At 64.5% G+C, this 55953-nt stretch carries 53 protein-coding genes, 1 tRNA gene and 3 pseudogenes (1 of these 57 only partly in view); 23 read left to right on the top strand and 34 right to left on the bottom strand.

The genetic code is table 11. The annotated features are described in order from the left end of the window. The 3 genes from hyfB to IF809_RS15535 all read right to left on the bottom strand — a co-directional run. A protein-coding gene (gene hyfB, locus IF809_RS15545; RefSeq protein WP_462837957.1) for a hydrogenase 4 subunit B crosses the window boundary here: on the bottom strand, positions 1 to 1933 show its 5' portion. The gene continues 68 nt to the left of window position 1, outside the view; the window shows 1933 of its 2001 coding nt (coding positions 1–1933); it begins with the start codon at positions 1931 to 1933; the stop codon falls past the left edge of the window. 40 nt (positions 1934 to 1973) lie between these two features. Beyond that, positions 1974 to 2243, bottom strand: coding sequence for a helix-turn-helix domain-containing protein (locus IF809_RS15540; protein ID WP_453981875.1), 270 nt, complete (start codon positions 2241 to 2243; stop codon positions 1974 to 1976). 192 nt (positions 2244 to 2435) lie between these two features. Next, positions 2436 to 2957 (bottom strand): MarR family winged helix-turn-helix transcriptional regulator, encoded by a 522-nt coding sequence (locus tag IF809_RS15535; protein WP_128964021.1) that lies wholly within the window; start codon positions 2955 to 2957, stop codon positions 2436 to 2438. 178 nt (positions 2958 to 3135) lie between these two features. Between IF809_RS15535 and IF809_RS15530 the strand changes: the two genes are divergently transcribed. From IF809_RS15530 to IF809_RS15520, 3 genes are read left to right on the top strand one after another with little or no spacing between them, the layout of a single operon-like run. Next, on the top strand, positions 3136 to 4176 hold the full coding sequence (locus IF809_RS15530; protein WP_462837956.1) for a branched-chain amino acid ABC transporter permease: 1041 nt from the start codon (positions 3136 to 3138) through the stop codon (positions 4174 to 4176). Positions 4177 to 4181: 5 nt separating this feature from the next. After that, positions 4182 to 5951, top strand: a complete 1770-nt coding sequence (locus IF809_RS15525) for a branched-chain amino acid ABC transporter ATP-binding protein/permease (RefSeq protein ID WP_462837955.1) — start codon at positions 4182 to 4184, stop codon at positions 5949 to 5951. Then, entirely contained in the window at positions 5948 to 6679 is a 732-nt protein-coding gene (locus IF809_RS15520) for an ABC transporter ATP-binding protein (RefSeq protein ID WP_128964019.1), read from the top strand. The genes IF809_RS15525 and IF809_RS15520 overlap by 4 nt, the downstream gene beginning before the upstream one ends. Here the strand turns inward: IF809_RS15520 and IF809_RS15515 are convergent, their stop codons facing one another. Further along, positions 6680 to 7222, bottom strand: a complete 543-nt coding sequence (locus IF809_RS15515; protein WP_462837954.1) for a disulfide bond formation protein B — start codon at positions 7220 to 7222, stop codon at positions 6680 to 6682. It lies immediately after the preceding gene. 213 nt (positions 7223 to 7435) lie between these two features. Between IF809_RS15515 and IF809_RS15510 the strand changes: the two genes are divergently transcribed. Beyond that, positions 7436 to 7520 (top strand) — tRNA-Leu (locus IF809_RS15510). A 106-nt stretch (positions 7521 to 7626) separates the two neighbouring features. Here the strand turns inward: IF809_RS15510 and IF809_RS15505 are convergent. Together IF809_RS15505 and IF809_RS15500 are read right to left on the bottom strand one after the other, a co-directional pair. After that, positions 7627 to 7785, bottom strand: a pseudogene (locus tag IF809_RS15505) (ATP-binding protein); the annotation flags it as partial. Positions 7786 to 7963: 178 nt separating this feature from the next. Beyond that, complete coding sequence (locus tag IF809_RS15500; protein ID WP_462837953.1) at positions 7964 to 8422, bottom strand: DUF6314 family protein; 459 nt, start codon at positions 8420 to 8422, stop codon at positions 7964 to 7966. A gap of 79 nt (positions 8423 to 8501) precedes the next feature. Here IF809_RS15500 and IF809_RS15495 point away from each other — a divergent pair, with 79 nt between their 5' ends. Next, positions 8502 to 8735: a hypothetical protein gene (locus IF809_RS15495; protein ID WP_128964001.1), complete on the top strand. Its 234-nt coding sequence runs from the start codon at positions 8502 to 8504 to the stop codon at positions 8733 to 8735. A gap of 6 nt (positions 8736 to 8741) precedes the next feature. Here IF809_RS15495 and IF809_RS15490 read toward each other — a convergent pair whose 3' ends face one another. After that, positions 8742 to 9011 (bottom strand): helix-turn-helix transcriptional regulator, encoded by a 270-nt coding sequence (locus tag IF809_RS15490; RefSeq protein ID WP_462837952.1) that lies wholly within the window; start codon positions 9009 to 9011, stop codon positions 8742 to 8744. Between the two features lie 160 nt (positions 9012 to 9171). Here IF809_RS15490 and IF809_RS15485 point away from each other — a divergent pair, with 160 nt between their 5' ends. The 3 genes from IF809_RS15485 to IF809_RS15475 all read left to right on the top strand — a co-directional run bounded on the left by IF809_RS15485 (position 9172) and on the right by IF809_RS15475 (position 14632). Further along, positions 9172 to 11934 carry a DUF2235 domain-containing protein gene (locus IF809_RS15485; protein WP_462837951.1) on the top strand — a complete coding sequence of 921 codons (2763 nt, stop codon included), beginning with the start codon at positions 9172 to 9174 and terminating at the stop codon, positions 11932 to 11934. A gap of 113 nt (positions 11935 to 12047) precedes the next feature. Next, complete coding sequence (locus IF809_RS15480) at positions 12048 to 12719, top strand: response regulator (RefSeq protein WP_164938443.1); 672 nt, start codon at positions 12048 to 12050, stop codon at positions 12717 to 12719. After that, a complete protein-coding gene (locus IF809_RS15475; protein ID WP_453994934.1) occupies positions 12716 to 14632 on the top strand; it encodes a sensor histidine kinase in 1917 nt (638 codons plus the stop codon). Before IF809_RS15480 ends, IF809_RS15475 begins: the two co-directional genes overlap by 4 nt. 159 nt (positions 14633 to 14791) lie before the next feature. Here the strand turns inward: IF809_RS15475 and IF809_RS15470 are convergent, their stop codons facing one another. After that, on the bottom strand, positions 14792 to 15082 hold the full coding sequence (locus IF809_RS15470) for a hypothetical protein (RefSeq protein ID WP_453981790.1): 291 nt from the start codon (positions 15080 to 15082) through the stop codon (positions 14792 to 14794). Between the two features lie 234 nt (positions 15083 to 15316). Here IF809_RS15470 and IF809_RS15465 point away from each other — a divergent pair, with 234 nt between their 5' ends. Continuing rightward, positions 15317 to 15541 (top strand): cysteine rich repeat-containing protein, encoded by a 225-nt coding sequence (locus IF809_RS15465; RefSeq protein WP_453981789.1) that lies wholly within the window; start codon positions 15317 to 15319, stop codon positions 15539 to 15541. Positions 15542 to 15600: 59 nt separating this feature from the next. Here IF809_RS15465 and IF809_RS15460 read toward each other — a convergent pair whose 3' ends face one another. The 4 genes from IF809_RS15460 to IF809_RS15445 all read right to left on the bottom strand — a co-directional run bounded on the left by IF809_RS15460 (position 15601) and on the right by IF809_RS15445 (position 18542). Further along, positions 15601 to 16275 carry a hypothetical protein gene (locus IF809_RS15460; RefSeq protein ID WP_462837950.1) on the bottom strand — a complete coding sequence of 225 codons (675 nt, stop codon included), beginning with the start codon at positions 16273 to 16275 and terminating at the stop codon, positions 15601 to 15603. 86 nt (positions 16276 to 16361) lie between these two features. Next, entirely contained in the window at positions 16362 to 17072 is a 711-nt protein-coding gene (locus tag IF809_RS15455) for a hypothetical protein (RefSeq protein WP_462837949.1), read from the bottom strand. 133 nt (positions 17073 to 17205) lie between these two features. Next, entirely contained in the window at positions 17206 to 17454 is a 249-nt protein-coding gene (locus IF809_RS15450; protein ID WP_128963994.1) for a hypothetical protein, read from the bottom strand. A gap of 122 nt (positions 17455 to 17576) precedes the next feature. Continuing rightward, complete coding sequence (locus tag IF809_RS15445; protein WP_462837948.1) at positions 17577 to 18542, bottom strand: NAD(P)H-dependent flavin oxidoreductase; 966 nt, start codon at positions 18540 to 18542, stop codon at positions 17577 to 17579. Between the two features lie 105 nt (positions 18543 to 18647). Between IF809_RS15445 and IF809_RS15440 the strand changes: the two genes are divergently transcribed. Beyond that, positions 18648 to 20210, top strand: coding sequence for an AMP-binding protein (locus tag IF809_RS15440; protein ID WP_462837947.1), 1563 nt, complete (start codon positions 18648 to 18650; stop codon positions 20208 to 20210). Positions 20211 to 20603: 393 nt separating this feature from the next. On the opposite strand, the gene IF809_RS15435 is transcribed toward IF809_RS15440, so the two are convergent. The 7 genes from IF809_RS15435 to IF809_RS15405 form a co-directional block, all read right to left on the bottom strand. Further along, positions 20604 to 21377, bottom strand: a complete 774-nt coding sequence (locus tag IF809_RS15435) for a thioesterase family protein (RefSeq protein WP_462837946.1) — start codon at positions 21375 to 21377, stop codon at positions 20604 to 20606. Between the two features lie 145 nt (positions 21378 to 21522). Then, positions 21523 to 22491, bottom strand: a complete 969-nt coding sequence (locus IF809_RS15430; protein WP_462837945.1) for an NAD(P)H-dependent flavin oxidoreductase — start codon at positions 22489 to 22491, stop codon at positions 21523 to 21525. 263 nt (positions 22492 to 22754) lie between these two features. Further along, positions 22755 to 24155 (bottom strand): aspartate ammonia-lyase, encoded by a 1401-nt coding sequence (locus IF809_RS15425; protein ID WP_453981783.1) that lies wholly within the window; start codon positions 24153 to 24155, stop codon positions 22755 to 22757. A gap of 28 nt (positions 24156 to 24183) precedes the next feature. Continuing rightward, a complete protein-coding gene (locus tag IF809_RS15420; protein WP_462837944.1) occupies positions 24184 to 24723 on the bottom strand; it encodes a hypothetical protein in 540 nt (179 codons plus the stop codon). A 46-nt stretch (positions 24724 to 24769) separates the two neighbouring features. Then, a complete protein-coding gene (locus IF809_RS15415; RefSeq protein WP_453981781.1) occupies positions 24770 to 25372 on the bottom strand; it encodes a YqaA family protein in 603 nt (200 codons plus the stop codon). A gap of 35 nt (positions 25373 to 25407) precedes the next feature. Continuing rightward, positions 25408 to 25812, bottom strand: coding sequence for a phosphoribosyl-ATP diphosphatase (gene hisE / locus IF809_RS15410; RefSeq protein WP_212298473.1), 405 nt, complete (start codon positions 25810 to 25812; stop codon positions 25408 to 25410). A 118-nt stretch (positions 25813 to 25930) separates the two neighbouring features. Then, positions 25931 to 26302: a hypothetical protein gene (locus IF809_RS15405; protein WP_453994919.1), complete on the bottom strand. Its 372-nt coding sequence runs from the start codon at positions 26300 to 26302 to the stop codon at positions 25931 to 25933. A gap of 303 nt (positions 26303 to 26605) precedes the next feature. On the opposite strand from IF809_RS15405, the gene IF809_RS15400 reads away from it, so the two are divergent. The 4 genes from IF809_RS15400 to IF809_RS15385 all read left to right on the top strand — a co-directional run bounded on the left by IF809_RS15400 (position 26606) and on the right by IF809_RS15385 (position 32672). Beyond that, a complete protein-coding gene (locus tag IF809_RS15400; RefSeq protein WP_128963986.1) occupies positions 26606 to 28414 on the top strand; it encodes a glucan ABC transporter ATP-binding protein/ permease in 1809 nt (602 codons plus the stop codon). 190 nt (positions 28415 to 28604) lie between these two features. Next, positions 28605 to 30074: a D-alanyl-D-alanine carboxypeptidase family protein gene (locus IF809_RS15395; protein WP_453994915.1), complete on the top strand. Its 1470-nt coding sequence runs from the start codon at positions 28605 to 28607 to the stop codon at positions 30072 to 30074. 199 nt (positions 30075 to 30273) lie between these two features. Next, positions 30274 to 31959 carry a long-chain fatty acid--CoA ligase gene (locus tag IF809_RS15390; RefSeq protein WP_128963984.1) on the top strand — a complete coding sequence of 562 codons (1686 nt, stop codon included), beginning with the start codon at positions 30274 to 30276 and terminating at the stop codon, positions 31957 to 31959. Positions 31960 to 32186: 227 nt separating this feature from the next. Then, positions 32187 to 32672 carry a redoxin family protein gene (locus tag IF809_RS15385; RefSeq protein ID WP_462837943.1) on the top strand — a complete coding sequence of 162 codons (486 nt, stop codon included), beginning with the start codon at positions 32187 to 32189 and terminating at the stop codon, positions 32670 to 32672. A gap of 110 nt (positions 32673 to 32782) precedes the next feature. Here IF809_RS15385 and rnhA read toward each other — a convergent pair whose 3' ends face one another. The 3 genes from rnhA to ispH are packed head-to-tail and all read right to left on the bottom strand — an operon-like array spanning position 32783 to position 35214. Next, the gene (gene rnhA / locus IF809_RS15380; protein WP_128963982.1) at positions 32783 to 33247 is read right to left on the bottom strand and encodes a ribonuclease HI; all 465 of its coding nucleotides are present in this window, start codon (positions 33245 to 33247) and stop codon (positions 32783 to 32785) included. Next, on the bottom strand, positions 33244 to 34239 hold the full coding sequence (locus tag IF809_RS15375) for a homoserine kinase (protein WP_462837942.1): 996 nt from the start codon (positions 34237 to 34239) through the stop codon (positions 33244 to 33246). Before IF809_RS15375 ends, rnhA begins: the two co-directional genes overlap by 4 nt. 6 nt (positions 34240 to 34245) lie before the next feature. After that, positions 34246 to 35214, bottom strand: coding sequence for a 4-hydroxy-3-methylbut-2-enyl diphosphate reductase (gene ispH / locus IF809_RS15370; RefSeq protein WP_128963980.1), 969 nt, complete (start codon positions 35212 to 35214; stop codon positions 34246 to 34248). A 267-nt stretch (positions 35215 to 35481) separates the two neighbouring features. Between ispH and IF809_RS15365 the strand changes: the two genes are divergently transcribed. Both IF809_RS15365 and IF809_RS15360 read left to right on the top strand, forming a co-directional pair. Further along, positions 35482 to 36177: a DUF1013 domain-containing protein gene (locus tag IF809_RS15365; RefSeq protein WP_128963979.1), complete on the top strand. Its 696-nt coding sequence runs from the start codon at positions 35482 to 35484 to the stop codon at positions 36175 to 36177. A 136-nt stretch (positions 36178 to 36313) separates the two neighbouring features. Next, positions 36314 to 36499 (top strand): hypothetical protein, encoded by a 186-nt coding sequence (locus tag IF809_RS15360; protein ID WP_128963978.1) that lies wholly within the window; start codon positions 36314 to 36316, stop codon positions 36497 to 36499. Positions 36500 to 36571: 72 nt separating this feature from the next. On the opposite strand, the gene IF809_RS15355 is transcribed toward IF809_RS15360, so the two are convergent. The 5 genes from IF809_RS15355 to IF809_RS15335 form a co-directional block, all read right to left on the bottom strand. Beyond that, entirely contained in the window at positions 36572 to 37300 is a 729-nt protein-coding gene (locus IF809_RS15355) for an OmpW/AlkL family protein (protein WP_128963977.1), read from the bottom strand. Positions 37301 to 37544: 244 nt separating this feature from the next. Further along, on the bottom strand, positions 37545 to 37814 hold the full coding sequence (locus IF809_RS15350; RefSeq protein WP_128963976.1) for a hypothetical protein: 270 nt from the start codon (positions 37812 to 37814) through the stop codon (positions 37545 to 37547). 63 nt (positions 37815 to 37877) lie between these two features. Next, a complete protein-coding gene (locus tag IF809_RS15345) occupies positions 37878 to 39788 on the bottom strand; it encodes a propionyl-CoA synthetase (RefSeq protein WP_453994909.1) in 1911 nt (636 codons plus the stop codon). A 213-nt stretch (positions 39789 to 40001) separates the two neighbouring features. Continuing rightward, positions 40002 to 41384 carry a tetratricopeptide repeat protein gene (locus IF809_RS15340; protein WP_462837941.1) on the bottom strand — a complete coding sequence of 461 codons (1383 nt, stop codon included), beginning with the start codon at positions 41382 to 41384 and terminating at the stop codon, positions 40002 to 40004. Positions 41385 to 41482: 98 nt separating this feature from the next. After that, a complete protein-coding gene (locus tag IF809_RS15335; RefSeq protein WP_462837940.1) occupies positions 41483 to 42247 on the bottom strand; it encodes a tetratricopeptide repeat protein in 765 nt (254 codons plus the stop codon). Between the two features lie 103 nt (positions 42248 to 42350). On the opposite strand from IF809_RS15335, the gene IF809_RS15330 reads away from it, so the two are divergent. Further along, positions 42351 to 43895 (top strand): cation:proton antiporter, encoded by a 1545-nt coding sequence (locus IF809_RS15330; RefSeq protein ID WP_462837939.1) that lies wholly within the window; start codon positions 42351 to 42353, stop codon positions 43893 to 43895. A gap of 85 nt (positions 43896 to 43980) precedes the next feature. Beyond that, on the top strand, positions 43981 to 44751 hold the full coding sequence (locus IF809_RS15325; RefSeq protein ID WP_462837938.1) for a hypothetical protein: 771 nt from the start codon (positions 43981 to 43983) through the stop codon (positions 44749 to 44751). Positions 44752 to 44817: 66 nt separating this feature from the next. On the opposite strand, the gene IF809_RS15320 is transcribed toward IF809_RS15325, so the two are convergent. From IF809_RS15320 to IF809_RS15300, 5 genes are all read right to left on the bottom strand, one after another. Further along, positions 44818 to 45624: an SDR family NAD(P)-dependent oxidoreductase gene (locus IF809_RS15320; RefSeq protein WP_453981771.1), complete on the bottom strand. Its 807-nt coding sequence runs from the start codon at positions 45622 to 45624 to the stop codon at positions 44818 to 44820. Continuing rightward, positions 45624 to 46016 (bottom strand): DUF1850 domain-containing protein, encoded by a 393-nt coding sequence (locus IF809_RS15315; protein WP_244659259.1) that lies wholly within the window; start codon positions 46014 to 46016, stop codon positions 45624 to 45626. Before IF809_RS15315 ends, IF809_RS15320 begins: the two co-directional genes overlap by 1 nt. Further along, complete coding sequence (locus IF809_RS15310) at positions 46013 to 48124, bottom strand: TRAP transporter permease (protein ID WP_453994899.1); 2112 nt, start codon at positions 48122 to 48124, stop codon at positions 46013 to 46015. Before IF809_RS15310 ends, IF809_RS15315 begins: the two co-directional genes overlap by 4 nt. A gap of 204 nt (positions 48125 to 48328) precedes the next feature. Beyond that, entirely contained in the window at positions 48329 to 49276 is a 948-nt protein-coding gene (locus IF809_RS15305; protein WP_453981768.1) for a TAXI family TRAP transporter solute-binding subunit, read from the bottom strand. A 187-nt stretch (positions 49277 to 49463) separates the two neighbouring features. Then, positions 49464 to 49943, bottom strand: coding sequence for a hypothetical protein (locus tag IF809_RS15300; RefSeq protein WP_453994897.1), 480 nt, complete (start codon positions 49941 to 49943; stop codon positions 49464 to 49466). A gap of 193 nt (positions 49944 to 50136) precedes the next feature. Between IF809_RS15300 and IF809_RS15295 the strand changes: the two genes are divergently transcribed. Then, positions 50137 to 50439 carry a hypothetical protein gene (locus tag IF809_RS15295; protein WP_128969151.1) on the top strand — a complete coding sequence of 101 codons (303 nt, stop codon included), beginning with the start codon at positions 50137 to 50139 and terminating at the stop codon, positions 50437 to 50439. A gap of 137 nt (positions 50440 to 50576) precedes the next feature. On the opposite strand, the gene IF809_RS15290 is transcribed toward IF809_RS15295, so the two are convergent. Next, complete coding sequence (locus tag IF809_RS15290) at positions 50577 to 51794, bottom strand: hypothetical protein (protein WP_128963967.1); 1218 nt, start codon at positions 51792 to 51794, stop codon at positions 50577 to 50579. A 55-nt stretch (positions 51795 to 51849) separates the two neighbouring features. Next, a pseudogene (locus IF809_RS15285) lies at positions 51850 to 52475 on the bottom strand (NUDIX hydrolase). 73 nt (positions 52476 to 52548) lie between these two features. Between IF809_RS15285 and IF809_RS15280 the strand changes: the two are divergent. The 4 genes and pseudogenes from IF809_RS15280 to IF809_RS15265 form a co-directional block, all read left to right on the top strand. Beyond that, complete coding sequence (locus tag IF809_RS15280; protein WP_462837937.1) at positions 52549 to 52974, top strand: PaaI family thioesterase; 426 nt, start codon at positions 52549 to 52551, stop codon at positions 52972 to 52974. Positions 52975 to 53283: 309 nt separating this feature from the next. Beyond that, on the top strand, positions 53284 to 54294 hold the full coding sequence (locus IF809_RS15275) for an aldo/keto reductase (RefSeq protein ID WP_462837936.1): 1011 nt from the start codon (positions 53284 to 53286) through the stop codon (positions 54292 to 54294). 10 nt (positions 54295 to 54304) lie between these two features. Next, positions 54305 to 55618: a tetratricopeptide repeat protein gene (locus tag IF809_RS15270; protein WP_462837935.1), complete on the top strand. Its 1314-nt coding sequence runs from the start codon at positions 54305 to 54307 to the stop codon at positions 55616 to 55618. 31 nt (positions 55619 to 55649) lie between these two features. After that, positions 55650 to 55953: pseudogene (locus IF809_RS15265) on the top strand (CoA synthetase); the annotation flags it as partial.

Raw genomic sequence — 55953 nt, 5'->3', positions numbered from 1 at the left:
TGAGGAACTGCAGGATATTGATGCGGTCCGTCGCAAAATCGATGACGATCGCAACCGGCGCGTACAGCCCATCCCAGATCAGATCGCGCAGTTCGACCTGCAATCGCGCGGGCAGCGGCGATGATGGCGGCGGCATCTCGCCAATCTCGCGCGCGGCAAAGACGACGCTGCCGAATACGCGGCGGATCGGCTGCGAGAAGCTGGAGGCCGAGTACTGGATGGTTGGGTTCGGATCGGGATAGCCGCAATCCCAGGCCGGCGCACGGCGTAAGCGATCGGAGGCGAAACGGTGAATGGCCGAGGCCGCCGCCGTGCCGCAGAGTGCCGCGAACACGAACACCAGAAGACCGTTATAGGAGCTGCGACTTTCCGCGATCGGCACGACGGTGAGCCACTGCACTCCGACCTGATGCGGCATGACGTTGCCGACCATAGTCCTGCTCACCGGCGCCAGCGCATCGATGAACAGCCCGGGCAGAATGCCGGCGACGAGGCATAAGGCGGCAAGCATGAGCATTGCGGTCAGCGAGAAGCGGTGGGTCTCATGCGCCGACGCGGCGACGTCCGAGCGCGGCCGGCCGAGGAAGCTGATGCCATAGAGCTTGACGAAGCAGGCCGCGGCAAAGGCGGCCGCCAGCGCCAGCAAACCGCCGACTGCCGGAATGACCAGCTTGAGCCCCCAGGACGACAGGTGCGGCGAGAGGAGGATCGCCTGGAAGGTCAGCCATTCCGAAACGAAGCCGTTGAACGGCGGCAATGCCGAGATCGCGACGCAGCCGACCAGCACCGCGACCCCCGTTGTCGGCATGCGATGGATCAGCCCCCCGAGCTTCTCCATGTCGCGCTCGCCGGTTGCTCCCAGCACCGCGCCGGCGCCGAAGAACAACAGGCTCTTGAACAGCGCATGATTGAAGACGTGCAGCATCGCCGCGGTGAAAGCGAGCGCTGCCACCCAATCGAGACCTTCCGCCTTGAAGGCCAGCGCCAACCCGAGGCCGGTGAAGATGATGCCGATGTTCTCGATCGTCGAATAGGCGAGCACGCGCTTGATATCGCGCTGCATCAGCGCATAGAGCACGCCCAGCGTCGCCGTCGGACCGCCGACCAGCAGCACCACCATGCTCCACCACCATACCGGTTCGGGCAGAAGATCGAAGACGATGCGCACGAAGCCGTAGACGGCGACTTTCGTCATGACGCCGCTCATGAGGCCGGAAACGTGACTGGGTGCGGCGGGATGGGCGAGCGGCAGCCAGGCGTGCAGCGGCACCAGGCCGGCCTTGGAGCCGGCGCCCAGCAGCACGAGGATCACCACCATGCCGGCCAGCGCAGCGGAAGGATGCGAGGCTCGGATCGCATCGAAATCGTAACCGGCACCGCTCGCGAGCAGGCCGAAGGCGAGCAGCAGCGTCAGCGTGCCGAAACTTGCCATCAGGAGATAGACGTAGCCGGCGCGGACATTCTCGGCTGCCCGGTGATGCGACACCACCAGCGCCCAGGACGTCAATGACATGAATTCCCAGGCGACCAGGAAGCTGAAGGCATCGCTGGCCAGCACGACGACGTTCATCGCTGCGAGATAGGCCGGATAGAATGGCAACACGCGGCCGGGGGAATCCTCGTGCCGGCCGTAGCCGAGCGCGAACAGACTCGCCGCGCCCCCGCCAAGATTGACGACGACAAGGAAGAAGGCGGACAGCGCATCGAGCCGGAAATGGGCTCCGAGCCAGGGCAGCCCGATCGGCAATGTCGCGCTCTGCGTCAGATGAGGGGCATAGAGCAGATCGGACAGCGCCGTGACGCATAGCGTCGATGTGGCGAGCAGGCATCCGCCGTAGAGAATGATCGAGCCGCGCGGGCGCGTCGACAGCACGATCCCTGCAGGCGCCAGCGCCAGCAGAGCCGCCACTGACCATAGCGCCACGGCGATCATGGCCGCTCCTCGATCATGATCTGCGCGCGCGTCGTCATTGCTATGGGCCGCCCGCGCTCGGGGATGGAGACTTCAGCCGCACACCGCGGCCCCCGGCGCTCGACGTCGCCCCCTCGGCGATCAGTTCGACGCCGGCAACCGATAGCGCCTCGACCAGCTTCACCAGGGAATCGACATTGCCGCGGATCAGCCCTTCGGAGGCCTCCATGCGCTGGATCGTCGGCAGCGACAGCGAACAGAGCTGCGCGAGCTCGCGCTGGTCGATCCTGAGCAAGGCACGGGCGGCTCTAAGCTGCGCGGCAGTGATCATGTTCGTGGCAGTTACAGCGATTGATTTCCCAAGCTTAGAGCAGGTAAAATGATGTTTCAAGCATCATTTTGTATATGCAACGCATCATTGTGTGGGACGCGGTATGGAGCTGCGCCCCCGGACATGGCGACCGCATCCATCCGGTGCGGAGATTCCGGGGCCCGCTCGAGCGCACTCAAAAATGACTGCCGCTCAGAATTCGTTGGCGATCTTCGACAGCATGCCCAGCAGGGCTTCGCGATTGGCCTGGCCGAGCAGCTCGTTGAGCCGGGCCTCGTGCTTGGTGGCGACCAGCTTCTTGGCACGGGCCAACACGGCCTTGCCCTTGTCGGTCAAGACCAGGATGTGCGAGCGGCGGTCGTTGGTGGAGCGGATCCGGGCGCAGAGATCGCGGCTCTCGAGATTGTCGAGCATCGCGACGAAATTCGGCCTGAGGATCCCGAGGGTCGAGGCGATCTCGGTCTGATTCCGGCCCGGATTCTTCTCGACCAGCAGCAGCACCGAAAACTGCGCCGGCGTCAGCTGGAGCGAGGCCATGCAGCGCAGAAAGTTCTCGAACACCTTGAGCTGCGCCCGCTTCAGCACATAGCCGAGCTGTTCCGAGAGCTCGCCGAGCTGCAGGGCTTCGGGGAGCGTCTCGGGCGCATCCTTGCGGCCCTTGGTCGCCTCACCGGATTTCTCGGAGGACTTCTCAGCGGTTTTCGAAACGGTCATCGCCTCATGCTCGCAATCCCGCTAAATTCGGGACGGGTCGTTCCCCACCCTTGATGTTATATTTGATAATTGTTATGGACCATATCAAATATCGTCAGCGTATTTCAATGGCTGTGAACGGACCATCCACCGCAATCGCGCGAGGCGGGTCCGGATCGACAAGGGGGAGCGTCCGGTCTTGAACACCACCATCATGCTGTTCCTGCTGCAGGACGGCATCACCAATGGCGCGATCTACGCGCTGCTCGGCCTCGCGCTGGTGCTGGTGTTCGCCGTCACCCGCGTCATCCTCATCCCGCAGGGCGAATTCGTCACCTATGGCGCACTGACCTATGCCTCGCTGGCCTCGGGCCAGATGCCGGGCACGGCGAAGCTCGCGCTCGCCATGGGCATCGCCGCCTGCGCCTTCGACCTGTTCGTGGCCCGCAAAACGCTGCACGGCCGGCTGATCCTGCGCAGCGTCCTCGCCAATATCGTGTTGCCGGCCATCGTGCTGGCCCTGACGATCTACTTCGCGGCTCAGAAGCCGCCGGTCGCGGTCTGCATCGCGCTGTCGCTGGTGATCGTCGCGATGATCGGCCTCTATCTTTACCGTATCGCGTTCCAGCCGCTGGCGCACACCTCGGTGCTGGTGCTGCTGATCGCATCGGTGGGCGTGCACCTGGCGCTTCAGGGGCTCGGCCTGCTGTTCTTCGGGGCCGAGGGCCAGCGCGGACCGGCGGTGCTTTCCGGCGCCTTCACCGCAGGCTCGCTGCGCTTCACCGGCCAGAGCCTCACGGTCTACGGCATCACCATCGCCTTCATCGTCGGGCTCTGGCTGTTCTTCGGCCTGACCCTGTACGGCAAGGCGCTGCGGGCCACCGCCGTCAACCGGCTCGGGGCCCGGCTCGCCGGCATCCGCACGACGCTGTCGGGCCAGATCGCCTTCCTGCTGGCGTCCGTCATCGGCGCGCTGTCGGGCATCATGATCGTCCCGATCACGACGCTCTACTACGACTCGGGCTTCCTGATCGGCCTGAAGGGCTTCGTCGCCGCGATCATCGGCGGCCTCGTCAGCTATCCCCTGACCGCCGTCGCGGCCCTCTTCGTCGGCATCGTCGAGGCGTTCTCGTCCTTCTATGCCTCCAACTACAAGGAGGTGATCGTGTTCATGCTCCTGATCCCCGTGCTGCTGTTGCGCTCGCTGGCCGCGCCCGCGGTCGAAGAAGAGAAGGACTGAGGCGCATGCAGAGCCGGCTTCCCATCCTCGTCTTCGCAGCTCTCATGGCGGCGATCCCGTTCATCCCGGGCCTGCCACCATTCTGGATCGTGCTGCTCGACAATATCGGCCTCGCCGCGCTGGTCGCGATGGGCCTCGTGCTGCTCACCGGCGTCGGCGGCCTGACCTCGTTCGGCCAAGCCGCCTTCGTTGGATTTGGCGCCTACACCACCGCGGTGCTGACGACGAGCTATGGCTTGTCCCCGTGGCTGACGCTGCCGCTGTCGTTGGTGGTCAGCGGGCTGTTTGCGGTGCTGCTCGGCCTGATCACGGTCCGCCTCTCCGGCCACTATCTGCCGCTGGGCACGCTGGCCTGGGGGCTCGGCCTGTTCTACCTCTTCAGCAAGCTGGAATTCCTCGGGCGTAACGACGGCATCTCGGCAATCCCGCCGCTGTCGATCGGCGCGTTCAGGATGCTCTCGCCGGACTCGATCTATTACGCGATCTGGGCGGCCGTCCTGATCTCGGCGCTGCTCACGATGAACCTCCTGGACTCCCGAACCGGCCGCGCCATCCGCGCGCTCAGGCGCGGCCATGTCGCGGCCGAGGCGTTCGGCGTGCATACGCCGCGCGCCAAGCTTCTGGTGTTCATCCACGCCGCCGTGCTCGCCGGCCTGTCCGGCTGGCTGTACGCCCATCTGCAGCGCGCGGTGACGCCGACGCCGTTCGGCGCCCATGCCGGCATCGAATATCTCTTCATCGCGGTCGTCGGCGGCGCCGGCTATGTCTGGGGCGGCGTGCTCGGCGCAGCGATCGTCGTGATCCTGAAAGAGGTGCTGCAGAGCTATCTGCCGCTGATCCTGCCCGGATCCGGCCAGGTCGAGACCATCGTGTTCGGCGTCATGCTGGTGACGCTGCTCCAGCTCGCGCCCGGCGGCGTCTGGCCGTGGCTGATGTCCTTCTTCCCCGAGCGGACCGGCGGCAGGAAGCCAGACACCTCGCTGAAGCTCGAAACCCGCGCCCGCTCGCCCGGCGAGGGAAGCGTGCTGCTCCAGGTCGAGAAGGCGCGAAAGCAGTTCGGCGGCGTGGTCGCCGTCAACAATGTCTCCTTCGACGTCCAGGCCCGCGAGATCGTCGCATTGATCGGACCGAACGGCGCCGGCAAGAGCACCACCTTCAACCTGATCACCGGCGTATTATCGGCGACCTCGGGCTCGATCTCGGTGCTCGGCAAGAAGGTCGATCGCGCGCCGCCGCAGGAGATCGTCGAGCTCGGTATCAGCAGGACCTTCCAGCACGTCAAGCTCGTCCCCGACATGACCGTGCTGGAGAATGTCGCGATCGGCGCGCATCTGCGCGGTCAGTCCGGGCCGCTCGCCTCGATGCTGCGGCTCGATCGCGCCGATGAGGCGAGATTGCTCGCGGAAGCCGCCCGCCAGATCGAGCGCGTCGGTCTCACCGAGCAGATGCATCAGCTTGCGGGCAGTCTCTCGCTCGGCCAGCAGCGTATCGTCGAGATCGCGCGCGCTCTCTGCGTCGATCCGATGCTGCTGCTGCTCGACGAGCCTGCCGCGGGCCTGCGCCACATGGAGAAGCAGCAGTTGGCGAAGCTGCTGCGCGATTTGCGCGACGGCGGCATGAGCGTGCTGCTGGTCGAGCACGACATGGGCTTCGTGATGAACCTGGCCGATCGCATCGTGGTGCTCGATTTCGGCACCAAGATCGCGGAAGGCACGCCCGCCACGATCAAGACCAATCCCGAAGTGATCAAGGCCTATCTCGGAGTGGCGGCATGAGCGCGCTGTTGTCAGTCACCGACGCGCATGTCGCCTATGGCAAGGTCGAGGCGGTGCGCTCGGTCGGGCTCGAGGTCGGCGAGAACGAGATCGTCACCATCGTCGGCGCCAACGGTGCCGGCAAGACAACGCTTCTCTCGGCCATCATGGGCATCCTGCCGCTGAAGGGGCGCGTCGCCTTTGCCGGGCAGGACCTCGCCCGGCTCGACATCGAGGACCGCGTCGCGATGGGGCTCGGGCTCGTGCCTGAACACCGCGAATTGTTCGTCACCATGAATGTCGAGGACAATCTCGAGCTAGGCGCCTTCCGCATCGAGCGGAGCAAGGCCAAGGCCTCGATCGAGCAGGTCTATACGCTGTTCCCGCGCCTGAAGGAGCGGCGCAAGCAGCTCGCCGGCACGCTGTCGGGCGGCGAGCAGCAGATGCTGGCGATGGGCCGCGCGCTGATGGGCGCGCCGAAACTGCTGATGCTGGACGAGCCGAGCCTCGGTCTCGCACCGATCATCGTCGCCGACATCTTCCGCATCATCACCGAGCTGCGTGCCAGCGGCGTCTCGGTGCTGCTGGTCGAGCAGAACGCACAAGCCGCGCTGAAGATCGCCGACCATGCCTATGTGATGGAGCTCGGGGAGTTCGTGCTGAGCGGCAAGGCCAGCGATATCGCGGCGAACGAGCGCGTGGCGGCGAGCTATCTCGGCTTCCAGCACGAAGGCGCGAGCGCGATCTAATCAAGCTCGCTTCGCCGTCCGCACGAAACCCCAGGCGGCGATCGCGGCCATCAGCAGCGAGATCAGCACATTGTAGCCGGCGAGCGAGAGGCCTAGGAAGCGCCACTGCACCTCGTCGCAGCGCACCACCTTGACGGTGTCGAGCCGCGACAGGAGATCGCCCGCATTGCCGAGATTGACGACCGGACCAGAGCAATCGGTCGGGCCCTTCCAGAGCCCCCATTCGACGCCGGAATGGTAGGTGCCGAGCCCGGCATTGGCGAGCGTCGCCAGGACGAGGATCGCGAGCCCCGCCAGCAGCAGCGGCCGCGGCGCGCCGCTCCGCGCCGCAAGCACAGTCAGCAACCCGACCGGAATCGCGAGATAATAAGCATAGCGCTGCTCAAGGCAGAGCGGACAGGGCAGGATCTCCAGGACGAGCTGGAAGAACCAGGCCCCCGCAATCGTCGCCGTCGCAATCAAAGTGACGGCCAGCGAGGCGATGAGCGCAGGGCCCCCGGCAGCGGGGCGAAACGCGGGTATTGCTGCACTCTGGGTCGTCACGGCGGCCTCTTCGGGTGGGCGTGGCGCTATATTCACGCGTGTTCCTGACGCGAACCGGGAGGCAGTTCGCTCGAAAACGCTCTTAGCCTCTAACCCCGACCCAAGGGCCTGTCGAGAACGCCGGGGATCACTTTGGCGCGGGTTGACCCCGCCCTTGCCATGGCTATAGTCCGCCGGCTTCGCGACGCCCTCCTCTGGAGGGGCCGACCGAGGGCCCCTGTGGCGGAACTGGTAGACGCGCTCGACTCAAAATCGAGTTCCGCAAGGAGTGCTGGTTCGATTCCGGCCAGGGGCACCACGCTGAAAACAGCAGCAATCACAAGCCACTACAGACCTGTCGGCGCACCGCGAGGCGCCTTACGATCGCCGGTTCAGGGATCGTGGTCCGGCTCCGTAGCACCCGATCATTCAGAAATCACCGTTGCGATGGCCTGCGGCAGCGCAAATGAAAAGGTCGCGCCTCCTTCCGGGTCGTTGGTCGCAACCAGCTCGCCGCCGTGCTCGCGCACGATGCCGTAGCTGATCCAGAGACCGAGCCCCGTGCCCTCGCCGACGCGCCGGGACGCGGTCGTGGCGACCGACAACGCACCGTTCTCGGCTGCCCAGGTCTACGACTGCCTGGGCTGCACTGTCAGATGCGGCCGTTGCTCGCAATCGGTACGGCGAATTCTCGACGAGCAGGCGCCGCGGTCCGCGTGTCGTGCAATTCTCTGACGAGGCCCCGTTCGCAGCTCCCTGATTTCATTGCCGCCTATAGGTCGTCACCATGGTGTAGTCCTTGCGTGGACCCGACACGGCATGACGCACGACGAAACGACCGTTGGGGAAAAAGGTGTAAGCCGACTGATAATGATCGAGATCGCAGAGATGTCCGGCGCTTCCGCTGAGGGCGCTTCCACCAGATGCGAATAACGATATCTCGTGAAACAGCCGCGGCGGCGTCTCCTTGAAGAAGACCGAAAATCCGCGCTCGCCCCGGCGAAAGATATATTCGCGTTCTGCTTCTATCGTGGTGCCATTCGCCAGCGTCAGATGCCCCTGCTCGCGATAGGCGAACGCCCCGTCATCCGACGGCATCACGACCGCGACACCCTCCATGGTCGCGTGACCTGTGACGATCCGGCTGAACGACCAGGAGCCGGCCAGCCTCATCACCACCTCGGAGGCGTCCCCCCAGCCGTCGATCACGGTTTCGTTCATGTCCTCTGGATCCGAATTCGACATGGATGAGCAAGTACCTATATCCTGAGCCAATGCGTGTCGATGCAGCGAGCGTGTGATGGCCAGGAAACCCAGGACCGATACGGACGCCGACGACCTGCCCCGCTATTTCGTCTGGGTCCGCGGCCTCGAAAGGCCCGAGCCGCAGAAATGGGTGGACATGGATTTGGGCGTCGGCGACTGGAAGGGGCCGCTGGTGCTGGCCTGGCGGGAGCTGTCGGCGGACGAGCGGCGCCTGCCGCTGTCGATGCTGGCGCGACGATATCCGCCGCCGAAGATGGAGACGTTGTAGGCGCGATCACTTGCCCCTTGCCGCAGTCGGCGTCAGCCCGAACCTGCGGCGAAAGCAGCGGTTGAAATAGGAGAGATCGTTGAAGCCGCAGGCGAAGGCGATGTTGCTGATGCGACCTGCGCGATGGGCGAGCAGATCGGCCGCCTTGCGCAAGCGCAACTCGGTGAGGCGTGTGGTGAAGCTCGCGCCGGCCTCGAACAGGAGCTCGTTGACGTAGCGCTCGGAGAGACCGGCGGCTGCCCGGGCATTTCTTTTGCCAATTGTGGCCCAGATCATAGACCTCCGGAGCAAGACACCGCCATTCTTCTTGCTACCTCAGCGCGCTTACGGGACGAATACACCTGTTTGCACGTTTCATGACGCACTTGTTGATCGCATTCGGATGATGCCACCCGAGCGGGGCTTGGAGCATCCTCACTGATTTTCGGAGCAGTCCATGACGCACCAGGACGGAGCGCTGCATGGCGGCCCTGCAAGGCCAGCCCACCCGCACGATGATCCAGATGCTGCGGCGAACGCGACCGACGCGCGATCGCCGCGCAAGCTGGTGCTGTTCGCCGATGGCACCGGCAACGCCTTCACAACCCAGGAATCCAGTGTCTGGCGGCTCTACGAGGCGCTCGATCACACCCAGCCCGATCAGATCGCCTACTACATCAAGGGTGTCGGCACGGCGGGTTGGGCGCCACTCGCCGCTCTCGACGGCGCCACCGGCATCGGAGTTCCTTCCAACGTCCGCAAGCTCTATCGCTTCCTGTGCTGGAACTGGCGCGAAGGCGACGAGATCTACATCTTCGGCTTCAGCCGCGGCGCCTTCACCGCGCGCACGCTGGCAGCCCTAATCGCAAGCCAGGGTCTGGTGCCGGCAGTGATCGGGGACGAGCCTGTCTCGCATGAGGAGATGGCCCGCAACGCCATGTCCGCGTGGCGGGAGTATCGCCGCGACACCGTGCCGTGGAAGAAGAGCCTTCCGACTATCTGGATCGCACGCCTGATCCGAGACATCGTACTCTATTTCTATCATCTGATCTGCAGACACCGCCCTTACGCCGACGTCCGCGCGGCGATGAACGGCCGCAAGGACGTCAACATTCAATTCCTCGGGCTATTCGACACGGTCGAAGCCTTCGGCGTGCCGATCGAGGAGCTGCGCGTTGCGATCGACTGGGCGATCTGGCCAATCTCGTTCCGCAATCACCGACCCTCGCACAAGGTCAAGCACATCTGTCACGCGGTCGCGCTCGACGACGAGCGCACCACATTCCATCCGCTGCGGATCGACCAGAGCCATTTGGCGGTCGACCAGATAGTCAAGGAAGTCTGGTTCGCCGGCGTCCATTCCGACGTCGGCGGTGGCTATCCGGAATGCACTTTGTCCTTCGTGCCACTGGTCTGGATGACCGATCAACTCGGCGGCAACCTCCGCTTCCAGGACGGCGTGATCGAGCATTTCAGGGAGTACCAATCGGCGATCGGCCCAATGCACGATTCGCGCAGCGGCGCCGCGATCCTCTACCGCTACGGGCCGCGCCCGGTCCTGGCGGGCCCGGTCAACGGCGGACTGCCGGTCGTGCACTTCGCCGTCATCGAACGCATGCTGTTCGGCTGCGACGACTATGCGCCGATCATGCTGCCGGCGGAAGCGCTGGTGCTGATGCCTGATGGCACCAAGCTGAACCTCACCGAAGACACCACGCGGAAAGCCATGAAGGAAGCCTATCTGGCAATCGCTGACGGCCCGCGACGCACGGCGGAGGCCGAAGCGTTTACGCTGATGAGCACGCCGAGCGCCGAGATGGCCAGGCTCACGCGCGACACCGTGTGGTGGCGGCGTGTCGCCTATTTCTCGCTGCTGTTCATGGTTGGCGTGATCGTGGTCTGGCCGTGGATCGCGCGCAGCCTGGTTGGAGCGTCGAAGGATCACGGCCTGCAAGGCACCGCATTGCTGCACGTCGTCGCCACGTTCGATTGGATCGTTGGCGGCGTCCTGAGGCCGCTCGCCAAGCTAGTCGGAAACGTCCTGCCTTCCTATGCGGCCCCGTGGATCGACATCACGCTTTATTACCCCTTCGTCACTTCGCTCGTGCTGATCCTCACTTATCTGGTGTGGCGCAGGAACACGGTGCTGCGCGACGCCATTCAGGAGCGCGCGCGGCTTGCCTGGAGCCGGCCGCGCCGGATGGCAAGCCGGAAGCATGTCGACGAACCCGGCCTTCTGCTCCGCTTTGCCCGGTGGATGCGATTGAATGCGGGGCCGGCGCGCTGGCTTTTCTCCAGAGTGGTGCTTCCCTTCATCTTCCTGTTCTTCATCTACTACGCGGCCCTCCTCATCGGATCGACCAGCGTCTTCACGGCGCGTGTCGCGACCGGAAACATCTGCGTCGCTCCGACGGTCAAGGCTTCGGCCCCGCCAAGGCCTGAGGTCGGAACCCCGGTACCTGACGAACCGGTCGATGCCCGCGGCATATTCGAAACAAAAGAGTTTTGCTGGTGGAGCGGCCTTGCGGTCGAGAAAGGTCGCAAATACCGGGTCTGGATCCAGATCGAGGATCCCTGGTTCGACAACACCATCATGAGCGGGACAAACGGCTTCACGACCTACTCGCTGCCGCACTATCTCGCCCTGCCGACACTGCGTCAGTTCGGCGCCGACTGGTTCCAGCCCGTGATCCGCATCGGCACGATGGGGACGAATGACATACCGCTGAAAGCCGTTAACGTCATGCCGGCCGAGGAATTGCCGCGCCGACTGAATCCAACGATTCCGGCCGAAGACGATCCATCGAAGGACGCTGCCGGCAACAGCCGCAGATACCCGGTTCGGCTGGAAGACACGAAAGAGTTCGCGGCGCTTCCCGACGACAATTCTTTCAAGATCGAGGTCAACAAGCTCGGGCATTTCAAGCCGATGCCCAGGGATCCCACGGCGCGCGCGATCTGGCAGGGCCAGAACCTGGAAGGACGGCTGATCGCGGAATTCGTCGCGCCCGACGCCGGCGACCTGTTTTTCTATGTTAATGACGCCGTCCAGGTTTACCCGACACTGCTCCCGTCGTGGCTGCGCCCTGGCTGGCTGGACCCGCTGCTGGGACCGTATGAGCAATTCTACAAGAACAATGGCGGCACAGCGCGCATCATCGTGCAACGGCTGCCTGGACCGCACATGCCCCCGGACAAACCCGCCGCGCCGAAGCCATAGGACGCCCGGCGCATTGCCAGCGCCGCCGCTCCCATGATTATGGGTGTCGCGGCCGCCGCGCGGCGGCTAGACTTGCCGTGCGCCGCGGGGGACACGCGGCCGGGACCATGATCATGACGGACCAAGGCGAGACCGGTGAGGCCATCACCATCCTCCTCGTCGAAGACGACGCACCGACCTGCTGGCGCCTCCAGGACGCGCTGGTGAAGGCGGGCTACGAGGTGCGCACGGCCGGCACGCTGGGCGAAGCCCGCAGTGCGCTCGCGGTCCGCGCGCCGCGCGTGCTGCTGACCGACCTGCGGCTGCCCGACGGCCATGGCGTCGAGCTGATCCGCGAGACCAGGCGGCGCTTCCCCGACACCGAGATCATGGTGATCTCGGCACTGGGCGACGAGGAAAGCGTGATCTCCGCCATCACCGTCGGCGCCACCGGCTATCTGCTCAAGGACGCCTTCCCGACCGACATCGCCACCACCGTCCGCGACCTCGTCGCCGGGCATTCGCCGATCTCGGCTTCGATCGCCCGCTTCATCGTAAGGCGAACGCAGAGCTCATCCGAGCCGCCGCCGGGCCCAGCACTCAACACCGCAAAGCTCACGCCGCGCGAGATCGACATCCTCTGGGGCATCGCCAAGGGCTTCAGCTACGCCGAGATCGCGAGCCATCTCGGCCTGTCCCGGCAGACCGTGCCCGGCCACATCAAGAACATCTACCGCAAGCTCGAAGTGCACACGCGCAGCGAAGCGGTGTTCGAGGCGGTGCAGCAGGGCCTGATCAAGCTGTGAGCGAAATCGCGGCCAAGGCACCGGCGCGACCGAGACGCCGGCTGATCGTGTCACGCTTCGTGCCTTATCTGTTGCTTCAGGCGCTGATCGTGATCGCGACCGTTCTCGGGCTGGAATTGCTCCAGCCCAGCGACCCCGACGATTTCGCGCTGAGCGGATTTTCGCTCCGGGAGGACGGCACTACACGCCCCGTGACCCTGCCGCATTTCACGTCCTCGCGCTATTCGCTTGCGGATCCTCCGCTCTACACCGGGGCCTTCGCCTTCAAAAACGGCGATGCCGCATGGTCCGTGTTCCTGCCGCGCTTCAGCAATGCGGTGGAGGTCGCGATCAACGGCGTGGTCGTGCTCGATTCCCGCCGCGACGCCAATGCCAACCGGCCCGATCGCAACACGCCCGAGATTGCCGCGATCCCCTCCTCGCTGCTGCATGACGGCAGCAACGAGATCACGGTGCGGTTGTTCGTGTGGGGTCCGCTGAAGGGCTTTCTCGACACCGTCTATATCGGACCGGACGCTGCCTTGCGTCCGGCTTTCGAGACCCGCACGCTCCTGTTCGTCACACTCCCCGTGGTGTTCTCCGCCTGGCAATCGATCCTCGCCGTCATCCTTGCGATCATGTGGCTGATGCGGCGGCGCGAGCCGGTCTACGGCGTGCTGGCGGCTGCGATGGTGCTGGGCGTCGTCCAGGCCTTCATGCCGCCGCCGGTGCCGCCGGGAACCGTATCGCGACTCGCCTCCGTACTGCTTGCGTCCGCGCCGATCGAGAGCGCGCTGATCGTCGTGTTCGGCGTGCTGTTCTTCGGCTGGCGCTGGCCGCGCTACGGCATGCTGCTGTTCGTGCCGGGTCTTATCGTGTTCGCGGTCGGCCTGATCGCAGGACCGCCGCTGCCGCGCATCCTGTTCCTGCTGCTCGGCATCCCCACCGTCGGGATCAGCCTCGTCCTGATGGCCGGCGTCACCGCCGCCGCCGTGGTGCGACGGCAGGATGCGGCGAGCCTCACGATCGGCTGCGCGGTGACGATCGTGCTGACCTGCTGGATCCACGACATGCTGTCGGTGTTCGAGTTCGTCACCAACGAACGCACCTTCGTCTCGCGGCTATCCTATTCGGCAATGCTGGTCGCGATCGGTGCCGGGCTGACCTGGCGCTTCGCCCGTGCGCTGAACCAGGTCGACAGCTTTGCCGGCCAGCTCGTCGCCCGCGTGCGCGAGGCCGAGGAGCGACTGAAGGCGAGCTTCGCCCGCGAGGAGGCGCGCGCAAGGGCCGCAGCCCTCGCCAACGAGCGCACCCGGCTGATGCGCGACCTCCATGACGGCCTGGGCGGGCAATTGATCAGCATCGTCGCGCTCTCCGAGCGCGGGCACGAGGGCGCGACCATCACAGATGCGGCCCGCGCCGCGCTGAAGGATTTGCGCCTGGTTATCGATTCCATGGACGACATCGGCGGTGACCTCATGCTCGCGCTCGGCTCCTGGCGCGAGCGCGCTGCGATGCAATTGCGGCCGCATGACATCAAGCTTCACTGGCGCGTGGCGACCCCGCAGGGCCTGCCGCTGCATCCTGAACTGCGGCCCTGGCATGTCATCCAGATTGTGCGCATCCTGGACGAGGCCGTGACCAATGCGGTCAAGCATGCGGCCGCACGCCACATCACGGTGACCATCGACACGCGCAACGACGGCGAGGGACCGTATGGCGTCATCAGCGTCGCCGACGACGGCGGCGGCTTTGACCTTGATGGCGATGGCGAAGCGCCGGATGCGAACCAGACCGCGCGTGGCCTGCGCAACATGAGAAGCCGCGCCGCGCGTTGCGGTGCCGTGCTCGATCTGAGCTCGGATCAATCGGGCACATGTGTGCGGCTGCAATTGCCGCAAGTGTTTCCCGACAGCGATGCGGCCGCGGGTTGAAAGGCCTCTCCCCGAACGCATGGGACGTTCGGAGAGAGGGACCGGGCCGGGATGTTGGCTTGCGAAGGACGGGGGGTTCGTTCGCAGGCTCGCTTGCACGGCTTTCTTGCAAGACTTCCTTGGCCCGAAGAATGCAATCAACTCAATCCAACACCTTTGTCAGCGCACGCCGACGCGATTGACGGGGCCGCCGCGATTCATCGGCGTGCCTGCGCGGACGCCGACTCCGGGCGCGCCCACGCCGGGCGTCGCCACGACCGCGGCCGCAACCGGTGCGCCCGGCGCAACCACCACCGCCGCATCCGGCCGCACCACGCAGCCTTTGGGTACACCGACCGTCTTGCAATAGACCACCGCCCGCGCCGGGCTCGTGCCCAACGACACCGTCGCCGCACCGGCCAGCATCATCACCGTCAGTCCGGCGCTCAGCGCTCCCGCTTTTTTCGACATTTCGCTCTCCTGCTTCCCGTCCGGCGCCCGGTGCAATCACTGGGTCTCGCAGCCGACGTGCAGCTTCAATGGCAAAAGTCGACGTGCCAAGACATGCCATGAAGATGGGGGTGCGGCAGGCAAGCCTCCGAACCGATGCCATGAACATGGCATGGACCGGCCATGGATCTCCGCGAGATGGTCCGGCTCGCCCGATCCCGAGCGGGAGAAATCACAATTTCGAAGAGGTGCTTTATGAAGACTTCAATTCTTGCCGCGCTGCTGCTCACCGTCGCTGCCCTGCCCGCTTCAGCGCAATCCGGCCCCTCCCCGCAGGAGCAGATGGCCTGCCGCGGCGACGCGAGCAAGTTCTGCGCCGAGCACATCGGCAAGCCGCCGCAGATGAATGCCTGCCTGCGCGAGAACAAGACCAAGCTCTCGGACGCCTGTCGCAAGGTGGTTGAATCGCACGGGGGGTGACGTCTGCTCCTTCTCGCCTTTATGGGGAGAAGCCAACAAGCGGCCTACGGCCTCAGGCGCTAGTCATCGTCGTCGGAGCCGAACAGGCGAATTTGTGGGAAGCCGCCGCGCGGACGGCTCGCATAGTCGCGTGAGTCGGAATCCTCGCGGATATTGCGCGCGACATCATCCCAATTGGTCTGATCGCGCCCACCGCGGGCATCGCGCTGGTCATAGCGGCGGCGCTCCGCCCAGCGCGCATGTCGCTCCGCCCGGCGACGCTCCGCCGCGGCGCGCCTGACGTCAGATTCCCTGGCCTTGGCATAGGCATTCTCAGGAGAGGATGCCGGCTCTGTGGCGGCCTGCTGTTCGGCAGGCTTTGTCGCTTGCGGCGGGGAAGGTGTTGGCTTGGCCGGCTCAGTTGCCGCCGTCTGCGGCGGCGTCGGCGGCTCAGCATTCGCCTGCGTCGTTCCGGTCTCAGGCTTGATGTCCGGCTTGGCTTCGGCCTGAGCCGGCGCGGCGATCATGGCGCCGAACGCCTGCGAGCCCGTGAGATATTGCACGCGCTCCGAGGGCGCGTTCGTGGTGGCCGCTCCGGCGGCCCCAGAGCGCTGCGCCATCTTGCTGGTGTCAGGCCCCTGCTTGGGCGCGATCGGATTCATGATGTTGCCGGCGACGATGCCGCCGCCGAGACCAATGGCGATGGCGGCGACGATCGACCCGGCACCGACGAAATAAGCTGTCGAGGCGCGCATTGGTCCACTCCCTCTTTGGACCGTGCAACGCCTGTCAATTGCCGGATGTTCCTGACTCCAGCATAGTTCCTGCAGGAACTTGCGCGTCAGATCTGCTGCGCAACCTTCTCCAGCCCGATGATGCGGGCGAGCTTGCGCACTTCTTCCTTCTGGTCGTCGCGCAGTTGGAACAGCAGCGGCATCGCGGCCGATTTCAACTGCTGGACCTCGTCGCAGTCCGGATCAATCTGCACGTTGGGTCCGTGGGGATTTGAGAGCTTGTTGGCCGAGATCTTGCGGACGACGTTGCGCAGCGCGGTTTCAACGGAGGGCCAGTAGTATTCCTGCGACGACGACAATTTCAGGCGATCCCTGATGCCCGCGATCTGCGCGTCGGAGAGCAGCGAATAGGTTTTTGGCGGCTGCGGCTTCGCCGCCAGCTTCGGCTTGGCCGGGGCCTCGACGGCGGCCGGGGCTTCCGCAGGCGCGGGCGCCTCGTTGATGTCCGCTTTGGGCATTGGGAAGTCTGACGGCGTTGCCGCGGCAAAGGCCTGACGCAGCGGCTCGGTCAGGACCGGCGCCTGGGATAGCTTGTCGGCTGGCACCTGAACCGGCTCAATCGCAGCGGAGGCTAGCGCCAGCGTTGGAACCAGCCGGTCGGCCTTGGCGGCGCGGTTGGGAGCGAGCGACTTCGACGGGGCCTGGGTGATCATCTCGGCACTGACGCTGGGGACGCTGTCGCGGCCGAGAATGGCAGTGGTGGCGGCACCGAGGACGAGAAAGCAGGTCAGCACGGTGATGGTGATGGCTCTGGACAAACGTCTCTCCGGAAGGACCGCTTCACGATGTTGTTAGAGATGCCCGGGAAAAGGGCGCGAAATAAGGCTTGAGTGTGCCTTTGCGGCGACAATCATCTTGCCTGCCGCGACAAAGTCAAAACATTCAGCAAAATCAAGCAGCTATCGCCAGGTCATAGGCATCCTGGATATCGGCGACGATCTCGGAAGCCTCCCAGACCGCGCGCGGCTCCACCGATTGCAGCGTCACCGTCCAATTACCGCCCCGGCGGGTGCGGGGGACGCGGACGATGTCGAAGCGGACATTGCGGCAGAGCGGGTGACGGGCCAGCGCATGGGCGACGCGGACGCGAATCTCGTCCAGCGTTGCGGCTGTCTTGCTGTTGAGAAAATCGAAATCCATCGCCTGTCCCTCTCGTCCCGATTGGCGGCCGTGAGGGAGATTCTTGGCGGGGCTTGGTTAATCTGCCGTTAAGTGCAGTGTTGCGGAGCTATGTGGGATTAACCGTGCTGCGGCGCAAAAGCCTATCGCCCCGATGCGGCGCGGTATTCGGCGGTCGTCCGGGCCACGAGGTCATCGACCGCCATCACGCCCATCACGCTCGAGGTCGAATGCCCGCCGCTCCAGATATCGCGCCAGCGCTTGGGCCTGACCTCGCGCGCGGTGACGTCAATGTCCTTGCCGATGTCGATGGCGCCACGCGCCGGCAGGTCGTCAGGATCGAGACCGGCGGCGACGATCGACGGCTTCAGCATGCTGGTCTGCAGACCCGTGAACGCCGTGGTGAGCAGGATGTCGTCGGCACTGCTCTCGACCAGCATCTGCTTGTGACGTTCGTCCGCCATGCTCTCGCGCGTCGCGATGAATTTCGTGCCCATGTAGGCGAGATCGCAGCCGAGCACTTCGGCCGCGTACAGGGCATGGCCATCGCCTATACCGCCGGCGAGCACGATGATGCCGTCGTAGAATGCGCGCACTGCGCGGACGAAGGCGAACGGGTTGAGCCAGCCCGTCTGTCCGCCCGCACCCGCGGTGAGCAGCACCAAGCCGTCGGCGCCCGCTTCCGCCGCGCGCTCGGCGTGGCGGATCGAGGCAACGTCCGCCAGTACCATCGCGCCGACATCATGCAGCGGTTTCAGCACGGGCGCCGGCGAACCGACCGAGGTAATGACGATCTCAGGCGTGTGCTTGAGCAGCACGGCGACATCCTGCTCCAGCCGCGCGTTGGAGCGATGCACGATCAGGTTCGGACAGAGCGGCGCCGCCTTGCGGCCGGATTGATCCTCGTGCTGCCGCAGCCGCATTGCGATCTCTGCGAACCAGGCATCGAGCTGTTCCGTGCTGCGGCAATTCACGGTAGGAAAGCTGCCGATCACGCCATTACGGCAGGCGGCGACCATCAGTTCGACGCCTGAGACGAGAAACATCGGCGCCGCGATCAGCGGCAAAGCGAGGCGGTCGCCGAAGCGTTGCAGTCGATCGTATGTCAACCATGCCTCCCTGCGCGGCTTGTCGTTCCATCGCGCTTTCCTTGTGTTAGCGTCGTCGGCAACATTGGCACGCGAGAAGCCGATGACAAAGCGATGAGGAAACATATGGCCGATCCGCTCCACGCATCGTCCCCGACTTGTGCGCAGACGCTACGGGCGCTGGCGCGCTATCCCGACCGTACGGCTTTCGCATGGCCTGGGGGATCACTGAGCTATCAGGGCGCGCTCGATCAGATCGGACGCATCCAGGGTGTGTTCATGCGGCTTGGCTTGCAGCCGGGCGCGCGCATCGCTTTCCTCACCGCCAATCACGCAGACGCCTGGTGCGCCGGGGTCGCCGCGCAGTTGTCGCGGTGCTGCATCACCTGGCTGCATCCCCTGGGATCGGAAACGGACCAGCTGTTTCAGCTCGAGGATTCCGAAGCCGATGTGCTGGTAGTCGATGTGGCCGCCTTCCGCGACCGCGGCGGCGAGCTTGCCGCAAAGGCATCCCTGCTCAAGATGGTCTTCACGATGGGACCGGCCGAGTACGGCGTCGATCTGCTCGCGGCAATCGAGAGCGCGGGACACGTCAGCGCACAGTGCCTCGCAACTCTCGACGATCTCTCTACGCTCAATTACACCGGCGGCACGACCGGCAAGTCCAAGGGCGCGCTACGCTACCACCGCGAGAATGCGGGAGCCGCCGGCGCGATCCTCGCCGACTTCGAAATCCCTGACGCCGCGCGCTATCTCACCGTCGCGCCGATCAGCCACGTTGCCGGCACAAAGGTGCTGCCGACCTTGATGCGCGGCGGCACCGTGCACATGCTGAAGGGCTTCGATCCCGAAGTCGTGCTGGCGACGGTCGCGCGCGAGCGCATCAATTTCACGCTGTTCGTTCCGACCATGATCTATGTGCTGCTCGATCATCCCGCCCTCGGCAAGACCGATCTCTCCTCGCTCGAGCTCGTACTCTACGGCGCCTCCGCGATGTCGCCGAGCCGGTTGCTCGAAGGCATCGAGCGCATCGGGCCGGTGTTCTCGCAGCTTTACGGCCAGACCGAATGCTATCCCGTTTCGGTGCTGCGCAAGGGAGATCACGATCCCAGGACGCCCGAGCTGTTTTTGTCGTGCGGCTTTCCGGTCGCGGCGTGCGAGGTCAAGATCCTCGACGACGATGATCAGGAAGTGAAGACGGGCGAAGCCGGCGAGATCTGCGTGCGTGCGCCGCATGTGATGGCGGAATACTGGAAGCGACCGGACATCACCGCCGAAACGCTGAAGAACGGCTGGGTCCACACCGGCGACATCGCGCGGCAGGATGAGCGCGGCTACATGTTCATCCTCGACCGCAAGAAGGACATGATCGTCACTGGCGGCTTCAACATTTTTCCGCGCGAGGTCGAGGACGTGCTGTCGCAACACGCCGACGTCGCGATGGTCGCGGTCGTGGGCATTCCCGACGAGAAATGGGGTGAAGCGGTCACCGCCATCGTCGTGCCGCGCGAGGGCACAAGGCCCGATCCGGATGAGCTGATCAACATGGTGCGGACGCGAAAGGGCTCGGCCCATGCGCCGAAGCAGATCCAGTTCGTCAAGCAGCTGCCGATGACAGGCGTCGGCAAGGTCGACAAGAAGGTGCTGCGCGCGGGCTTCTGGAGCGGACGGGACCGGATGGTGGGGTAACGCCCTGATTGCGCCGACGAGTTCGGAATACACGTATCGCGCGAAAGACCGGGCATTTGAGCGATCTCACCCGGAATTCTACGGTGTCGTTGTGGCTCCGGCACCACAATGCCCGACGGAGTGTGCGGCCGCACGGCCTGGGCGATTGCCCGCGAATCCGGGAATCAACTAGACCGCTGACGGGGCTGGGAAGCGGAGTAAGCAATGAGAGTCGCTTCCCTGGAAAGTGCAGTCGCCGCGATCACGTTGATCACGGCTATCGTCGTGGTGCTGTGGGAGATCAAGATCTTCTACGGATTGTGAACTGGCAGGATGCTGGGGCATCCCTTCCGCGGCGGCGGAAGTCTGCCGTTCAATCGGCCCCAGAGATGGTCGCGGCGCTCGCCGTCACGCTTACCGCTTCTCGATCACCAGGCTCTGCACAGCGCGGCCGAAATAGCCCTGCCGATCAGCCAAACGCGACATGGCAAGACCCGCGCCATCGGGGCCAATCCAGGATTCACCGTCGAGCAAAATCCAGTCGCCAACCGGTTGGCGCGCAAGACTCACCGAGAGGTCGGCGTTGATGTAGGTCCAGGTGCGAAAATCGAGCGTCGAGGCGGTGCCGTTGGAGAAATCGGCGGCGACCACGGCGCGCATTGCCTGCGAGACCGCCTCGCCTTCGACCAGCGGATGATCGAGACGAAACCAGATCGCACCGGCGCCAGCCTGGCCAAAACGGCCGCGCGCCGCGCGCATCGAGACCATGCCGGCGAACGGACTGGTCGCGCCATGGCCGTCCTCGACAAGCGAATCCTCGGGCGGCGGCAGCGTGACCGGCAAGTCCTCGACGTCGGCGGGCAATTGCTGCGTCTGCTGCTTGATCTTGAGCACGGTGGCACCGACGACCTGAACGCCGTCGGCAACCAGCTTGACCGCGCAGAGCTGGATCTTGCGCCCTTCGCGCAAAACTTCGCTTTCGATCGTGAGTGGCGCCACCGGCACCGGGCGCATCAGATCGATCGTCACCCGCGCGATGTTCATCGGCACCGGCGTCGGAATGCGCTCCGCCGCCCAGGTCACCAGCGCCGACGGCGCCGAACCGTGCTGCATGCGCCGGTCCCACGGACCGGCGGCAGCGGGGCTGGTGACGACGCTGTTGCCGTCGACGCGGTAGATGGCACTCATGCTTCACTCGATCGCAGCTGCGTTCCCCGGACGCTGCGCAGCGCGCAAGCGGTGCGATGCAGATCCGGGGTCCAGGGGGCGCGGAGGATCCCGGCTCTGAGCAGCAGCGTTGCACGCTGCGGCGCGTCCGGGACACAAGACCGGTTTACAACGGCGGATCGACCGCCTCGTCGTATTCCTTCTTGAAGCGCGCGATCAGTTCGGCGGCGGGTACGACCTTGTCCACGCTGCCGATACCCTGGCCCGAGCCCCAGATCTCCTTCCAGGCCTTCGGCTTGGCGCGCTCGCCGGAGGCGTCGGTGCCGAAATTCATCTTTGAGGGATCGGAGGTCGGCAGGTTGTCCGGATCCATGCCGGCGGCGAGGATCGAGGGCTTCAGATAATTGCCGTGCACGCCGGTGAAGAGGTTGGAGTAGACGATGTCGTCGGCGCTCGAGCCCGCGATCATCTCCTTGTACTTCTCGACCGCATTGGCTTCCTTGGTCGCGATGAACGCCGAGCCGATATAGGCGAAGTCGGCGCCGAGAATGCGCGCGGCGCGGATCGCCTTGCCGTTGCCGATGGCGCCCGAGAGCGCGATAGGGCCGTCGAACCATTTGCGCGTCTCGGCGACGAAGGCGAGCGGCGAGATGGTGCCGGCATGGCCGCCGGCGCCGGCCGCGACCAGGATCAGACCGTCGGCGCCCTTCTCGATCGCCTTGTGAGCGAATTTCTGGTTGATCACGTCGTGGAAGACGATGCCGCCCCAGCCGTGGACGGCCTGGTTGAGCTCCTCGCGCGCGCCGAGCGAGGAGATGATCATCGGCACCTTGTACTTGGCGCAGAGCTGCATGTCGGGGTCGAGACGGTTGTTGGACTTGTGCACGATCTGATTCACCGCGAACGGTGCCGACGGCCGTTCCGGATGGGCGCGATCGTAAGCCGCGAGCTCTTCGGTGATCCGCGCCAGCCATTCGTCGAGCAGTTCCGGCGGCCGCGCGTTCAGCGCCGGGAACGAGCCGACCACGCCGGCCTTGCACTGCGCGATCACGAGATCGGGCACCGAGATGATGAAGAGCGGCGAACCGATCACGGGGATCGACAGGCGCCCCTTGAAAAGAGCAGGCATGGACATTGCGGAGCGATCCTTTGTTGGCAGACCATTGGAGGTTGGGGACCATACCAACAAGGCAATCTTTCCACTGTCAAGTATTGCGTTGTGACGTCGCGGCGGATGCCGTTACCGCAATTCCAACGCGCGGAATTCCGGTCCAGCCCCATCCTCCGTCATTGCGAGCGTAGCGGGGCTATCCAGACTGTCTCGGCGGAGAGATGCTGGATTGCTTCGTCGCAAGGGCTCCTCGCAATGACGAGGCGAGAGTTGGGGATGACGCTGGCCTATCCCACCACATCCGGATTGATCAGCCGCTCGAACGAGAACATCTCGTCCCACTTTTCCTGCGTCAGCAGCTTGCGCTCCACCACGACGATCTGATGCAAGGACTTGCCGCTCTTGTAGCCCTCGCGCGCGATCTCGGCGCATTGCTTGTAGCCGAGCAGCGGCTTCAGCACGGTGACGATGCCGAGCGAGTTCAGCACCATGTTCCGGGTGTGCTCCTCGTTGGCGGTGATGCCGACGACGCAATTCTCGCGCAGGCTGTTGACCGCGCGCTCCATGGTGCGGATCGAGAAGAACAGCGCGAACGAGATCACCGGCTCCATCACGTTGAGTTGAAGCTGGCCGGCTGAAGCTGCCAGCGTCACCGTGGTGTCGAGGCCAATGACCAGGAAGCTGGTCTGGTTGACGACCTCGGGGATGACTGGGTTGACTTTGCCGGGCATGATCGAGGAGCCCGGCTGCAATTGCGGCAGGTTGATCTCATTGAAGCCGGCGCGCGGGCCCGAAGCGAGCAGGCGGATGTCGTTGCAGATCTTCGTCAGCTTGCTGGCGGTGCGCTTGAGCACGCCGGACAATTGCACATAGGCGCCGGTATCCGACGTCGCTTCGACCAGATCGCCCGCGAGAATGAAGTCGACGCCGGTCAATGCGCTCAGGTGCCGGACCGCGAGCTTGGGATAGCCGACCGCAGCCGTGACGGAGGTGCCGATCGCGGTGGCGCCGAGATTGATCTCGCGCAGCAGCGCACGTGCTTCCGAGATGCGGTCGACCTCCTCCCCGATCGTGGTACCCCATCCCCTGAATTCGGCCCCGAGCGACATCGGCACCGCGTCCTGCAGATGTGTACGGCCCATCTTCAGCACACGATCGAATTCCCGGCCCTTGGCGAAGAACGCCTCCTGCAGCTGGCGCAGCGCCGTCATGTAGCTTTCCAGGCGCAGGATGAGAGCGAGGCGAAACGCAGTCGGATAGGTGTCGTTGGTGGACTGGCCGTAATTGACGTGGTCGTTGGGGCTGACGTGCTGATAGTCGCCCTTGACGAAGCCGAGCGATTCCAGCGCGAGGTTGGCGATCACCTCGTTGGCGTTCATGTTGGTCGAAGTGCCGGCGCCGCCCTGGATGAAGTCGGTGACGAACTGGTCCATCATGTCTCCGGCGATGACGCGGTCACAGCCGATGATGATCGCGTCGGCCACCTTCGTATCAATCGCGCCGAGATCGCGATTGGCCATCGCCGCAGCCTTCTTGACGTAACCCAGCGCCTTCACGAAGTAAGGCTCCTGGTTCATCGGAATGCCGGTGATATGGAAATTTTCCTTACCCCGGATGGTCTGGACGCCGTAGTAGATGTCGTCGGCGATCTCACGCTGTCCGAGGAAGTCCTGCTCGTAGCGGCTCATGGGCGCTCCTTGCTGCTCGCGCGCGGCGTCAGTTCTGGCACAACGCGCTGGTGACGACGGTATCGGTCCGGCAATCATCCGGTTTGCGTTGCCTGCCCGGAATCAGAACCTTGGCCGAGCACTTCTCGGCAGAGTCGGTGTTGAGGCTCTTGCCTTCCTTGTAGCCCTTACTCTGGCACAGCTGGTCGGCCGCGGGCTTGCAGTCGGGCGCGCCGTTCGCGGAGACCGGGCAAACCGCGCGTCCCGAGATCATGGCGGAGGGTTTGGCCAACCGGGACAGATCGTCGAGGGTCTCGCTGGGGCTTTTGATCGGCGGCAGGATCGAAGGCAGCTTGTCGAACAGCTTTCCCATCTCGTGGATCAGCCCGGGATTCTCCTCGCGTGACGCCGGGCTCGACGGCGCGGGCGTCGAGGGCGGCGGCGCTGCCTGCGGCCCCTGCTCCTGGAGACCGAGCGTCGGCGGCGCGGATTGCGGCCAACCGGTCCCGCTGGAGCTAAGCAGGAGTGAAAGCGCTGCAACTATCAGCGTCCCCAGCCGCAGGACCGAACTGCCAGATCGAACCATCATGGCCACAACCGTAGCCGAACCGGACGCGGCGGCAAAGCTTTGCGGGTTAGATCAGCTTGATCGCCACCACGAAGCCGAGCACCAGTACCGCGGCGCCGAGCGCCACCCAAAGGCCGAGATGCCGCTCGATCCGCTCGCGAATCCAGTCGCCATAGCGGTTCAGCAAGATCGCCACGATAAAGAAGCGTCCGCCACGCGCGACGATCGAGCACAGGATGAACAGCACGAGATTGTAGCCGGCAAAGCCCGAGGTGATGGTCACCAGCTTGTAGGGAATCGGCGTCAGGCCCTTGAGCAGGATGATCACCGCGCCCCATTGGGCATAGGATGCGCGAAAAGCATCGACCTTGTCGCCGAGGCCATAGACCTGGATCAGCCAGTGACCGACCGAGTCGAACAGCAGCGCGCCAATCGCATAGCCCAGCAGGCCACCCAACACCGACGTCGCGGTGCAGATCGCCGCATAGACCCAGGCGCGCTGCGGGCGCGCCAGCGACATCGGGATCAGCATCACATCGGGGGGAACAGGAAAGAAGGAGCTTTCTGCGAAAGCCACGGCCCCCATGATCCAGAGCGCGTAGGGCTTATGGGCGGCGTCGATGCACCAGTCGTAGATACGTTTCAGCATGGTGCCGGGATGAAGCACCATGGGACGGATTTGTCCATCGCCAGTTTTGTGACGCTTTAGTGCCGCTTGCGTGCGACGCGGCCCTCGAGCGCGGCGATTGGCCGCCTGGCAGCAACGCGCGGTGACGCGACCTTGGGCAGCTTCATCGGCGACTTCGGCAGCTTTTCGGCAATGCCCAGCATGTCCTCGCGTCGCGACATTTCACGCCAGACATCTTCAGGGCGCACGCCGGCGGAAGCCCAGAGCACGGTGAGATTGTAGAGCAGATCGGCGCTTTCCCGAACCACGGCCTCCGTGTCGCCGTTGACCGCATCAATGACGACCTCGATCGCCTCTTCGGCGAGCTTCTTCGCCATTTTGGAGGGCCCACGCTGAAACAGCCGGGCGGTGCGCGATGTTGCCGGATCAAGGTCCCTGGCCGCGAGCACAGCCAGATATAGCCGCTCAAGCGAATCACTCATGGCCCTGAAAGCTACTCTAAACAAATGGCGCGCGCGTTAACGCTTGACAATAAAAGGCAAAAACATGCCGCCGCGGCAGGCGCGGCGGCCTGTTGTGGTCAATCCTCGGTAGCCAGAGCTAGTAGCAATTCGTGTAATGACCCTGGCCGCAGAGCTCGGACGGAGCCGTACCGCCATAGCGCTGGTACTGGTAGTCCGGCCCCGGACCGTAATAGGGCCCGTCACCGTAATAGGCCGGCCCGCTGTAATAAGCGGGGCCACCATAGTAGGGGCCGTTGTCATAGGCGTAGGCGTCACGCGTCGCGGCGATTGCAAGGCCAGTGCCGATGGCACCGGCAATGGCCGCGCCCGCGAAGGCCGCACCGCCGCCGCCATGCCAGTGACGGCCGCCTGCGAACGATGCGGTGGGAGCGACACTGGTCAGTGCCAGCACCGCCGCGGCGGCGAGAACGGCCTTGCGGCCGGTCAGTTTCGAAATTCGATCAAACATGATTGGACCCTCCTTGGGACCTTCAACGGGGCCTCGAGACAGGCTCATGTCCTTCAAACACCCGCATCCCATGTTGGGTTCCCCACCCCAACACAAGCTGAACGAGGTTGCGCGATCATGACGCAACCTCCGCTCATCTTCCGTTCAGGTTGGACGAAGCACGCGGCCCCGGCACAAGCGGGCTGAGCCTCGCGGGCGGGACACACCGGCCAAACATGCAAAAAGCTTCGCTGTATCTCGCCGGCGATCCCTGCTTAAAATGCAACCTCATCGTCACACCGCTTACAGGTTACCGCCTACCGCATGTCCATCCTCCGCCTCTATACCCGCGTTCTCGAACTGCTCGGCAAGGAGGCGGGGCTCGGCTGGCTGCTTGCGATCGCCAACCTCCTCCTGGCAGGCTCGCAATTTGCCGAGCCGGTGCTGTTTGGCCGGATCGTCGACGTCCTCTCCGGCAAGACGGTAGCGGGCTCCGACTCGGCCTGGCCGTTTCTGGCCGCCTGGGTCGCGTTCGGACTGTTCACGATCGGCTGCAGCGCGCTCGTGGCGCTGCAAGCCGACCGACTCTCGCACCGCCAGCGCCAGGCGGTGCTGACGAGCTATTTCGAACACATCCTCCAACTGCCGCTGACCTTCCATTCCGGCACCCATTCGGGCCGGCTGATGAAGGTCATGCTCAACGGCACCGACGCGCTGTGGCGGCTCTGGCTCGGCTTTTTCCGCGAACACTTTGCCGCGATCCTGTCGGTCGTGGTGCTGCTGCCGCTGTCGCTCTATTTGAACTGGCGGCTGGCGATCCTCTTGTTCGTGCTGTGCATCGTCTTCACCGCGCTGACCACCTTCGTCGTGCGCAAGACCTTCGGCATGCAGATGGCGGTCGAGGAGCAGTATAGCGAACTCTCCGCGCGGGCCTCCGACGCGCTCGGCAATGTCGCGCTGGTGCAAAGCTTCGTCCGCGTCGAATCCGAGGTGCAAGGCCTGCGCTCGGTCGCGGATGCGCTGCTCGCGGCGCAAATGCCGGTGCTGTCCTGGTGGGCGCTCGTCACCGTGATCACGCGCGCCTCGACCACGATCACCGTGCTCGCGATCTTCACGCTCGGCATCGCGCTGCACGACCAGGGCCTGACCTCGGTCGGCGAGATCGTGATGTTCGTGAGCTTCGCCACGCTGCTGATTCAGAAGCTCGAGCAGGTCGTCAGCTTCATCAACAACGTTTTCATGGAAGCGCCGCGCCTGCGCGAATTCTTCGGCGTGCTCGATGCCGTGCCCGCCGTTCACGACCGGCCCGATGCGATCGACGCAGGCCGGCTCTCCGGCCTCGTCGAATTCAACGACGTCACCTTCTCCTATGACGGCAAGCGGCCGGCAATCGAGGATCTCTCCTTCACCGCACTGCCCGGCCAGACCATCGCACTGGTCGGCCCGACCGGCGCCGGCAAGTCCACCGCGATTGCGCTGCTGCACCGTGCCTTCGACCCGCAATCCGGCTTCATCAAGATCGACGGCATGGACGTGCGCGGTGTTACGCTCACCTCGCTGCGGCGGAACATCGGCGTCGTGTTCCAGGAAGCGCTGCTGTTCAACCGCTCGATCGCCGAGAACTTGCGCGTCGGTAAGCCGGATGCGACCGAAGCCGAGATGCGCAAGGCTGCGGAGCGCGCGCAGGCCATCGAATTCATCGATCGCAGCGGCGGATTTGAGACCAATGCCGGCGAACGCGGCCGCATGCTCTCGGGCGGCGAACGGCAGCGGCTGTCGATCGCACGCGCATTGCTGAAGGACCCTCCGATCCTGATCCTGGACGAGGCGACCAGCGCGCTCGACGCGGTCACCGAGGCCAAGGTGAATGCCGCTCTCGATGAAGTGATGAAGGGCCGCACGACGTTCGTGATCGCCCACCGCCTCTCCACCATCCGCAACGCCACGCGGATCCTCGTGTTCGAGCATGGTCGCGTGATCGAAAGTGGAACTTTCGATGAACTCGTGGCCAAAGGCGGCCATTTCGCCGAGCTCGCCAAGGCCCAGTTCATGGTGCAGGAACAGGCATTGCCGAAGGCACAGGCCGGCGCGAGTGCCGCCGAGGCCACTTTTTCTGCCGCCAAGTCGCCTTAACAGATCCCTGTAGTACCGTCGAAATTCAGCCTATTTCATTGCGGAATACGCAAGCGAAGCCCCTATTCTCGACGCACGAGCCGGTATAGGTTTGCGACGCCGCAAGCGGCGGCGCTGGATTTCAGAACCCGAACCTCAGATCACGAGAGCCGTCCGTGTCAGGCGGATCTCCAAGACCGGAAATCGGATAGTGCACGCCTTACGCCCGCTGCTTCGCAAATCCCTGTTCAACCTTTTCGCTGCGGCGCTCGCCGTTGGTGCGCTTCTTGCGCCGCGCGCGGCAAGCGCCGAAGCGCTGCTGCTGATCGAAGCCGATAGCGGCAAGGTGTTGCAGGCGGAGAACGCGACCATTCCCTGGTACCCGGCCTCGGTCACCAAGATCATGACCGCCTATGTGACGCTGAAGGCGGTGAAGGACGGCAGGATCACGCTCGACACGCTGTTTACGGTGTCGCCGACCGCCGCCTCGCAATCGCCATCGAAAATGGGCCTTCGTCCGGGAACACAGCTCACCGTCGACAATGCGTTGAAGATGATGATGGTCAAATCGGCGAACGACATGGCCGTGGTGCTGGCCGAAGGCGTCGGCGGCTCGATCGACGGCTTCGCGGCGATGATGAACGACACCGCGAAGAAGCTCGGCATGACCCAGACGAACTACGTCAATCCGAACGGCCTCCCCGCGGACGGACACGTCACCTCGGCGCGCGACCTCGGCATTCTCGCGCGCGCGTTTCTCCGTGACCTCCCGGAATACGAATATTTCGTGCACATTCCCGCGATCCGCTTCGGCAAGCGCATCACGCCGAACTTCAACAAGCTGATCGGCCGTTATCCCGGCGCCGACGGTTTCAAGACCGGCTTCATCTGCGCTTCCGGCTACAATCTCGTCGCCTCAGCCACCCGTAACGGCCGTCGCCTGATCGCGGTGGTGCTCGGCGCCAACTCCGGCACGGCGCGCGCCGTGAAGGCGGCGCAGCTGCTCGAGCGCGGCTTCAGCCAGGACAATCTGTCGTGGCTGCGCCCCTCGCTCGGCACCGTCGAGAACCTCGTGCCGGTCGATGCCTCGCCGCCGAATTTGCGCGAGGAGATGTGCGGCGGTCACCACAAGCGTCCAGCCAGCGACGACGACGATGCGCTGATCGCGACCAACGGCACCAGCGGCTCGGCCTCCGCCACCGGCGGCGAAGCCCAGGTCACCTTCTTCACCGCCGGGCTCCAGCCGCCGCTGATGAAGGCCTCCGAGCTGATGGCTTCGGCGCCTGCGGCAGCAGAGCCTGTGGTGGTCTATACCGGCCCGACCCGCACCGGTGCAGCCCTGGTCGCGGCCGTCGCGGCCGACACCGACCAGCAGAATCCGCCGAAGGCGCGTGGCAAGAAGTCGCGCGTCGCCAAGAAGCCCGACGCCGGCAGCGATGCCAAGACCGAGGCGAAGACCGATCGCAAGACCGCCGCGGCGAAACCGGCAACGACCAAGCCCGACGCTTCGGCCAAGGGCGATGCAAAGGGCGATGCAAAGACCGCTGCAAAGCCGGCAGCGAGCAAGCATGCCGCGGCCAAGCCTGCAGAAAAGCCGGCGACCGGCGATCAGGGGGCTAAGCCTGCCAAGCCCAAGGCGGCCACAAAACCTGCGCCGAAGCCCGGGGCCAACAACAGCTAGGCTCACGGGCCAAGTCCCCCTCGGGCAGAAACCCCGCAATTCGCACCTGCGGCAGCCACTTGCGATGATTCCAGTAGCCACTCCCTAGCCTTTGCCCTAAGCCTCGACCGCTTGCCAGCCGTTCCGGCAGGCTCGATACTGCCGGCAATGAGGCAAGCCCGAGACACAACGGGCTCTGGTGCAAGAGAGGGGAGTTTCCATGGAGCGCATCTGGCTCAAACAATATCCGCCCGGCGTGCCCGCTGATATCGAGCCGACGCAATACGCATCGCTGGTCGACCTCCTGGAGGAGAGCTTTACCAAGTTCGCCGACCGCAAGGCGTTCATCTGCATGGACAAGGCGATCAGCTACCGCGACCTCGACCAGATGTCGCTGGCGCTGGCCGCCTATTTGCAAGGGCGCGGCCTGCAACGCGGCGCCCGCGTCGCGATCATGATGCCGAACGTGCTGCAATACCCGGTTGCCACCGCCGCGGTGCTGCGCGCCGGCTTTGCCGTGGTCAACGTCAACCCGCTCTACACCCCGCGCGAGCTCGAGCATCAGCTCAAGGATTCCGGCGCCGAAGCCGTCATCGTGCTGGAGAACTTCGCCCACACTGTCGAGCAGGTGATCGCGAAGACGCCGGTGAAGCACGTGATCGTCGCCAGCATGGGCGATCTGCTCGGCTTCAAGGGCGTGATCGTCAATCTCGTCGTCCGTCGCGTCAAGAAGATGGTACCGGCCTGGTCGCTGCCGGGCGCGGTCTCGTTCAACGACGCGCTCTCGGCCGGTCGCAGCCAGACCTTCAACAAGCCAAAGCTCTCGCCCGGCGACGTCGCCTTCCTGCAATATACCGGCGGCACGACGGGCGTCTCCAAAGGCGCCACGCTGCTTCATCGCAACATCGTCGCCAACGTGCTGCAGAACGACGCCTGGCTGCAGCCGGCGCTCAACGCGCCGCCGCATGTCGAGCAGCTCATGATCGTCTGCGCGCTGCCGCTCTATCACATCTTCGCGCTGACGGCCTGCTATCTGCTCGCGGTGCGCGCCGGCGGCTGCAATCTGCTGATCCCGAACCCGCGCGATATCGCGGGCTTCGTCAAGGAGCTGGCGAAGTACCAGGTCAACAGCTTCCCTGCCGTGAACACGCTGTACAACGGCCTGATGCACCATCCCGACTTCAAGAAGCTCGACTTCTCGAAACTGAAGATTTCCAACGGCGGCGGCATGGCGGTGCAACGCCCCGTGGCCGATCAATGGAAAGCGATCACCGGCTGCTTCATTGCCGAAGGCTATGGCCTGTCCGAGACCTCGCCGACGCTGACCTGCAATCCGGCGAACGCAACGGAATTCACGGGCACGATCGGCATCCCGGTGCCTTCAACCTGGATCTCCATCCGCGACGACGACGGCAACGAGGTCCCGCTCGGCCAGGCCGGCGAGATCTGCGCCAAGGGCCCGCAGGTGATGTCGGGCTATTGGAACAGGCCTGAGGAAACCGCCAAGGTGATGACCGCGGACGGCTATTTCCGCACCGGCGATATCGGCGTGATGGACGAGAAGGGTTACACCAAGATCGTCGACCGCAAGAAGGACATGATCCTGGTTTCCGGATTCAATGTCTATCCGAACGAGATCGAGGAAGTCATCGCGAGCCATCCGGGCGTACTCGAATGCGCCGTGATCGGCATCCCCGATTCCAAGTCCGGCGAAGCGGTGAAGGCCTTCGTGGTCAGGAAGGACCCGAACCTCACGGCCGAAGCCGTGATCAAGTTCTGCCACGAGCAGCTCACGGGCTACAAGGTGCCCAAGCACATCGAATTCCGCACCGACCTGCCGAAGACCAACGTCGGCAAGATCCTGCGCCGCGAGCTGCGCGACGAGAAGAAGGCCCAGGCGGCCTAAAGGCGCGCCTCTCTCCTCGAAGGGGCGCGCACTTGCGCACCCTTTCGTCATTGCGAGCGCAGCGAAGCAATCCAGGAATGTGCCCGCGGAAGTAGTCTGGATTGCTTCGCTGCGCTCGCAATGACCGAAAATTGGCGTCCCCCTCCCATCACACCTCTTCGAACCCGTTTCCATCCAGCGGTAAAATGATCTAGAACAGCCCCGGCCCCTTCCATGGAGAAACGGCGATGACCATCCAAGTTGGCGACAAGCTGCCCGAGACGAAATTCCGCGTGATGACGGCGGAAGGCCCGCAGGTGAAGACCACCGACGACATCTTCAAAGGCAAGAAGGTTGCGCTGTTCGCAGTGCCCGGCGCCTACACCGGCACATGCCACAAGATGCATCTGCCGAGCATCTTCCTCAACGCCTATGCCATGAAGGACAAGGGCGTCGACACCATCGCCATCGTTTCCGTCAACGACGCCTTCGTCATGAACGCCTGGAAGGGCGACACCGACCAGCGCGACGAGGCGATCTTCCTCGCCGACGGCAATGCGGACTTCACCAAGGCGATCGGCATGGAGCTAGATGCCTCCGGCAACGGCCTCGGCATCCGCTCCAAGCGCTATTCGATGCTGGTCGAGGATGGCGTGGTCAAGAAGCTGAACCTCGAGGCGATGCCCGGCAAGGTCGAGGTGTCCGGCGGCGATACGCTGCTGGGGCAGCTGTAAGACTCTCGTCATTCCGGGGCGCGCGTAGCGCGAACCCGGAATCCATCTCACCTCAGAGCGCACAGAGGAATGGATTCCGAGCTCGCCCTCCGGGCGCCCCGGAATGACCCCTACTCCCTCACCCGCTGCTGCAGCCTCGCCTTGACGATCCCGTCGCGCGCGAGCTGATCGGCGCGCTCGTTCTCGGGATGGCCGGCATGGCCCTTGACCCAATGCCAGCGCACCTCGTGCGCCTTCAACGCAGTATCGAGGCGCTGCCATAGCTCGACATTCTTCACCGGCTTCTTGTCCGCGGTGCGCCATCCGTTGCGCTTCCAGCCGTGAATCCAGCCGGTGATGCCCTGCCGGACATATTGGCTGTCGGTGTAGAGATCGACGGTGCACGGCTTCTTCAGCGCTTCGAGCGCGGAGATTGCCGCCATCAATTCCATCTGGTTGTTGGTGGTGTGCGGCTCGCCGCCGTTCAGCTCTTTTTCCTTGTCGCCAAACTTGAGGATCGCGCCCCAGCCGCCGGGCCCGGGATTCCCCGAGCATGCGCCGTCGGTGAAGATCGTGACGTTGGGAAGCTCGCTCACGCGACCAGTCCCGATGGCATCAGCCCGTAGTCGCGCGCGCTGGAGACGGTTTGGTGGAAGCGCAGCTTGCGGACATATTCCAGCGGATCCTTTGGCTTCACCAGCGCCCCCGGCGGCACGTTGAGCCAGTCGACCAGCCGCGTCAGCAGGAAGCGAATCGCCGCGCCCCGCGCGAGCAGCGGCAGTGCGGCCTCTTCGGCTTCGCTCAGCTTGCGCACCCGGCCATAGGCGTTGAGGAAGGCCCGCGCCTTGGTGACGTTGAAGGAATGATCCGGCTCGAAGCACCAGGCATTCAGACAGATCGCGACGTCATAGGCCAGCATGTCGTTGCAGGCGAACGTGAAGTCGATGATGCCGGAGAGCTTGTCGCCGAGGAAGAAGACGTTGTCGTTGAAGAGATCGGCGTGGATCACGCCCTCGGGCAGATCGGTAGGCCAGACGCCGCTCGAGAGATAGTCGAGCTCAGCCGCGAGAAACGCGCGCAGGCCCGGCTGCACCTCGTCAGCGCGGTTCGAAGCCGCGTCGAATAACGGCCGCCAGCCGGCGACCGACAGCGCGTTGGCTCGCTTGATCGCAAAGTTCGCGCCGGCCAGATGCATCCTGGCGAGCCCCTCGCCGACACCGGCACAGTGCGTCACGTTCGGCTTGCGCGGCCACATGCCTTCGAGAAAGGTGATGATCGCGGCAGGCCGCCCCAACAGCTCGCGCAGAGCCTCGCCGTCCCTCGCCTTCACCGGGAGCGGACAGCTGACGCCGTGCTCGGCCAGATGCGTCATCAGCGCGAGGAAGAACGGCAGATCGTTCTTCGCCACGCGCTTCTCGTAGAGCGTGAGGATGAACGAGGCCTGCTTATTTCCCTGGCTCGTGTGCAGCAGGAAATTGGTGTTCTCGACACCCTCGGCAATGCCCTTGTAGGAGAGCAACTCGCCGAGATCGTATTGCTTCAGGAAATCCGCAAGCTCGTCGGCGGCAACGTCGGTGTAGACCGCCATCAAGGTCTACTCGGCGGCGGCTTCAGGGCGCACCTGACGCGGCAGCGGGAAGAACTCGTTCTCTTCCGCGGCCGAGACCGTCTCCACATGGAGCGTGTAGCGCTCGGCGAAGGCGTCCATGATCTCTTCGACGATCACTTCCGGCGCGGATGCGCCCGCGGTGATGCCGAGGCTGGTGATGTTGCCGAACTTGTCCCAATCGATGTCGGCGGCGCGCTGCGCCAGCACCGCGATCTTGCAGCCCTCGCGCTCGGCGACCTCGCGCAAGCGCTGCGAGTTCGACGAATTGGGCGCACCGACAACGATGAGCGCGTCGACCACCGGCGCCACCTTCTTCACCGCGAGCTGGCGGTTGGTGGTGGCGTAGCAGATGTCTTCCTTGTGCGGCCCGTTGATGTTCGGAAAGCGCTCTTTGAGCAGCGCCACGATCTCCGCGGTGTCGTCGATCGACAGCGTGGTCTGGGTCACGAAGGCGAGGTTGTCAGGGTCCTTCGGATTGATCGTCTTGGCGTCCTCGGCGGTCTCGATCAGGGTGACCGCGCCGACCGGAAGCTGGCCGAGCGTGCCGACCACCTCCGGATGATGCGAATGGCCGATCAGGAAGATCTCGCGACCGCGCTTGAAGTGGATCGCGGCCTCGCGGTGCACCTTGGTCACCAGCGGGCAGGTCGCATCCAGCGAGAACAGGTTACGGGAGGTAGCGTCGGCCGGAACCGATTTCGGCACGCCATGAGCGGAGAAGACCACCGGCGCGGTGGTGTTCTCCGGGATCTCGGCGAGTTCCTCGACGAAGATCGCGCCCTTCTTCTTCAACCCGTCGACGACGTACTTGTTGTGCACAATCTCGTGGCGAACATAGACGGGAGCGCCGTACTTATCGAGCGCCCGTTCCACGGTGTCGATCGCCCGGACCACCCCGGCGCAAAAGCCGCGGGGAGAACAAAGCACGATCTTGAGGTCTGGTTTGGCTGACATTGAGCGATCTCGGGACCGAATCACCCGTTTCGCCTTCTGGCGGGGGCCGGTCGATGGGTGGAAAGGGGCTAAAAACGGTCTGCTTGGACTTTGCAGCGACTTCAGAGGGAATTGGGCCCCCTTTCGGGCGCTGTCAAGGCACTATCTATAGCAGAACCATTGCGTGGCTACCCCCTCCGGGCTTATATAGCGCCAATTCCCTGTCATCGCTGATGACCACCGGTTTCGCCTCCTGAGGGGGTGGGCGAAGCACAAAGGAGATTTGCCATGAGCAACGCACCTCTGATGCCCAAGGCGACCGCCGTCTGGCTGCTCGACAACACCGCGCTGACCTTCGACCAGGTCGCCGATTTCACCAAGATGCATCCCCTCGAGGTGCGCGCGATCGCCGATGGCGACGCCGCCCAGGGCATCAAGGGCATGGATCCCCTTTCCAACGGCCAGCTGACCCGTGAGGAGATCGAAAAGGGCGAGAAGAATCCGGACTACCGGCTTCGCCTTCAGGAGAGCAAGGTGGTGCTGCCGCCGCAGCCCAAGCGCAAGGGCCCGCGCTACACCCCGGTGTCGCGGCGCCACGAGCGCCCCAGCGCCATCCTCTGGCTGCTGCGCAGCCATCCGGAGCTCAAGGATGCCCAGATCATGCGTCTGGTCGGCACCACCAAGAGCACGATTGCCAGCGTTCGGGACCGCACGCACTGGAACACGTCCCAGCTGACGCCGATCGATCCCGTGACTCTCGGCCTCTGCTCGCAGATCGAGCTCGATTTCGAAGTGGCCCGCGCGGCCAAGGAAAAGCCGGTCGACGCAGCCTATGGCGGCGCGACCCTGCTGCCGGCTTCCGAGACTACCAAGAAGGACGAGTACGAGCCGTCGGAGAAGTCGAGCGATGACCTCAACGTCGACGCCGTGTTCGCCAAGCTGAAAACCCTCGGCGGCAAGAAGCACGAGGAAGAGGAGGAGTAGGCTCCTCCCTCACCGCATCCGGTTCGAGCGCGGCGGAGCGATCCGCCGCGTTTTGTTTTCAAGCGGGAACTTTCGCTGCGCGGCTGCGGGAACGATGCTGCTCGCGTCGCATTGTGTCCAACGCGGAGGATCAGCGATGCGGGCCGACGAAGACGATTTTGCGGTGATGCTGGGACGGGCCGTGCTGGCCGCCTGGGGAGATATGCCCCGGGACATCCAGGAAGCGCTGTTCGAAATTGCCGTCAAAGACCACCCGGGCGATCGCGACGCCCTGGCGAAGCTATTACACGAGCGCCATCCGCGCACGGTACACGCGGGATAACGGCATCTGCGCCCGTGAGGAATCGAAAGAATGATTTCGCGGCGCCGGGTCTCGCCCGGCGCCGCGAAAACGTTAGAACTTGTACGTCACGCCCGCGCCGACCAGCCACGGATCGATATGCGCGGTGCCGGTGACCGGGATCGCACCATTGACCATGGCCGAGTAGTTCGGCTGAAGCCACAGCTTCTTCACGTCGACGTTCAGGCCCCAATGCTTGTTGAGCATGTAGTCGAAGCCGAATTGCACGGCACCGCCCCACTGGTTGCTGACATGCAGACTGGTGACGGCGAGGCCGGCGAACGGAATGTTGGACGCCGAATTGTTGAAGAACACGGTGTAGTTCACACCGGCACCGATATAGGGCTTGAACGCGCCGAAATTGGTGAAGTGATATTGCAGGGTGAGCGTAGGCGGCAGCAGCGTGGTTTTGCCGATATCGAGCCCCTGGAGCGTGCCCGAACCGGTGAGGTGATGCCGGGTGACGCCGAGGATCAGCTCAGCCGCGATGTTCTGGGTGAAGAAATAAGAGATGTCGAGCTCGGGGACGACCTGGTTGCTGATGTGAAGGCCCGAGTTCGGCGACGACAGCGCAGGCACGCCCGCGACGTTGACTGAGCTGCCACCGGTATCCGGCAACACGCCGAGCACACGCAGACGGATCATCCAGGGATTCCACGCCTCTGCTGCCGGCGGTGCCTTGGTATAGACCGGCAAATCCGCAGCTTGCGCCGATGCAAGCGCCCCACCAAACGCGGCGGCAAGCACTGCCAGCCGTGCGGCACTCTTAATTGTCCTTCGCATTGAATTCCCCTTAAAGCCATGCGCGCCCCGTTGCGCGATCGGACATGACAGAGCAGAAAGGGGGGGCCCTCGGATTTGACCTGCATCAAATCCGGACTGGCGCGTCACAATTCAGCGACAGCGTTGCACATCTGCCACGGCAGACGACATTGCGAGCGACTTGCGCGGTAGCTCGGTACATGGACACGCGCGGTAACGGCGCCGACGACGGCGAGCCGCTTCGATCCAACATGTCCAGTCTGAATTACGGGCGCTCGGGATGGTTCAGCATGTATTCGCCGAGATCGCGCTGACGGCGATCTGAGCGGGAGATCGCCGCACTGCGCTGGACGTCGCGGTCCTTGCGGCAGGCCACGTATTCCGGCGAGCCCACCGCATAGCCGCGGCTCTGGCACACCGCGTCATCGTCGTCGCCGCCCATCGCGGTCGGCGTCTGGTAACGCGCCGAGCAGGCGGACAGAGCGATGGCGAGCAGGATGGCTGCAAGCAGGCGCGGCGCGGTGGCGAGTGGCATACAAGGTCCCCTGTTGGCCGGCCCTGTTTACCCCGGAATGCGGAGAATGTAAGTCCCCGCCCCTCACACCCTCCCCTTCAGCGCATCCCCGATCTCGTCCAGCACCTTGGGATCCTCGATCGTGGCCGGCATCGACCAGGCCTCGCCGTCGGCGATCTTCTTGATGGTGCCGCGCAGGATCTTTCCCGAGCGCGTCTTGGGCAGCCGGCCGACGGTGATGGCGAGCTTGAACGCGGCCACCGGACCGAGCTTGTCGCGCACCAGTGCGATGATCTCTTTCTCGATCTCGGCAGGCGGCCGCTTCACGCCGGCCTTCAGCACCAGGAAGCCGCAGGGCACCTCGCCCTTGATCGCGTCCTTGACGCCGAGCACGGCGCACTCGGCGACGTCGGGATGCGAGGCCAGAATCTCCTCCATACCGCCGGTGGACAGACGATGGCCGGCGACGTTGATGATATCGTCGGTGCGGCCCATGACGAAGACATATCCGTCCTCGTCCTTGTAACCGGCATCCGAGGTCTTGTAGTAGCCGGGAAATTCGCTGAGATAGGCTTCCCTGAAACGGTCGTCCTGATTCCACAGCGTCGGCAGGCAGCCCGGCGGCATCGGCAGCTTGATGACGATCGAGCCCATGGTATTGGGACCGACGGGCTTCGCCGCTTCGTCGACCACATCGACCTGATAGCCCGGCATCGGGACCGTCGGCGAGCCATGCTTCACCGGCAGCAAGCCCAGGCCCACCGGATTGCCGGCGATGCACCAACCGGTCTCGGTCTGCCACCAATGGTCGATGACAGGCACTTTCAGCTGCTGCTCAGCCCATTCCACCGTTGGCGGGTCGGCACGCTCGCCGGCGAGGAACAGCGTGCGGAATTTCGACAAGTCGTATTGCCGGATGAATTTTCCTTCCGGATCCTCTTTGCGAATGGCGCGGAATGCGGTCGGCGCGGTGAACAAAGCGACCGCCTTGTGCTCCGAGATCACGCGCCAGAACGCGCCGGCGTCGGGGGTGCCGACCGGCTTGCCCTCGTACATGATCGTGGTCGCGCCATGCAGCAGCGGGCCGTAGACGATATAGCTGTGGCCGACCACCCAGCCGATATCGCTGCCGCACCACCAGACCTCGCCCGGCTTAACGCCATAGAGGTTGAACATCGACCATTTCACCGCAACCAGATGCCCGCCATTGTCGCGCACGACGCCCTTGGGAATGCCTGTGGTGCCCGACGTGTAGAGGATGTAGAGCGGATCGGTCGCGGCGACCGGGGCACAAGGCGCTTTCTTGCCCTCGTTCACCGCCTTGCGGCGCAGGCTCGCCCAGTCATAGTCGCGCTTTGGCGTGAGATCGCAGACGAGCTGCGGACGCTGCAATATGATGCAGGCCCTGGGCTTGGCAGATGCGAGCTTGATCGCCTCATCGAGCAGCGGTTTGTATTGCACGATACGACCCGGCTCGATGCCGCAGCTCGCGGACAAAATGAGCTTCGGCTGCGCGTCGTCGATGCGGGTCGCGAGCTCCTTGGCGGCAAAGCCGCCGAACACCACGGAATGCACCGCCCCGATGCGCGCGCAGGCAAGCATCGCGACCACCGCCTCCGGCACCATCGGCATATAGAGGATCACGCGGTCGCCCTTGGCGACGCCGAAATCCTGCATGATGGCACCGAGCGCCTGCACCTCGCCCAGCAGCTCGGCGTAGGTCAATTTGGTGAGCGAGCCCGCCAGCGGTGAATCATGGATCAGCGCCACCTGATCGGCGCGGCCGCCTTCGACATGGCGGTCGAGCGCGTTGTAGCAGGTGTTGACGACGCCGTCGGCGAACCAACGGCCGTAGACGCCCTGCGCGGGATCGAAGATCTTCTTCGGCGGCTCGATCCAGTCGATCTCTTTCGCGGCCTCGGCCCAGAAGCCTTCGGGATCGGCCAGCGAGCGCGCATGGACCTCGTGATACTTGCTCTGCACCTGACTGTTCATTCCCGCGCTCCCGTTCCCTTTATTGGCCTCATCCTGAACCTTGCGGCAGGACCGGCGTCCCGCCATGACTCGGATCAAGTTCGACCTTGTTTGAGAGCTATTTTCCCGGGAACGCGCCGTGGTTCAAGCCCATAAGGATAGGCTTTTTGGAGGAGGCACGGTTGTGCACGGGTAGCGAGCCCCTCGCCCCGCCTGCGGCGAGAGAGGAAGAACCTAGCCCTGCATCGCGTTCAAGCGCTGCAAGCGGTCCTGCATGACCTTTTTCAGGTCATACCCGGGGCGGCGGAAGCTGGCGTCGCGGGTGGCGAGGAACTCGTGCTGAGATTTGCGAAGGCCGGCCGCCGAGCGACGGCTCATCGATTTCAGCACGCGCTCATAGGTTTCGGCGATCTGGCGGTCGAGGATTCCAAGCTGTGGGTCGGCGCAGATCACTTTCTCGACTTCGCGCTTCGCATCCGCGCAATCGAATGACGGTCCGTTGCCGGAATTGGCGGCCAGCGGCCGTGGCGATTCGGCGCCGAACTTCGCGATCTCCGCCATCATGGTGCGACGGCCGTTCGCGGCGTTCTCGTTACCGGGGTCGAGCCGCAGCGCGGTCTCGTAGTCGGCCAGCGCCTTCTTGCGCTCGCCCATCTTGGAATAGAGCACGGCGCGGTTGTTGTAGGTCTTCGCGAAGTCGGGATCGAGCTTCAGCGCGGCCTCGTAATCGCTGAGCGCGGCACCGAACTCACCCTTGAACTGGTAGGAATCGCCGCGGTTGGTGAAGAAGTTGGGCCGCGGTGCCAATCGCAGCGCCTGATCGTAATCGGCTATCGCCTTATCGTAGTCCTTCATCGCCGCGTAGGAGAGCCCGCGATTGTCGTAATATTCCGGCACTTTCGGATCGAGCCTGATCGCCTCGCTGTCGTCGGCAATCGATTTGTCGAGCTGCCCGAGCTTCTTGTAGGCAGCGCCGCGGTTGGTATAGCTGCGCGCCCGGTTGGGATCGAGCCGCAAGGCCTCGCTGAGATCGGCGATCGCCTTCTCGTTATCGCCGTTGAGATAGTAGGTCGCGCCGCGATCGGACCATGCCTGCGCATCATCCGGCTTCAGCTTGATGGCCTGGTCGTAGTCGGCAATCGCACGGTCGAGCCGGCGCTGATTGGTGTAGGCGACGCCGCGCAGTTCATAGGCTTCGGCGTCCTGCGGATCGAGCTCAATGGCCTTGCTGAGATCGGACGTGGCGCGGTTGAGATCACCGCCCGCCTGCCGCAACAGGTCGCCACGCAGCCGCCAGGCGCGCGCGTTCCGGGCGTCGAGCGCGATGGCGCGATCAATGTCTCGCAGCGCTTGCGTGAGCCCGCCCGATGTCCGCGCATTGGCATCGGCTCGGACCAGCAGCGCTGCAACGCGGTCGGAATTCGGATTCGAGGTCTGGTCGATGATGGCGCTGCACGAGTTGATGATCTCCGCCGGGGCGGCCTTGCTGCCCGTCACGCAGTCGGCGGCGGCCGATGCTGGAACGGCGAGGACAAGACTGATTGCCGCTCCGAGAAGGAAGGCGCGCAATGGGTTTGTGAACGGGACGATTTGCGCGGAAGAACGCGTGCCGCACATGAGGAAAGCTCCGCAACATCGGGTTTTTCCATTGTCGCGGCGGGCGAGGGATCGGTTCAAAATGCGGCAGCTTTCAGCGTCAGGAGGCCGAAAGACCGTTAATATCCATCCGCCCCGTTCAATCGCTGCAGCCGCTCCTGCATCGCCTTCTTTATATCGTAACCCGGCCGGCCAAATCCGGCATTGCGGCGGGCGATGAAATCATCCTGCTCACGCTGAAGTTTCCTGGCCTCACCTGCATCGCGCGCTTCGCGGATCACGCGCGCATTGGCGGCATAGACCTCGCGGTCGAGATCGGCGAGCTCGTGGTTTGCGCAGATCGCCTTCTCGACCGGGCGGCGCGCGCCCGCGCAATTGAAGCTGGGCTTGCCGGCGACCGCCATCTGCGCGCCCATCCGTTCGAGCTCGCGTGCCATCGCCCTGTGATTGGCCTTGGCCTTTTCGTGGTTCGGGTCGATCTTCAGCGCCGCGCCGAAATCCTGCACGGCTTTCGGCTTGTCTCCCTTTTTCAGCCAAAGCTCGCCGCGCGCGTTGAAGACGTCGGCAAGCGTGGGATCGAGCTGCAAGGCACGGCTGTCGTCGGCGATGGCACGGTCGATCTGGTCATGTCGTGCCAGCAACGCGCCGCGCGCGACCAGCGCCTTGACCAGGTCGGGCTTTGCGGTCTTCTCGTTGTCGATGACGGCAGCGCAGGCCGGGCCCGCTTTGTCCATGTCATCGGCCGCGGCTGCCGCAAGGCACGCCGCGACGTCGACCTGCACGACGGCAGCCGGCTCGCCGCCGGTCGCCCCCCGTGCCAGGCCGCTCCAGAGCGCAGAGAGCATTAGGGCGGCTGACAATCGAATGAGATTCTGAAAACGCATGCTTGTTGCAGTCGGATCGCCTTGCTTTCTGGGTACACTATCCATCATACGGCCGGATTGGTGCTAGCGTGTTGCGCCGTTCACATCGGTTTCGGGGACCAATTTGTCGACATTCGAATGGATCATCGTGCTTCTGCTCGGCGCCGTTGCATTATCGGCGCTGGCGCGGCGGATCAAGGTCCCCTACCCGACCTTTCTCGCCATCGGCGGCGCACTGATCGCCTTCGTGCCCGATAGTCCGACCTGGACGCTGCAGCCGGACCTGGCGTTGGCCCTTTTTGTCGCGCCAGTCCTGCTCGATGCCGCCTTCGACACCTCGCTGCGGGATCTGCGCAGCAATTGGGTTCCGGTCTCCACCCTGGTTGTCGCCGCGGTTGGCCTGACCACGGCGGGCGTTGCCTATGTTGCGCACCGGCTGATGCCCGGGATGCCCTGGGCCGCCGCCGTGGCGCTGGGCGCGATCGTGGCGCCACCGGACGCAGCAGCCGCAGTCGCGATCCTGAGCCAGGTGAAGCTGCCCTACCGCATGGTGAAGGTGCTGGAAGGCGAGAGCCTGCTCAACGATGCGACCGCGCTGCTGATCTATCGTATCGCGGTCGGCGCTGTCGTCACCGAGCATCTGACATGGGGCCAGGTTGCGCCGATCATGACGCTGGCACTCGTCGGCAGTGTCATCGCCGGTTTTCTTGCAGGGCGCATCATTCCCCTGTTCATTGAACGGGTGAAGGAGGCACCGAGCGCGATCATCGTGCAGTTCGCCACCACCTTCCTGGTCTGGATCGCCGCCGAGCATCTCGGCCTTTCCGGCATTCTCACCATCGTCGTCTATGCGATGACGATGGCGCGCGGAGCGGGGATGCGCATGCCGGCGCGGCTGCGGGTGCCGTCCTATGCCGTGTGGGAGACGACCGTGTTCGTGCTCAATGTGCTCGCCTTCATGTTGATCGGCATGCAGATGCGTCCGATCTGGACGCGGCTGGAAACGGACGTGCGCTGGGAATATTGCATGGCCGCCGCCTGGATCCTGCTGACGGTGGTGCTGGTGCGGCTGCTCTGGGTGACGTTCTACCGCACAACGCTGCGCGTGTTGATCTCGCAAAGGATCTATCATCCGAAAGATCCCAACACCGTGGCCTCCCCGAAGGGCGGTCTCATCATCTCCTGGTGCGGCATGCGTGGTCTCGTCACGCTCGCCACGGCCTTCGCGCTGCCGGAGAATTTTCCCTATCGCGATTTCATCGTCTTCATCGCCTTTGCGGTGGTGCTGGGATCGCTGATCGTCCAGGGCCTGACGCTGCGGCCGCTGATCCTGGCCTTCGGACTCAAGGACGACGATCCCGTCGGGATCGAGGTCGCGCGCGCACGTACCATCGCCTATCGCGCTGCGCTCGACGCGATCGAGGACGATCCGTCCGAGGAGGCCGAAATCCTGCGGCTGGAATACCGCGCCATCCTGATGCAAGCCGACGACGATCCGCACGGCGGCATCGCCAACGGTGAGCTGCCTGCCGATCCCCTGCGCCGCCGCGCCATCGCTGCCGCGCGCAGGTCCATCTTCGAGCTCCGCGCCACCGAAGTGATCGGCGACGACGCGTTCCACCGGATCGAGGAGGAGCTGGATCGGGCGGAATTGAGCGCGGGAGGCTGAGCCCTTCCCGCCTCGCCTGCCTCTGCGCGTCAGGGCGGGAGGTCGGCGCATTGAACCAAATGCGGCCTGCCCAGACTCATCCCAGATGACGACCTTGATCGACGACCGTCGTGTACGCGCGCGTGATGCGTCGCCTGCACGGTATTTCTATTTCCACATGGCGCTGGCCTGCGCGGCCACCGCGTTTCTCGGCTTCGCACCGACCTATTTCGTGCCGCTCGCCCACCGGACGTTCTCCGGGAGCCCGGTGATTCATTTTCACGGACTGATCTTCTTCACCTGGTCTTTCTATTTCGTGGTCCAGACCTGGCTCGCGGCCTCGGGACGCGTGATCAATCACCGGTCGTTCGGCGTCGTCGGGGTCTCGCTCGCGACCGCCATGACGATCTTCGGCTTCCTCGCCTCCGTGCATGTGATGAAGCATTCCGCGGAGCTCGGGCAGCGCGAGGCCGGCATCGGCTTCGCGATCGTGCCGATGAGCGGGATCGCGTTCTTTGCCGTGGTGTTCGTGCTTGCGATCATGAACACACGCAAACCCGAGATCCACAAGCGATTGATGCTGCTCGCGGCAGTTTCGATCCTCGATGCCGCGATCGCGCGCTGGTTCCTGACTTTCCTGGCCCCTCCCGGACCGCCCGGCCCGCCTCCGGTGCCGGTGACGATCGCGCCGGCCGTGGTTGCCTCGCTCCTGCTCGTCCTCGCCATGGTGCGGGACTGGCGCAACGAGGGCCGCGTCCATCCGGTCTACATCTACGGCACGCTCGCGCTGCTGGCGCTGAAAGTACTGAACTGGCCGATCAGCGAAAGCGCGGCGTGGCACGCGTTCGCCGGCGGAATCCTGGCGCTGGCGCAGTAGATCTCCACCCTCTTCCCGGACGAGCGAAGTGCGGATCCGGAACGACTGCGGGGGGCGCGGCGAAGCCTACGCCCCCGCCTTGCACGTGATCCCGCCGTCGACCACGAGCTCGATCCCCGTCACATATTTCGACTCGTCCGACGCCAGGAATAGCGCGGCGTTGGCGACGTCGAAGGCATCGCCCATGTGGCCCATCGGCACCTGCGCGTCGCGGGCACGCCACATCGCCTCGACATCACCCTTGGCGTAGCTGTTGGCGAGGCCGGCGGAATGCTCGACCATCGGCGTCTTCATCAGGCCGGGCAGGATCGCATTCACCCGCACATGATGGCGCGCGAACTCGATCGCGGTGGTGCGCGTCATCTGGTTCATTGCCGCCTTCGACGTGCCATAGGTGACGTAGGAGATGCCCATGTGGCGGATCGAGGCGATCGAGGAGATGTTGATGATCGAGCCGCCGCCCTGCTTCACCATGACCGGGATCACGTGCTTCATGGCGAAATAGGCGCTCTTGAGGTTGACGCTGAAGACGCGATCCCAGCTCTCCTCGGTGACCTCGACCACGCTGCCCATCTCGGCGATGCCGACATTGTTGTCGAGCACGTCGATCCGGCCATAGGTCTTCAGGCATGCGGCGACCATCGCCTCGATCTCGGCAGGCCGCGAGACGTCGGCGGTGAACGCGGTCGCCTTGCCGCCTTCGCCGGCGATGATCTTGGCGGTCTCCTCCGCGGCCGCGCCATTGCGATCGACGCAAAACACCTGCGCGCCCTCGCGCGCAAAGGTCACCGCGGTCGCCTTGCCGTTGCCCCAGCCAGGCCCGATCGAGCCGGCGCCCACCACCATCGCAACCTTGCCCTTGAGCCGGTCCATCATTTGTCTCCCTTCTGCTGTTCGCCGCAGATACGCATCGTGGTGACGTTAGCACCGATGGGATGGCCGACAATCTCCGAAAGCGTCTGGCAGCGTCCATCATGGCATAGCCGCCATTCCCCTGCGGCGCCGGAATTGCCGAGCACGACCTCCGGCATCGGTGCGCGCGTCGGCTGCCACTGAAACCAGCCATCGACGAGCCGCGCCTCGGGCGGCGGCTCCATGCCGGGGCCGGTGCCTTTGACGCGGGCCTGCACCAGCTCGAGTCCTGCAGGCGTGACGCGCCAATCTTCCTGCCAGTCGACCTTGGCGATCGAATGCGTCCACACCAGCGTGAACGTGGACAGCGCCAGCGCCTTCACGCTGCCGGCTGTTGCGAAGCAGAGGCTCACGCCGGCTCGACCACGGCTGGCGGGCGTTGCCGCCACTGCCATAGCACCAGCGCAGCGGACAGAACGAAGCCGGCCGTGTCGCTGAACGGGAAGTCCCCGAGCAGACACAGCGCGGCGCCGAGCGCCACGAGGCGTTCGATCAGCGTCAGCCGCGTGAACAGGAAGCCGATCGCAACCATGCCGAACAGCGCGATCGCTACCAGCGCCTTGAAGCTTGCCAGCGCCACCGCGCCATAGAAACCAAGCTTTGCCGCCATGGGATCGCCGGCCTGCAGCATGAGTGCCGGCGAATAGACGAAGATGAAGGGGATGACGTAGCCGGCGAGCGCAATCCGCATCGCCTCCCAGCCGATCTTGTCCGGATTCTCCTTCGCGATCGGCGCCGCCGCGAGCGCGGCCAGCGCCACCGGCGGCGAGAGGTCGGCCATGATGCCGTAGTAGAACGCGAACATGTGGCTCGCGATCAAGGGCACACCGAGTTTCGCCAGCGCAGGTGCTGCGAGCGCGGCGGTGATGATGTAGGTCGGGATGGTCGGAATGCCGGTGCCGAGCAGAATGGACAGCAGCATCGTCATGATCAGCGCCAAGAACAGGCTCTTCTCGCCAAGACCGATCACCCAGCTGCCGAAGATGGTGCCGACGCCGGTTTGCGACATCATGCCGATGATGACGCCGACGATCGCGCAGGCCATGCCGACGGTGATGGCGGATTTTGCGCTTTCGGCCAGCGAGTCGCGGCAGGAGCGCAACGCGGCCATCCCGCCGCGGACGAAGGCGGTGATCAGGATCAGCGCGACGACGACACAGCCGACCGGCACGATCTTCAGGCCGTCGCGCGAGAGCGCCGCGACGACGAGCGCAAGGCCGATCCAGAAGATGGTGCGGATCACATTGGAGGAGGCGCCCGCCGTGATGCTCGCCCCCAGGATCAGCGCCACCGTCAGTGCAAGACCCATGCTGCCGGCGTAGAGCGGCGTAAAACCTTCGAACAGCATGTAGACGAGTGCGGCGAGCGGCAGCACGAGGTACCAGCCCTTCACCAGCGCGTTCCAGGCGCTCGGAGTCTCCGAGCGCTTCATGCCGGTAAGGCCGTGCTTGCCGGCTTCCAGATGCACCATCCAGAATGCGGAGGCAAAATAAAGGATCGCGGGGATCGCAGCGGCTTTGACAATCTCGGAATACTGGACGCCGAGCGTCTCGGCCATGATGAAGGCGACGGCGCCCATCACCGGCGGCATGATCTGCCCGCCCATCGAAGCGGTCGCCTCGACGCCGGCCGCGAAGGCGCGGCGATAGCCGAACCTGATCATCAGGGGAATGGTGAACTGGCCGACGGTGACGACGTTGGCGACCCCTGATCCGGAGATCGTGCCCATCATGCCCGAGGCAAACACCGCAACCTTGGCCGGTCCGCCGCGGGTGCGGCCGAACAGGCCGAGCGAGACGTCGGTGAACAGCTGGATCATGCCGGCGCGCTCCAGGAACGAGCCGAACAGGATGAAGAGGAAGATATACGTCGCCGAGACGTAGATCGGAACGCCGTAAAAACCCTCGGTGCCGTAGGACAAATGCGTGACGATCTGGTCGAAATCATAGCCGCGATGATTCAGCGGCGATGGGAGGTATTGGCCGAAGAACCAGTACACGAGACACGCGCCGCACATCAGCGGCAGTGCCGCGCCCATCAGGCGCCGCGTGCCCTCGAAGATCAACACCGCGAGCAGCGTGCCGACCGCGAGATCGAGCCTGGTCGGATCGCCATCGCGCGCGATCAGATCGGCATAGAAGATCCACTGATAGAGGCCGCAGAAGAAGCCCGCGGCGCCGATCGCCCAGCCCACCGCACGGCCAAAATTGCTCTTCGCGGTGAAGTTGGCGATCAGGCCGAAGGTGAGCAGAATCAGGAAGCCGACATGGACGCCGCGCACCACCTGGCTCGGCAGATAGTTGAAGGCGGCGACATAGAGCTGGAAGGTCGCAAAGGCGATGCCGATCCAGTAGGCGAGCGCGCCCCACCAGCCCGGCCCGAAGCCTTCCGGGAAGCCATGCTCGAAATTGTCGAACTCGACTTTGATGGGGGCTCCCGTGCCCTCTGCCTTTTCCAGCATTCTCAAATCGCCCCAAGTCCGACATCATGTTCAGTGAGAGTGGCACGGTCTATCCGCGCAGTCATGCCCGGGCTTGTCCCGCCTGCGGGGCCGAAGCCGCTTCGGCGCGGCGAAGGCCCGGGCATCCACGAACTCTCTTGGCTAGCCTCAGAACGTGGAGGCCGGGACAAGCCCGGCCATGACGCCCTACTTGGAGAGCCGACCTTACTTGATCAGCCCTTTTTCCTTGTAATAGCGGATCGCGCCGGGATGCAGCGGAACCGGGCTGCCGGTGGCTGCGGTCTCGAGCTTGATCTCCTTGCCGGCCGCATGCGCGTTGGCGAGCTCGGGCAGCGACTCGTAGACCAGTTTCGTCATTTGATAGGCGAGGTCGTCAGAGACGGCGGAGCTGGTCACGAGATAATTGACCACGGCCGCGGTCGGCACGTCCTTGTCCTGGCCGGTATAGGTGTTCGCCGGAATGACCGCCGAGATGAAGGGCGGTCCGATCTTGTCCACGGTCTCCTTCGGCACCGACACAACCGTGATCGGGCTCGAGGTCGACAGATCCTTCAGCGAGGCGACACCAAGGCCGGCCGACTGCAGGGTCGCGGCCAACTGGCGATTCTTCATGAGATCGACCGATTCGGCGAACGGAAGGTATTCGACCTTGCCGAGATCCTTGTAGCTCATGCCGGCAGCGGCAAGGATCGCGCGCGAGTTCAGCTCCGTGCCTGACTTCGGCGCACCGACCGACAGGCTTTTGCCCTTGAGATCGGCCAGCGTCTTGATGCCGCTGTCGGCAGTGGCGACGATCTGGATGTAGTTCGGATAGATCGCGCCGATGGTCCTGAGCTTGTCGAGCTTGGTCTTGAAGCCGGCCTCCTCGTCGCCGTCCCAGGCGGCTTTCAGGGAATCGCCCAGCGTGAACGCCAGTTCGCCGCGCCCCTGCTGCAGCAGGATGAGATTTTCGACCGACGCCTTGGTGGCCTGCACCTGCGTCTTCACGTTCGGAATCTTGTCGCCGTAGATCTTCCCGATCGCGACGCCAAGCGGATAATAGACGCCGGAGGTGCCGCCGGTCAGCACGTTGATGAAGGATTGCGCCTGCGCACAAGGCGGCGACGCCGCCAGAGCAAGAGCCGCGGCCGCACCGAAAATCGTCCGTTTCATGGTTGTTGCACTCCCCAAACCGGCGGCGAAATTGGCCGGATGAGAGGCATGGGTCAACCCATCCAAAAGACAAAACAGGGCTGCGGTAAATGGCCGTTTTGCCTTGCTTTTCAGGGAACTCGACAGGTGCGGCGACGTGGCGCAGTCACGCGCCCGCCGTCACTGGCAAGCCCTTCCTGGCGCCCCCTCACTGGAACGTCATGTCCAGGCATTTGGAAATATCGGAGCCGAGACCCGAAGAGATGGTGATGCAGCCGCGGACCTTCTGCGCGGTCATGTCGGCCGCCCAGATCGAGTAACCGCCGGGGCCGAAGAACGAGTTGGTGTTCGGCGGCTCGGTCTCGGTCGCATCGAAATCATAGTGCCCGTCGGTCTCGAAAATGCGGGGCTTCTTGGTGCAGCCACCGTCGGTCTGGACGTTTATGACCTCCTTGTTGTCGCGGGTCAGGGCCAGCGAGACCTGGCAGCGGAAATATTCCGAGGTCTTGATGTTGAAGAGATAGGTGTAGGACTTGCAGGTCGCGGTGTTGAGCTTGCCCGGGGCGAGGCCGCGGCTGCACGAAATCCGCTGGTTGTGGCTGAGTTGGTAATCATCGGCCCGGGCGGCCGGCGCCAGCGCCGTCAGCGACATCAAGGCAGCCCAGCAAAGTTTAACGACATGGCGCATTCGAATCATCCCCACCAATATCTTTGTCGGATTGCGTTCTAGACGGAAAGCGGAACATAGTCGCGAGGGAGCGAAGGGAAAATCACAAACTGCTAGGCAAGACGTGATGCGCTGCCGCGACATCGAGGATTGACCCGCAAATGCTGTTCGTGATTTGTTCAAGCGGACACCCCAATAGCGGGGAGGATAGATGATGGCATTTTCAATCAAGACATTTGCAATCGCGGCCGCGCTTGGCGCGTTCGCCGTTCCCGCATGCGCGCAAAACGCGGCAACGCCGTGGGAGCTCAAGCCGGATACCGGCTATGCCTATGACAAGGAAGGCAAGACCTTTTCCTACAAGATGGGCACCAGCAATGCCGGTGAGCTCCTGAAGGGTGCCAAGAAGGTCCCCAAAGGCACGCTGTTCTTCATTGGCCAGAACGGCCAGCTTTACATGCGCAGCGGACAATATCTGGAAGGCGACGGCCGGTTCAAGTTCGGCCCAGATCAGTAAGAGACGCTGGCACTCGCCACAAACGCAGCTGCCCTAGGGTGGGCAATGGCGCGAAGCGCCCTGCCCACGAAAAATGGTGGGCACGCTCCGCTTTGCCCACCCTACCGCAGCTCGCTGACCCACCCTACAAAACCGTCCTAAAACACCGCCGCCAGCTCCCGTGCGCCGGCGTTGTTGCTGTTGCTGTCCATCCGCGCGTCCGTGACCGCGAGCAGCTTCGCCACCGTGTTGTGGCGGATCGCCACCGGGTTACGCTCGTAGCCACTGCGCTGGAAGAAGTTCGAAGTCGGCACCTGCTCCCGCATCGCCTGCGGCATCGTCACCATGTCGAAGCCGGTGCCGTCGCCGGTGAGGTTCATCATCTCGAGCTCTGCGGCGGTGAGCGGACGATTGTAGCCCTTGGCCCGCGCGAACAGCACCGAGGTCAGGAGCTTGTGGGTCTGCAGCATCGGCCCGATGTCGACGTCGAGCACCATCGCATGCATGGCCCAGCCCTGCGCGGTGTTGCCGATCTTCTCGTGCTCGGACCAGGTGTCAGGCACCGACTTCGCATGCGCCACCATCTTCTTCAGCACGGTGAGCTTATGTTCGAGCGCTTGGCGCGCCGGGCCCGAGGTGCGCGCCACCTTGTCGGAGAGCGCGCGAATGAGTTCATGGCCCTGCTCGGCGAGCAGCTCGACGCTGTTGGTGGTCAGCAACTGGTTGTAGCCCATCGCAGTCGAGATCGCGCGCCTGCCGCCGTGCTCGATGCCCGCCTGCACGTCGAACGTGCCGGTGCCGCCGGTCTCGAAGGAATAGACCCGCACCGCCTGTTCGCGCGTCAGGCCCGACGCGAGCGCGTAACGCGCATAGGCGCGCTTGAACTCGACCTCGCTCGAGGGGCGCTGCGGCGTGAACTGATAGAGATCCTGCGCCGCGCGCAAGAGATCGGCGACAACGGGGATCGGCTTTCGGGTGGGACGCTCGGGCGTCTCCTCCGGCTCGGGATTCACCGGCCGCTTCGGTCCGGTATAAACAGGCGGATGCTCGAGCACGTAATCGTCCAGCGTGATCTGCTGCCCGTTGCGTCGCTTGGCATTGCGGCCTTTCCGCTTCTCGGAGATCTGACTCCAATAAGCGCCGGCCTCCTCATCGAACGCGGCGCGCGCCGCCTGATATTCGGCCAGCTTGCGCCGATATTCGAGCACGGCCGGCGATGCCCCGCCGCCTTGCGCGAAGAACTGCGACAACAGCTGGGCATGCGCATTGCGGACGGCTGATGGCAGCGCGTCGGACTCGCCGCCATGGGCGGCGGGGACGAGCAGGACGAGCGCGAGTGGAACCAGCGCCAGGTGATTTCGAATCGAATGATGCATGCTGCCCTCTTAGCAGGCATCCGGTAACCGTCACGTTAACACGCCGTTTACCATCTCATTTCCAGGCGAATACGGGCTGTTCCAAGTCGGTGACGCGGGTCTGCCGCCCGGCCAGCACCTCGCGGAACTGGTAGATCAGGGCCGCCGTCGGCGCGTGGATCAGGCTCATCTGGTGATGAAAGCGGATCACGCGGCGGGGGCTCTCGGGGATGTCAGTAAAGTCGAAGGCGCCGTCGCGTTCGATGGTGTCGAGCGCGATGCGGTGAACGGAGGCGACCTCGTCCGGGTTCGGCATCATCGCGGCGCTCTCCTCCGCCCAGACCACGACCGGCGTGATCAGATAGCCGGAGCGCGTCGGATAGTCGTCAAGCAGGCCGAGCCGGAATCGGCTGGAAGCCGGAGCGCAAGCTCCTCGTCGAGTTCGCGCAGCGCCGCCTCGACCGGCGTCTCGCCGGCGTCACATCGTCCACCTGGCAGCGCCCATTGCCCGCGATGGGAGCGCAAGCTCGATGCGCGCCTGGTGAGCAGAAACGCAGTGTCGTCGCCGTCGTCCGACGCGGTCAGCGCAAGCACCACTGCGGCGCGCTTCAGTGCCGACGGCTCGGCCGCATCAGGCAGCCGCGCAAACGCTGCGCAGGCCTCTGCGATATTCCGTCTGGTGGCATCGCCGAAAGCTCTCATGATGCTTGACTACACCAGGATCGCGCTCGATGAAACGAGGGACGAACCAAGCGTCACAAGGATGGACAGAGCGATGACGAGCAAGGCCGCAGCAAAGCTCAAATCGGACGGCTGGAGCATCCTGGAGACCACGGGCTTCATGCATCTGGTCGGTCCCTTGTGGGAGCGCAAGCTCGACGGCCACTACGAATTCGCACTTGCGACCGAGGACAAGCACCACAACCGCCGCGGCATGGTCCAGGGCGGCGTGATGATGACCTTTGCGGACCGCACCTGCGGCATGACCGCCCGCTACGTCTCCGGCAAGGAATACATGGCGACGGTGCAGCTCGACACCCATTTCGTCGAGGCCGGCCAGATCGGCGACATCCTGATCTCCCGCCCCCGCGTGGTGCGCTCGACCCGCAGCCTGATCTTCATGAGCACCGAAGTGACGGTCGACGACCGCTGCATCGTGATGGCCAACGGCGTGTTCAAGATCCTGAAGGGGCCGGGGTAGGATCACTCAGCGAGGCTGCCACCGCGGCACACCACACACTCCGCTGTCGTCGCCCGGCTTGACCGGGCGACCCAGTACGCCGCAGCTTCGCGGCTCTATCACGACTGCCTCTGGAATACTGGATCGCCCGATCAAGTCGGGCGATGACAGCTGAGGGTGTGGCCAGCAAACGCCTTCATTGCGAGAAGCGTAGCGATCAAGCAATTCAGGTGTTTCCACGGACGCATCTCTGGACTGCTTCGCTGCGCTCGCAATGACGGGACAGGGCGGCTATGTTGCTCCACAACAGAAGCCCCGAGGAAACAGCCCATGCAATACCGCCAGCTCGGCCGCAGCGGCCTGAAAGTGTCGCCGATTTGTCTGGGCACCATGATGTTCGGCGGACCGACGGATGAGGCGGCATCAAAGCGGATCATTGCGAAGGCACATGACGCGGGCATCAACTTCATCGACACTGCCGACGCCTATTCGAAAGGCGGCTCCGAAGAGGTCGTCGGCCGTGCCATCGCGAGCAATCGCCACGCCTGGGTGCTCGCGACAAAGCTCGCCAACCCGATGGGCAGTGATCCCAACCGCGTCGGGCTGTCGCGGCGCTGGGTGCTGCAAGCCGCCGATGAGAGCTTGACGCGGCTCGGGACCGACCACATCGACATCTACTATCTGCACAAGGAAGACCATACGACACCGCTGGAGGAGACGGTGCGCGCGATGGGCGATCTGGTCCGATCAGGCAAGATCCGCTATTTCGGCGTTTCCAACTACCGCGCCTGGCGCGTCGCCGAGATCTGCAACATCTGCGACCGGCTCGGCATCGACCGCCCGGTGGTGAGCCAGCCTTATTACAATGCGATGAACCGCATGCCCGAGGTCGAGCATTTTCCGGCTTGCTCCTATTATGGTCTCGGCATCGTGCCCTATAGCCCGCTGGCGCGCGGCGTGCTCACCGGCAAGTACAAGCCCGATGCGGCCCCCGACAAGGACACGCGGGCGGGCCGCAACGACGCCCGCATGATGCAGACAGAGTGGCGGCCGGAATCCCTCCAGCTGGCGCAGGAGATCAAGACCCACGCTGAGAAGAAGGGCATCACCGCGGGCCAGTTCGCGGTGGCCTGGGTTCTGAACTCCGCCTTCGTCTCCTCCATCGTCGCAGGCCCGCGCACCGAGGAGCAGTGGGACGGCTATATCAGCGCGCTCGACTACCGCTTCACAGCGGAAGACGAGGCGCTGATCGACCGGCTGGTCGTGCCGGGCCATCCGTCGACGCCGGGCTACAATGACCCCGCCTATCCGATCGAAGGACGCCGCGCGCGGACGGCGTGAGGGGACGACGATGGCGCTTGAAGACCGCTACGGGCTGCCGCTTTCCACCACGTCCGATCAGGCCGCGTCCGCCTATCGCGAAGGCGTCGACCTCATGCTCTCGGGGTGGACCGGCACGGCGGAGGCGCTGGAGCGCGCCATCGCGGCCGATCCGGGTTTCGCGCTGGCCCATATCGCCCGCGCGCGCGTGCATGCGTTCTATCAGCAGGGCGATCTCGCGCGCAGCAAGGCAGCCTTGGCGCGCGAACTTGTCGCCATCAGCGGCACGGAGCGCGAGCGCTCCCATGTCGAGACGCTGGCGCTTGCGATCGAGGGCCGCGGCCCCGACGCGATCGCGGCGATGCTGAAACATGTCGATGCGTGGCCGCGCGATGCCATGGTGCTGTCCCTGCCTCTCGGCGCGTTCGGCCTGTTCGCGTTCTCCGGCATGCCCGACCATGACCGTGCGCGGCATGAGCTCTGCCAGCGCGTTGCGCATCATTACGGCGAAGACTGGTGGTTTCTCACCATGTCCGGCTGGGCGATGACCGAGAATGGCGACGTTGTCCGCGGCCGCGCTGTCACCGAGCGCGGCTTCGATCTGCGCCGCGCCAACGCCCACGCCACACATGCCGTGCTGCATGCGATGTTCGAGGACGGCTCGATCGAGGACGCCGACCGTCTCGTCGATGCGTGGATCCCCACCTACGACCGCACCGGCATCCTGCATGGCCATATCCTCTGGCACCAGGCGCTCGGCGCACTCGAGCACGGCGATGCGACACGGGCACTGCAAATCTATGCCGACGTGCTGCAGCCCTCCGCGACGCAGGCGCCGCCGCTCAACGCCATCACCGACAGCGCCTCGCTGCTCTGGCGACTGTCGGCCTATGGCCATAGCGTGCCGAAGGCGCTCTGGGGCGAGGCCGACGCCGCCGCGCAAAAGCTGTTTCCGAAATCGGGCCTGCCCTTCGCCGACGTCCACATGGCGCTGTTCGCTGCCGCGACGCAAAATCGCGAAGCGCTTGCCGCCCGCCTTGCCGCGATCGAGCAGCGGCTTGCTGACGGCAAGCTGCCGGCCGGCCCCGTGGTGCCAGCGATCTGCCGCGCGCTGGCAGCCTTCGCGGATGAGAATTACGCGGCGTGCGTGCGCGAGCTCGACCCTGTCCTTGCCGAAATCGCGCGCATCGGCGGCAGCCATGCCCAGCGCGAACTGATCGAAGACGCGTTCCTCCTCGCCCTGATCCGCAGCCGCGAGCTGCCGCGCGCCCGCAAGCTCCTCGACGCCCGCCTGCATCGCCGCCCCTCCTTGCGCGATATGCGCTGGCAGGCGGCGATGGCTTGAGGCAGGATGGCGAAACATAACGGAGGACGCCATGACCGAGATCGTTGCGCTTGAGGCGCTGGCCGCGCGCGTTGCCCCTGGCCAATCGCTGGCCGTCCCGGTCGATCGCTCCGGCGTCGCAATGGCCGCGACCGCCGCCATCATCGAGGCCGGCATCGACAATCTTCGCCTGATCTGTGTTCCGATCAGCGGCCTGCAGGCCGATCTCCTGATCGGCGCCGGCGCGGTCAAGACGCTCGAGACCAGCGCCATCTCGCTCGGCGAAGCCGGCAGCGCGCCGCGGTTTGGCGCCGCGGTGCGGGCTGGCTCCGTGACCTTGCGCGATGCCACCTGTC

This window comes from Bradyrhizobium sp. UFLA06-24 (assembly GCF_054967145.1).
The sequence above is the reverse complement of the archived record's forward strand: the minus strand, read 5'-3'. Positions and strand labels throughout refer to the sequence as shown.

Excerpts from the sequence above, each read along its gene's own strand:
- IF809_RS15540 (WP_453981875.1), bottom strand. The coding sequence starts at position 2,243 with ATGATCACTGCCGCGCAGCTTAGAGCCGCCCGTGCCTTGCTCAGGATC.
- IF809_RS15535 (WP_128964021.1), bottom strand. The coding sequence starts at position 2,957 with ATGACCGTTTCGAAAACCGCTGAGAAGTCCTCCGAGAAATCCGGTGAG.
- IF809_RS15525 (WP_462837955.1), top strand. The coding sequence starts at position 4,182 with ATGCAGAGCCGGCTTCCCATCCTCGTCTTCGCAGCTCTCATGGCGGCG.
- IF809_RS15520 (WP_128964019.1), top strand. The coding sequence starts at position 5,948 with ATGAGCGCGCTGTTGTCAGTCACCGACGCGCATGTCGCCTATGGCAAG.
- IF809_RS15500 (WP_462837953.1), bottom strand. The coding sequence starts at position 8,422 with ATGAACGAAACCGTGATCGACGGCTGGGGGGACGCCTCCGAGGTGGTG.
- IF809_RS15495 (WP_128964001.1), top strand. The coding sequence starts at position 8,502 with ATGGCCAGGAAACCCAGGACCGATACGGACGCCGACGACCTGCCCCGC.
- IF809_RS15490 (WP_462837952.1), bottom strand. The coding sequence starts at position 9,011 with ATGATCTGGGCCACAATTGGCAAAAGAAATGCCCGGGCAGCCGCCGGT.
- IF809_RS15485 (WP_462837951.1), top strand. The coding sequence starts at position 9,172 with ATGACGCACCAGGACGGAGCGCTGCATGGCGGCCCTGCAAGGCCAGCC.
- IF809_RS15480 (WP_164938443.1), top strand. The coding sequence starts at position 12,048 with ATGACGGACCAAGGCGAGACCGGTGAGGCCATCACCATCCTCCTCGTC.
- IF809_RS15470 (WP_453981790.1), bottom strand. The coding sequence starts at position 15,082 with ATGTCGAAAAAAGCGGGAGCGCTGAGCGCCGGACTGACGGTGATGATG.
- IF809_RS15465 (WP_453981789.1), top strand. The coding sequence starts at position 15,317 with ATGAAGACTTCAATTCTTGCCGCGCTGCTGCTCACCGTCGCTGCCCTG.
- IF809_RS15460 (WP_462837950.1), bottom strand. The coding sequence starts at position 16,275 with ATGCGCGCCTCGACAGCTTATTTCGTCGGTGCCGGGTCGATCGTCGCC.
- IF809_RS15450 (WP_128963994.1), bottom strand. The coding sequence starts at position 17,454 with ATGGATTTCGATTTTCTCAACAGCAAGACAGCCGCAACGCTGGACGAG.
- IF809_RS15440 (WP_462837947.1), top strand. The coding sequence starts at position 18,648 with ATGGCCGATCCGCTCCACGCATCGTCCCCGACTTGTGCGCAGACGCTA.
- IF809_RS15435 (WP_462837946.1), bottom strand. The coding sequence starts at position 21,377 with ATGAGTGCCATCTACCGCGTCGACGGCAACAGCGTCGTCACCAGCCCC.
- IF809_RS15430 (WP_462837945.1), bottom strand. The coding sequence starts at position 22,491 with ATGTCCATGCCTGCTCTTTTCAAGGGGCGCCTGTCGATCCCCGTGATC.
- IF809_RS15425 (WP_453981783.1), bottom strand. The coding sequence starts at position 24,155 with ATGAGCCGCTACGAGCAGGACTTCCTCGGACAGCGTGAGATCGCCGAC.
- IF809_RS15420 (WP_462837944.1), bottom strand. The coding sequence starts at position 24,723 with ATGATGGTTCGATCTGGCAGTTCGGTCCTGCGGCTGGGGACGCTGATA.
- IF809_RS15415 (WP_453981781.1), bottom strand. The coding sequence starts at position 25,372 with ATGGTGCTTCATCCCGGCACCATGCTGAAACGTATCTACGACTGGTGC.
- hisE (WP_212298473.1), bottom strand. The coding sequence starts at position 25,812 with ATGAGTGATTCGCTTGAGCGGCTATATCTGGCTGTGCTCGCGGCCAGG.
- IF809_RS15405 (WP_453994919.1), bottom strand. The coding sequence starts at position 26,302 with ATGTTTGATCGAATTTCGAAACTGACCGGCCGCAAGGCCGTTCTCGCC.
- IF809_RS15400 (WP_128963986.1), top strand. The coding sequence starts at position 26,606 with ATGTCCATCCTCCGCCTCTATACCCGCGTTCTCGAACTGCTCGGCAAG.
- IF809_RS15390 (WP_128963984.1), top strand. The coding sequence starts at position 30,274 with ATGGAGCGCATCTGGCTCAAACAATATCCGCCCGGCGTGCCCGCTGAT.
- IF809_RS15385 (WP_462837943.1), top strand. The coding sequence starts at position 32,187 with ATGACCATCCAAGTTGGCGACAAGCTGCCCGAGACGAAATTCCGCGTG.
- IF809_RS15375 (WP_462837942.1), bottom strand. The coding sequence starts at position 34,239 with ATGGCGGTCTACACCGACGTTGCCGCCGACGAGCTTGCGGATTTCCTG.
- ispH (WP_128963980.1), bottom strand. The coding sequence starts at position 35,214 with ATGTCAGCCAAACCAGACCTCAAGATCGTGCTTTGTTCTCCCCGCGGC.
- IF809_RS15365 (WP_128963979.1), top strand. The coding sequence starts at position 35,482 with ATGAGCAACGCACCTCTGATGCCCAAGGCGACCGCCGTCTGGCTGCTC.
- IF809_RS15360 (WP_128963978.1), top strand. The coding sequence starts at position 36,314 with ATGCGGGCCGACGAAGACGATTTTGCGGTGATGCTGGGACGGGCCGTG.
- IF809_RS15355 (WP_128963977.1), bottom strand. The coding sequence starts at position 37,300 with ATGCGAAGGACAATTAAGAGTGCCGCACGGCTGGCAGTGCTTGCCGCC.
- IF809_RS15350 (WP_128963976.1), bottom strand. The coding sequence starts at position 37,814 with ATGCCACTCGCCACCGCGCCGCGCCTGCTTGCAGCCATCCTGCTCGCC.
- IF809_RS15345 (WP_453994909.1), bottom strand. The coding sequence starts at position 39,788 with ATGAACAGTCAGGTGCAGAGCAAGTATCACGAGGTCCATGCGCGCTCG.
- IF809_RS15340 (WP_462837941.1), bottom strand. The coding sequence starts at position 41,384 with ATGTGCGGCACGCGTTCTTCCGCGCAAATCGTCCCGTTCACAAACCCA.
- IF809_RS15335 (WP_462837940.1), bottom strand. The coding sequence starts at position 42,247 with ATGCGTTTTCAGAATCTCATTCGATTGTCAGCCGCCCTAATGCTCTCT.
- IF809_RS15325 (WP_462837938.1), top strand. The coding sequence starts at position 43,981 with ATGACGACCTTGATCGACGACCGTCGTGTACGCGCGCGTGATGCGTCG.
- IF809_RS15320 (WP_453981771.1), bottom strand. The coding sequence starts at position 45,624 with ATGGACCGGCTCAAGGGCAAGGTTGCGATGGTGGTGGGCGCCGGCTCG.
- IF809_RS15310 (WP_453994899.1), bottom strand. The coding sequence starts at position 48,124 with ATGCTGGAAAAGGCAGAGGGCACGGGAGCCCCCATCAAAGTCGAGTTC.
- IF809_RS15305 (WP_453981768.1), bottom strand. The coding sequence starts at position 49,276 with ATGAAACGGACGATTTTCGGTGCGGCCGCGGCTCTTGCTCTGGCGGCG.
- IF809_RS15300 (WP_453994897.1), bottom strand. The coding sequence starts at position 49,943 with ATGCGCCATGTCGTTAAACTTTGCTGGGCTGCCTTGATGTCGCTGACG.
- IF809_RS15295 (WP_128969151.1), top strand. The coding sequence starts at position 50,137 with ATGGCATTTTCAATCAAGACATTTGCAATCGCGGCCGCGCTTGGCGCG.
- IF809_RS15290 (WP_128963967.1), bottom strand. The coding sequence starts at position 51,794 with ATGCATCATTCGATTCGAAATCACCTGGCGCTGGTTCCACTCGCGCTC.
- IF809_RS15280 (WP_462837937.1), top strand. The coding sequence starts at position 52,549 with ATGACGAGCAAGGCCGCAGCAAAGCTCAAATCGGACGGCTGGAGCATC.
- IF809_RS15275 (WP_462837936.1), top strand. The coding sequence starts at position 53,284 with ATGCAATACCGCCAGCTCGGCCGCAGCGGCCTGAAAGTGTCGCCGATT.
- IF809_RS15270 (WP_462837935.1), top strand. The coding sequence starts at position 54,305 with ATGGCGCTTGAAGACCGCTACGGGCTGCCGCTTTCCACCACGTCCGAT.